Origin of the sequence: Commensalibacter sp. ESL0382 (assembly GCF_009725775.1) — a bacterium.
Taxonomy (GTDB): Bacteria; Pseudomonadota; Alphaproteobacteria; order Acetobacterales; family Acetobacteraceae; genus Commensalibacter; species Commensalibacter melissae.
In genome coordinates, this window is the sequence record NZ_WNII01000001.1 from 1 (window position 1) to 57671 (window position 57671).

Consider the following 57671-nt stretch of genomic DNA (forward strand, 5'->3'; position numbering starts at 1 on the left):
ATGACAAAAGAAGAAAATTTACACACCAATACAGAAAATAGCTCTGTTCCTGATCAGGAACAAGATTCACGGGGTCATGAAACTATTTTCCCACAAGAGGAAAACGGCACGGAATCTTCAGATTCCTCTTCCAACCAGAATAGTGAAGTTGACAAGTTGAAAAATGAACTGCAAGCCATGAAAGATCAGTGGATGCGTTCAGAAGCCGAAAATCAGAATCTACGCAATCGCCATAAAAAAGAGCTTGAAGATACACGCCTGTATACTGTACAGAAATTTGCTCGTGACATCGTAGAGACAGCCGAAAACCTGCGTCGCGGCATTGATAGCTTGCCAAAACCAGCTGAGAATGAAGATCCAATGATTACAAAAATGCGTGAAGGTTTTGAAAGTACTGAACGTTCATTTTTAAAAATTCTGGAAAAAAATGGTATCAAATGCGAAGATCCGACAGGCAGTCCATTTGATGCAAATAAACATCAAGCAATGGCAGAACAACCATCTGATGAACACCCTCAGGGAACCATTATTCAAAGCTGGACACCAACATGGACCCTAAACGACCGTCTGTTAAAACCAGCCATGGTTGTCGTGGCCAAATCTCCTGAAAACACATAATGCAGATATTAAATAACTAAATTAATTAGCTGACTTCCATTAATTAAATGTGTATAATGGAGCTGTTCAAAAGGTTTCTTGAAGATTTCACTAAAGAAACTTATATAATGGTAACAAGTCATAACTGTAACCTCGCCATTATTGGGGGTTAATGTTTAATGACCATGATTTTTAAAAAAGGACTTTTAGAAGGCGCTTCGGGTCTTGTGAAAGTTGCTATTAGGAGATGAATTAAATGAGTAAAGTTATTGGTATTGACCTTGGTACAACAAACTCCTGTGTTGCTATCCGTGAAGGTAATGAAACCAAAGTAATAGAAAATAGTGAGGGGGCCCGTACTACCCCTTCAATGGTTGCTTTCACTGAAAACAATGAAATGCTTGTTGGTCAATCAGCAAAAAGACAAGCTGTTACCAATCCAACAAATACATTTTACGCCGTAAAACGGTTAATTGGTCGTCGGTTTGACGATCCGACTGTAAGCCGTGACAAGGGGTTGGTTCCCTATTCTATTGTCAAAGGTGAAAATGGCGATGCATGGGTTGAAGCCAGAGATAAAAAATACGCCCCTTCACAAATCTCTGCATTCATTTTAGGTAAAATGAAAGAAACAGCAGAAGCATATCTGGGCGAAAAAGTAACACAAGCTGTCATTACTGTTCCAGCTTATTTTAATGACGCGCAACGTCAGGCAACCAAGGATGCCGGTAAAATTGCTGGACTTGATGTTCTTCGTATTATCAACGAACCAACAGCCGCCGCGCTGGCCTACGGTTTGGAAAAGAAAAATAGCGGCACCATTGCTGTATATGACCTGGGTGGTGGTACTTTTGATATTTCTGTTCTAGAAATATCTGATGGTGTAATTGAAGTTAAATCAACCAACGGTGATACTTTTCTTGGTGGTGAGGATTTTGATGCTCGAATCATTGATTTCTTGGCTGATGAATTCAAAAAAGAACAAGGAATTGACCTTCGCAGTGATAAACTCGCCTTACAACGTTTGAAAGAGGCGGCTGAAAAAGCAAAAATCGAACTTTCCTCTTCAAAAGAAACGGAAATTAACCTTCCATTTATAACCGCTGATGCTTCCGGTCCAAAACACTTGGTCATTAAATTAAGTCGTGCAAAACTGGAAAGCTTGGTTGATGATCTAATCACCAAAACCCTAGAACCTTGTAAGGCAGCGATCAAGGATGCCGGATTATCAGCAAATAATATTGATGAGGTTATTTTGGTAGGTGGAATGACCCGTATGCCAAAAGTCATCGAGGTCGTCAAAAGCTTCTTTGGCAAGGAACCCGCCCGTAACGTTAACCCTGATGAAGTCGTTGCAATTGGTGCTGCCATTCAAGGTGCTGTTCTTAAGGGGGATGTTAAAGACGTACTGTTGCTTGACGTTACTCCTTTATCCCTTGGAATTGAAACACTCGGAGGTGTTTTCACACGTTTAATCGATAGAAACACAACCATTCCTACAAAGAAAAGCCAAACCTTTTCTACAGCAGAAGACAACCAAAGTGCTGTTACCATCAAGGTTTACCAAGGTGAACGTGAAATGGCGGCAGACAACAAGTTGCTTGGCAACTTTGATCTAACAGGAATCGCACCTGCACCACGTGGAGTCCCACAAATTGAAGTAACATTCGATATTGATGCAAACGGTATCGTTTCTGTATCCGCCAAGGATAAAGCAACCGGTAAAGAGCAGCAAATTCGTATTCAGGCTTCTGGTGGTCTGTCTGATGCCGATATCGAAAAAATGGTTAAAGATGCTGAAGCGAATGCTGAGGCAGACAAGCAGAAGAAAGAAATGGTTGAAAGCAGAAATCAGGCAGATATGATGGTCGCCCAGGTAGAGAAAAACCTGCAAGAGCATGGTGACAAGATTGATGCTTCAACAAAATCAGATATTGAAGCTGCCGTAGCCGATGTTAAAAGCAAAAAAGAAGGTGATGATTTGGAAGCCCTAAAATCATCAACTGAAAAACTTTCCCAGCTTTTAATGAAAATCGGTGAAACCATTTACAAAGCAACCAATGATGCAAATGCAGCCGCAGGGGCTGCTGGAGCAGAAACTGCAGATCAAGCGGGTTCCTCTGCAAAGCCAGAAGAAGACATTGTTGATGCTGATTTTGAAGATGTCAATCATAATGACAAAAAATCTAGCTAATGGGTCAATGCCTATTAAATAAGATATATTAACCAATTTGATATGTCATAAGAAGTCAAGCCCGTCCTTTCAACAAAGGCGGGCTGCTTTTTGTTACGATACCTATTTGAAGATAATTTGAGGACATCAATGTCTAAACGAGATTATTATGAAATTCTAGAGATTAGTCGCACGTCAAGTAGCGAAGAAATTAAAAAAGCCTATCGCAAGAAAGCAATGCAATACCATCCTGATCGTAATCCTGGCGATCAGGAGGCGGAAGCCAAATTTAAAGAAATCAATGAGGCCTATGATGTTCTAAAAGATGAACAGAAAAAAGCCGCTTATGACCGTTTTGGTCACGATGCTTTCCAAAATGGCGGGGCCGGTAATGGTTTCGGTGGTGGTTTTGGAGCTGGTGGCTTCAGCGATATCTTTGACATGTTCGGCGATATGATGGGTATGAACCGTGGCGGTAACAGTCGCAAACGTTCTGGTGCTGATATCCAAATTCAAACCGAAATCCAGTTAACTGAAGCTTTTACAGGCATTAAGAAAAAGGTAAAATATAAAACAAAAAAACCTTGCCAAAGCTGTGATGGATCAGGATCAACAGACAAAACCAATGGAAATAAAACCTGTCCGACCTGTCATGGTTCTGGAAAAATCCGTGCTCAACAGGGATTTTTTCTGGTAGAACGCCCTTGTAATACCTGTCATGGAACAGGCCAGGTCATCAGTAACCCATGTAAAAAATGTCATGGTACCGGGCTTGAAAATCAAGATAAAGAGTTGGAAATCGATATACCTGCCGGAATTGAAGATGGAACCCGTATAAGGATTTCGGGGGAAGGGGAGGCCGGCAGCAATGGAAATCCACCTGGGGATTTATACGTATATGTTTCTGTTTTACCCCATGATCTATTTCACAGAGAAGGGGCAAATATATTCTGTCGTATCCCCATTCGAATCACGCAGGCTGCTTTGGGAACAGAGCTTGAAGTGCCTATCATAGATGGTGGCAGATCAAAAGTGAAAATTCCTGCCGGTACCCAAACAGGTAAACAATTCCGTTTACGGGGTAAGGGGTTTTCTGTTCTACGCTCTTCATCACGTGGTGATATGTATATTGAAGTCAAAGTCGAGATTCCTCAACATTTGACAAAACGCCAGAAAGAGCTGCTTGAAGAATTTGAGGCAGAAGCGCAAAATAAAGAAAATGAGGGAAATCCGGAAACAACAAGTTTTTTTAAGAAAGTCAAAGATTTCTTTGAAGGAAAATCCTGATTAATCTATATCTTTGATAAATGAAAGTGTTTAGAATGAATACATCTGTTTTACGTATTGGTATTGCTGGCATAACCGGACGTGTTGGACGTCTTTTGATGGAAGAAATTACCTCTAGAGATAATGCTGTTTTATCTGGAGGTACATCACTTTCAAAAGACATTCATGATATACCAGATTCTGTTCAAATCTTCTCTGACATTGCAAGTCTGGTCGAAAAAAGTGATGTAATTATCGATTTTACAAATGCTACAGCAACGGAAACACATGCAAAAGCATTAAACAATAGTAAAACAGCATGGATTTTAGGAACAACAGGCATATCTGAATCCGTCCAAAAACTTATCAAAGAAACCGCAAAAACCATTCCCGTTGTTCAGGCGGCTAATTTTTCACCTGGTGTAACCTTGATAACCCGACTGGCTTTTGAACTGGCGAAAGCTTTGCCTGCCGATCAGTATGATGCTGAGATTGTGGAAACACACCATCGTCAAAAAATTGATGCTCCATCTGGAACAGCTTTGGCAATCGGGGAATCCATTGCAAAAGCAAGAAAGGTGGATTTAGGATCTGTTGCAGAAATTGGCAGAAAAGGGTTTACAGGGGCCCGGAAAAAAGATGCCATCGGATTTGCTTCCTTAAGGGGCGGACAAATTGTTGGTGAACATAGTGCCATATTTCTCTCCGATGTTGAGGAAATTGTTCTTACACATAAAGCTTTTGATCGTCGCATTTTTGCAAAAGGTGCCGTTCGATCAGCTTTTTGGTGTATCAATAAACCCGCAGGTTTATATGACATGAACCATGTTTTGGGACTGGATCCGGTCAAATAATAATTTTTTTTAAATTAATACTTGACGGATAGACCACAAAAGGGTCTGTTTACAATACTTGTGTTTTTTTATTTATTAGTGAGATAGCAGAAAAATTATGCGAAACAATAGCGATTTTCTGTTCGCTTCGGAATCGGTATCAGAGGGTCATCCAGATAAAGTTGCCGATCGTATCAGCGACACCATTTTGGATACCTACCTTGCCGCAGATCCAGAAGCGCGCGTAGCTTGTGAGACTCTTGTTACAACCAATCAGGTAATTTTGGCTGGAGAACTGCGTGGCCCGAAAAGCATTACCAAAGAAATGCTTAATGAAAAAGCCCGTGAAACCATACGTGAAATTGGATACGACCAGGACGGTTTTTCTTGGAAAACCGCAAATATATTAAACCTGTTACATGCACAGTCTCCCCATATCGCAGTCGGGGTTGACAGTAATGAAAGTAAAGATGAAGGCGCTGGCGATCAGGGAATCATGTTCGGTTTTGCAACGTCTGAAACCGAAACCTTAATGCCTGCCCCAATTTATTATGCTCATAAGATCCTAAAAAATCTCAATGACCTACGTAAATCAAGTGACCCTAAGGGTAAAGGATTTCTTCCGGACGCAAAAAGTCAGGTAACCTTGCGTTATGTTCACGGTAAACCTGTTGGCGCAACCTCTGTTGTTTTATCAACCCAACATGAGGAATCCATGCCACAGGGAAATATTCGTGACGTTTTAAAAGAACTGATTACGAATACATTGCCAGAAGGCTGGATGTGTCCAGACAAAGAATTTTATGTCAATCCTACAGGAATTTTTGTTATTGGAGGTCCTGATGGCGATTGTGGCCTGACAGGTCGTAAAATCATCGTCGATACTTATGGTGGGGCTGCCCCTCATGGTGGGGGAGCTTTCTCGGGTAAGGATCCAACCAAAGTTGATCGCTCAGCAGCATATGCCTGTCGTTATCTTGCCAAAAATATTGTAGCTTCCGGTCTTGCTGATCTTTGTACCCTGCAAATTTCATATGCGATTGGAGTTTCCCATCCTCTCTCTGTTTATGTTGATTTACATGGAACAGGCAAAGACATTGATGAAGCAAAACTTGAAAAAGTCTTACGTGAATTAATGGATCTTTCTCCAAGAGGCATCCGTAAACATTTACGATTAAATCGTCCCATATACAAACAAACTTCAGCCTACGGTCATTTTGGACGCCATCCAGACCCGGTAAAAGATGATTTTACATGGGAAAAAACTGATCTTGTTGATGCTTTGCAAAATGCTTTTAATCGTTAAAACTTAAGTATATGACCATAATTCAAAAAGGTTCTTGTGGAGAAAGTGCTCAAGAGCCTTTTTCCAAAACAGATTCATCCCTACCCAAAGACCGTTTGTACGGGCGTCGTCGTGGTCATCCTTTACGCGACAGACAAAAACGGCTTCTTTCAGACTATCTTCCCCGAATCAAATTCCCAACCAGAAATATCAAACACCCCTTTGAGGCTTTTGAAAGTCAGCCCAGGGCATTATGGCTGGAAATTGGGTTTGGGGGAGGTGAGCACAGCCTTGCCCAGCACCAAATACATTCTGATATTGGTTATATTGCATGTGAGGTATTTGAAAACGGAATTTGTTCCCTATTATCCAATCTTGTTCAGGAAGATGTTAAGGAAACAGAAGCAACTGTTCCAAATATGCTTCGGATATGGAATGAAGATGCACGTATCTTGATCCGTGCATTACCGGAAAATTCAATTGAAAAGGTTTTTCTGCTTTTTCCTGACCCTTGGCCAAAAACGAGACATGCAAAAAGACGGTTTGTCCATCCAGAACGTCTGCCTTTGCTTCATCGTATTCTAACTCTCAAAGGACAATGGCATATTGCAAGTGATGATCCAACCTATCAGGCATGGGTTGAAGAAACCATGGAGAATCAACCCTATTTCAAGAAAATCATGCAAACGAACAAACGTCCTGAAAACTGGCCATCAACCCGTTACGAACAAAAAGCCTACAAGGCTGGAAGATCACCAATTTTCTGGATATTTGAAAAATCATGATTTTTTATTATTATCAACTTTTAGTTCCTGTTCTGCACGCTTAACAAGCCTATGTTCGTTATTACGTAAAAATATAAACACCAGAACAGCAACTACAACAAAGATAATCCCTATAACAAGGCCTATAGTCCCTTTTAGTCTAAGAAATTCCTGACCCAGGAAATATGCGGTATATGTAAAGGCACCTGCCCAACACATACCCCCCAAAGCGTTATAGATTAAAAAATCCTTCCAATGCATATGTGTTGCACCTGCCAATAAAGCCGTAAAAAACCTTAAAATGGCAACAAAACGTCCAAAAAAAACAGCTTTACCCCCATGATGCCTAAACAAATATTGTCCTAATAATAGACGATCTGGGGTCAATTTGAATTTAGGACCATATTTTTTCAATACTGGATATCCAACAATACGACCAATAAGATATCCAAAATTATCCCCCATAATCGCACCGACAATCGCGGATAAGGCAATATAATTAATATTGAGGCTACTGTAATGAGAGGCACAGTAAATGGATATGGTAATCAGCAAGCTTTCAGCTGGTAGGATTAATCCCATACTTTCCAACATAATGATAAGACCAACAATATAATAGGCATGGGATTCATAATGATGAACAAATTGTAAAATATAATCTAACAGTGTTTAAAATCCATATTGTTTCATTTCTAAAAATCTTACTATCTTTATGACCGATTCTAACCAATTAAGAAAGATTTAATTTTTATCGAGTTTGTTATGAATATGTTCAAAAAAAATGGCCCTTGTGGAAGTTGGCCCTCCCCTTTCACAACGGAAACTGTTGCAGGAAAGAACGTTATTTTTTCCGAATTACAAATAGATGAGGAAAACATATATTGGCTTGAAAGACGTCCACAGGAACAAAACAGAACCGTTCTTGTCCAATGGAATAAAAACAAGGGTATAAAGGATATAACCACACCATCATTTTCTGTTGGAAATAAGGTACATGAATATGGTGGAGGATCCTATAGCGTTCATAAAAACAGTATTGTTTTTAGCGATCTTTATACAGGTGGGATTTGGACTGTTTCACAAGATCGGCAGGCTACTTGTCTGTATCAGGACAAAACCTTGCGTTTTGCCAGCTTTAACTTGATTGATAAACATGTTTTCTGTGTTTGTGAAGATCATTCAACAAATAATGTTAAAAACAGTCTTGTTCTATTTTCATTGGATAATCCAAATATAATGATAACACTGGATGAAAAGGCTGATTTTTATAGCACACCAACATTATCAAAGGATCAAGCGAAGCTCGCCTGGATTGAATGGTATCATCCTTTCATGCCATGGGAATCAACGTATTTATGTTGTGCAGATTTTGATATTAAGGATAAAGCGATTAAAAATAAAAGGATCTTGGCTGGTAATAAACAAATTGAATCTCTGATTGAACCAGGCTGGACAGAAAATAATCAGCTCTATGTTTGCAGTGACCGTGAAAATTGGTGGAATCTTTACCATGTAAACTTGCACACTGACGAAGCTGATAACTTAAGAGCCATTACCCAGATGAATGCCGAAATTGGTAAACCACATTGGATTTTTGGCCAAAAAAACTGGTATCCGGTTTCAAATAATAATTTTGTTGTCCAGGCTATTCATCAGGGATTTCCTGAAACATTTGTCATAAGTCATAATAAAATCAAAAAAATTTCCCTAGATCAACCTGAATACTGTCCTGTTCCCATAAAAAATAATGAATTTGCCTGGATAAACTGCTCAACTTCCCGACCAACGGAAATCATTTACCAGGATAATCATCACAATAAACAGGTTATTCAAATATCAAGTCTAGTTCATATACACAAGGAAGACATTTCCATTGGACATACTATATGTTTCCCAACACAGGACCATCAATATGCTTATGGTTTTTTCTATCCACCAACCAATCGGTATTTTCAACCAAATAAAAATGAATTACCTCCCTTGATGGTCATTGCTCATGGTGGACCAACAGGTCAAACTGTTAACAGTTACAATCCAAAGATACAATTCTGGACCAGTCGAGGTTTCGCGGTTGTTGATGTTAATTATCGAGGATCTACGGGTTTTGGAAAAACCTACCGGAATGCATTACAAAAAAAATGGGGAATCCTGGATGTCCAGGATTGTATTGATGCCTGTAACTATCTAATCAAGCAACAAAAGGTTGACCCAAAAAAAATCGTCATAAAAGGCAGTAGCGCAGGAGGCTTTACCGTATTATCAGCCCTAGTCAAGTCCAAGATTTTTGCTGCAGGATCATGTTTATATGGTGTGGGGGATTTAACAGCCCTAGCCGAGGAAACACATAAATTTGAATCCAACTATTTAAATGGTCTTATCGGATCTTATCCAGAAGAAAAAGAGCTTTATCATGAACGCTCCCCTTTGACCCATATTCATCAAATTGCATGTCCCCTTATTCTTTTTCAAGGCCTTAAAGATATGGTGGTCCCTCCATCACAGGCAGAAAATATTATTAAAGTTTTAAAAAACAACCATATTTTCCATGCATATTATACATTTAAAGAAGAAGGACATGGATTTAAACAAGAGGCAACCGTAAAAAGGGTTCTTGAGCTGGAGCTAGCTTTTTTCGGTAAAATTCTTGGGTTTAAACCGGATAGTATTTCTGAAAAGGTAACATTACACACTTAGATAAAAAAGCAAATCCTTTTTTGGATTTGTTTTAATGGGTTACAAACATTTACAATAATTCAAAAAGCAATATTTCAGCAGCTTTAACTGTTGTGATCTGAATATTTTCCTCATCAAAAACAGCAACGCCATCACTTGTTTGAATCAATTGTCCATTTACTCTCAATTCACCAGTAACAACTTGAATCCATACATTTCCGTATCTTTTTAAAATTGTATATTCATGATCTTCTTGTGCCTTAAATCGCCAACGCCAAAGATTCATGTCTTGGTAAATCTTTAGGGAATTTTCACGTGCGTCTGATGATAAAATGAGTTGCCTACCCTCAACCTCAGGAAAATATCTTGTTTCATACCGTGGCTTAATATTTATTTCATTTGGTTTAATCCATATCTGATAAAAATGTAACGTTTCCTGATCAGAGGGATTATATTCTGAATGATGAATTCCGGTACCGGCACTCATGATCTGAAACTCGCCGGCTTTTACCCGCTCCCTAAAACCCATACTATCTTGATGTTCAATGGTTCCTTCCAATACATAGGAAAGAATTTCCATATTCTTGTGTGGGTGCTGACCAAACCCTTTACCCACCTGTACCCGATCTTCATTAATTACCCTTACATCTGAAAACCCCATAAAATCCGGATCATAGTAATTTGCAAACGAAAAACTGTGATAGGTTTCAAGCCAGCCATGGTTGGCATGCCCTCTTGCATTTGCCTTACGTACATAAATCATTCTATAGACTTTCAAATATTCAAGATAATGGAATCGATATTAATCAAGAATGTTTCATAAATACCATTGGTTTCCTAATTCTTAACGGAATGGTCTCTGCGAAATAATGTCCATTCCTCAATAACCTGTCCACCAGGTAAAAGACAATCATTATATTCTCCAAGATTATTTTGTTTTTTGATCAGCTTTCCCTTCAACTTTAGACAATAAACAGAGGCGGGATTGGGCATCCCTATTTTTTGGGCGGGAAATGAGATTTTATGATTACTTTTATTGGCCGCCTGGCAATTGGACAGGGTAAAAACCGATAATAATATTCCAATATTAACAAAATATTTATTCAAGTTTTACCCCTTTTGAATGTATTTACTGTTTTATAATACTATGTTTCAGATAATTTCAGAACAAATTATTTACCTCCATTCTCTCATCAAATATCAAATAAAAAAACCTAACCTCAAACAAGGTTAGGCTCCATATCAGAATTTAAACCCAATTTGTAGCTAGACTCTTCTTTTGCCTGCAATCCAAACCTGTTCAACCTGCATATTGGCATTCATCACAACAAAATCTGCCCTTTTTCCAAGTGCGATCTCACCACGATCAGTCAATCCCTGATATTGGGCTGCATTTGTACTTACCAAACGTGTCGCTTCCGGTAGTGTTGCCCCATGAACCAAAGCGTTACGAAAGGCTTGATCAAGCGTTAGGACACTTCCTGCAAGATGTCCATTCATTCCCATCACACAACCATTTTTAATGATCACTTTCTGTCCACCCAATTCACTTTCACCCTCAGGCATTCCAGCTCCACGCATCGCATCTGTCACAAACAGCAAATGATCGGGTTTTTGACGATGTGCCAATCGAAAATTGACAGGATGAACATGATGGGTATCAAAAATCATCTCAGCGTATGCCTTATCATCATCTAATATGGCCCCGGCAAGACCTGGAGCGCGTCCTTCAATCCCACCCATTGCATTAAATAAATGGGTTCCCCCCACAACACCATGATGTGTATGAGTTATTTGCAAAGCATGTTGGGCTTGGCTATAGCTGCATGCCGTATGTCCCAAACTGACACGAATTCCAGCCTTGGTTAATAAAGGAACAGCCTGTTCAATATATTCAACTTCAGGGGCAATGGTAATGACTCTGACAATATCCAGATCTATCATTTCCTGAAGCACTTCTGCCTTTGGCATGATATTAAATGGAGGCTGGGCACCCAGTTTTTTACTACTGATAAAAGGACCTTCCAAATGGGCACCTCGAATATCGGGAAGATCCGCCAATCCCTTTTGTCGCACCTCTTTAACTGCCCGAAGTGAATCAAGAATTTCTTTCCATGGCCGTGTTATGGTTGTTGGTAGAATGGTTGTCGTGCCATGATGCATATGAAATCTTGAAAGCCTTTCAATTGCCTCCGCACCATCCATTGTATCCGCGCCATCTCCACCATGAACATGACCATCAACAAAACCCGGCAGAATATAATATTGTGGATCTTTATTGGATAAATTTCCAGCCTCTATATCAGAAATTATCTCACCAAAAGATATATTACCTGTAACAACCCGATCACGTAATACAATACGTCCTTGTAAATTGGTCATCCCTATGCACCCTCATTAATAATGACAGGTCGAGATGCTTTGCCTCTTTTCAGGTCAAAATAACCATAAATGCCATATAAACCCATAATCGTGTAACAAATAATGGCTATACTTGCAAAAACCGTTTGAAAATCAATAAATTTCGTATAATAACTGTAAATTTGCGGAATAACAGCACCTCCACAAATCCCCATTACCATTAAAGCTGCACCACTAGCTGTTCGTTCACCCAAACCACGTATGGCAATTGGAAAAATAGCGGGCCACATCATTGAATTGGCAAATCCCAATAGAGCGATAAAAGTAATTGAAATATATCCGGTGGTCAACCATGCACCAATAGCAAAAATAATGCCTAAAACATTGGATACAACCAGATAACTTTCTTGGGAAAGAATTTTAGGGGTAATAATAATTCCTGCAAAATAACCGGCCAACATTGCAGAAAGGGTAAAAGAAGAAAAAAACTTGGTAATATCGAGAGAAATATGAAAATCTGATCCATAAGTACCGATGGCACTTCCAGCCAAAACTTCCATACCTACATAGGTGAAGATACACAAAACACCAAACCATAAACGAGGAGAGGTAGGAATTCCACCACTGTTTCCTTTTTGCTGTCCATCATCTTCATTGTTGATTTCTGGTAAAGTCGAACGATAAATTCCAAAAGCAACCAAAAGCAAAATCAATGCCATTCCCATATATGGATAATAAACTTTATCAGCAAAAACAGATATAATTTGCGTTTTCTCACTAATGGATTTGGCGGCATCAATACGTTCCTGGATGCCACTGATATTTGTAACAAACATTCCAAAGATTACAGGGGCAAGAATACCAGCACCCTTATTGCAAATACCCATTATTGCCTGCCTTTGGGCACCTTTTTCAATAGGCCCCAAAATACTAACATAAGGATTTACAGCGGTTTGTAGACACGACAATCCAACCCCAATAATAAATAAACCTATTAAAACCCCAGTATACCAATGAGATTTTATAAACTGGCCAAAAATTAATGCACCTATTGCCATGACAATCAATGCAATACACAAGCCATTTTTCATGCCTGTCTTTTTTAACACCCATGAGGCGGGAAGTGAAAAAACAAAAAAGGATATGTAAAAAGCAGATAAAACAAAAAAAGCATTGAAATCATCAAGCGAAAAAGCAACTTTTACAAAAGGGATTAGAGGGCTATTAATCCAAGTAAAAAATCCAATAACAAAAAAAAGAACACCTACAATAATAAGAGGTTTTGTCGTATTCTGAGGAACATTAGGCGATATCTGATTAGACATATATTTTCCTTTTATCCACGCCTTGAATTGTTATTTTTAATGATATTGGGCATATTCAGGTTCGTTTTGGAAAACCCAATCATAATATTGGCGACCTGACAATTGAGAGGCTGCCGCTTCATCAACCAGAATCCTACATGCAGAATGAAGCTGTAGTGCAGACGCACTAATCATCGAAGTGATAGGTCCCTCAACTGCCTTTGCCAAAATTGATGCTTTGCTTTCTCCTAAGGCAACCAATAGGATTGACCGCGCTTCCAAAATCGTACCAACACCCATGGTCATTGCACGACTGGGAACCTTTTCCGGATCTCCTCCAAACATTTCTGCATTTTGTTGACGTGTATGAGGGGTTAAGCTTTTATCCCTGGTTCGTGACATTAACGCGGACAAGGGTTCATTAAAACCAATATGACCGGTTTCACCAATACCTAACAATTGAAGATCTATTCCGCCCACTTTACGAATTTCTTTTTCATAACGTTTACCTTCAGAATGCACATCCTGTGCCATACCGTTTGGAACATGTGTATTTTTCAAATCAATATTCACATGCCTGAATAAATGATAATCCATATAGCTACGATAAGAATTGGGGTCTTCTGCGGACAAACCAATATATTCATCTAGATTGAAAGAATGACATCCGGAAAAGTCCAGCCCTTCATTTTTATGCATCTGGACCAAAATTGCATAAATCCGTTCCATGGTTCGACCCGTTGCCAGTCCTAAAACAATCTTTTGTTTTTCTTTGATTTTCTGGGCAATAAAAGTTGCCGCCAACTGTGCTGTTTTCTCTGCATCTGGGCGAATAATGACTTCCATTAATGTACTTCCTTATTTTTATATGCTTGAAGCGCCAGATAATAGGCACCATCTAAAGATTGACCTTGAGCAGGAATAATATGTTCACGCACTTTTGGAGATAATCGAGATAAGAAAATATTTGCCAGTCCCCCTAATAAACACAGAGGAAGATCCGCATATTCGTCTTTTAGTAATGCCAAAGCCAAATCAGATATAATTTCCGCTGCTTTATCCAAGAATAAACTTGCGTCAGAACATCCAGTTTCCGCTTGCTCAATCAGCCATGGAACCAAAGAACCAAATTTTTGTGGTTGCGCTCTTACTGCCCACAACATTGGATCCTCTCCCTGCCGCTTTAAATGGTTATATAATTTTCTGCTTAAATCGGTTTCCGGCTTACGTCCCTCTATACGTTGCAACATGTCAGATATCAATTGCAATCCCAGCCAGGCTCCACCTCCCTGATCATCCTGCGGAAAACCCCAGCCGCTTAATTTTTTATGTTTATCATTGAAAATGGCATAGGCCACTGTCCCTGTTCCAATGGCAATAACCGCGCCATTTTTACCTTTATGCGCACCTAGACATGATGTATGAGCATCTGTTTCAAAAATAAATTTTTCAAAACCTGTGCATAATTTCCTAAAATTTTCACGGGCAACAGGAACCTCTGCACCGGCCAGACCAGCACCTCCATATAAATTAACATCCTCTGGTGTAATATCCAATTGTTTTAAACTGTTATCCAGAGTTTCTTTAATAGAAAACCAGCTTTCTTGCGTGTTACTCGCAATATTCGCTGGCCCCCCTTTATTTTCTAATAAAAATTTTCCATCAGCTGTAAAAATTTGTATGATGGATTTAGTGGCTCCACCATCAATACTGATTAATAAATCTTGTTTTTTTTTCATAGTCACCCAATCTAGATTATTCGTCGATTAAGCAAATAAAAAATTTAACAAATAAAAAAAATTTATTTACTTTATAAGCACCTCATTTATTAATTAATTATTAACTTTTAAAATTCCAATAGAAGATAATAAATACGTTTCATTATTCTGGTTTAATTTTTCGATTTTCTTTACATCCATAAAGAATATAATGCTGAACAGGGTTAATACCTGCCGCTTTCACATCAGGATAGGTTTCCAGATAAAAATCCTGATCAAATTCACGAATAATGTCCCATTCTTTTAAATGAACTATTTGACTTTTATCTTTTAAATCATTCAGGAATTCCTGTTTTTGATTTCGTGAAAACCAGGGGTACCGGAAAAGCGGCTCCTCTTTTAGGTCATTTAACGTTTTTTCATTATTTCTTGCTTCTTCTGGGGAACCTGTTGAGGGAATGGGCATCAATTTTAATCCACTATCCATAACCGCATAAACGATGGAATTATCTTCCCTGATAATTCCCCCAAATCCAGATTTAACATATCTTGTTGAATAATCCGTATGTTCATGTCCATAACGCCCAAAACGGTTATCCATATAACCGACCAGGGGAAAAGCCTCCCTGCTGACCGTGATACATGAACCCGCAATTAGTGGGGATATGCCCGGATTCTGCGCATTACAATCACCATAAAGCAATTTGTCCTTCCATTCTGGAACGACAAAGGTGACATGTCCATGAATTTGGGCTGCCTTTGCCCATTCCACATCCCATCCATACATCGTTGGGAAAATATCATCATCCAGTAAAATAAACATATCGGCTTGCGTATAGTTGGCCAAGTAGTAAATCCCCCTGTTTTTATTCCAGGCGATACCCTTGTTCTTTCCCGTGATGTAATTTATTTTTTCCCTGTTTAAAACATCAACCGTTTCATCTGTTGAACCATCGTCACATACAATCAGTTCATATTCATTCAAGGAAAACTTTTGGATCAGGCGTATTTGTTCTATTAAATATTCAATCCGGTTAAATGTAGTTATTGCAATACCAATTTTCATAAAATTATCAACTTCACAAAATTAAATTCATTAAAATAACCCTCAATTCTGGTGTAATTGACACTCAACAGGCTTTAATGCTGGTTAAGGGTTTCATAACTAATTATTAACTTTTTTCTGCCAACCTCTCAAATAATTAATTTTGTTGTGTAATAATTTTACAAATTCTGGTTTGCCTGCCAATTTCCCGAACAGCATTTTGTCTCCCGCATATTCCGCAACGGGGTCCCCTGCCTTGAACATTTCGTGAACAGCTTGCTGATCCATAATACCATCTTGATATTGATAGGGAATTAGATCCTTTACATAATTTTCCAGGAAAACAAAAAATAATGCCGGTAAAACGGCAGTTGCATCAGGTGTTTTACCCCGATCGTAACATTCGGTTAAGGTGGGTGTAATAAACCCCGGGATTTTGGAAAAACTGTCTGCAGCCACGCGTTGATTCGTATCTTTTATATACGGATTACTAAAACGATCCAATACAACATCCCTGTATCTGGCCAAATCAAGGGGACTTGGTGTCAGACAAGGGATAACGTCCTCTGTAACATAATTCCATGCCATTTTCCTGATCTCAGCATTGGCCACATCCTCATGAATAAAGGAGAGCCCTGCCAAGGTTCCCGCCCAAGCGACACAACTGTGACTTGAATTCAGGATACGAATTTTTGCCTCTTCCCATGGATCAACCGATTTTACCATTTCAACCCCGACTTTCTCAAGTTCGGGGCGACCATCGATAAAATGATCCTCGATAACCCATTGAATGAATGATTCCGCCATAACGGGGGCGGCATCCCTGAAATGCGTGGCCCCATATACCCGTTCCGGTAAATCGGCTGAGGGACGGGGGGTGATACGATCCACCATAGTATTTGGAGAGGAAGTGTTTTTCCTTACCCATTCCAGCAACTGGTCTTCCCGAGACAGTTTCAGGAATTCGATAAACCCGTTTCTGAAACGTTCCCCATTGTGACGTAAATTATCACAACTTAACAGGGTGACAGGTTGGCCACCCTTTCTAATTCTTTCCTTTAGAATTGCCTTTAAGGCACCATAAATCGTGCAGATTTCACCCTTGAGTTCAGACTGGATATCCCTGCTGCTCTTATCAAGCTGATGATTGGTATCCAGGTAATATCCACCTTCTGTAACGGTAAAAGCAATAATTTTTGTTTCAGGCCTGATCCCCTGTTCAACAAGGCCTTGCATTTTATCATCATAGGGCAGGATTTTTTGAATAGATGTGATTTTTTCATAATCTCGTTCACCTTTTGGGGTGACGGTTTCCAATATATACTGACCATCCTGTTTTGACAGGGCGTCCAACAACGGAGCCGTATCCTTGCGTATCCCCCCAGCCGCCACAATCCATTTTTCCCTGGTATTTTCCTGTAACAAACGATGAAGATACCATGCCTGATGGGCACGCTGAAAAGAACCAATACCAATATGCATCCATATATTTGTCATGACTGAACCCCTTGAGATGATTGTACCTAATATTGCAGGATCATTGTGAATGAAATTATGTTCTGTATTAAAACATATTATATAACCAATTGAAATAATTAATAAATATTTTAGACAATGCGAATCATAATCAATTGACCGATTATTAATAAATTAATTGATTTATCAAAATAATTTGATGGAATGGAACGATATTTACCAACAATGTTATTTCAAAAAGGTAAGAAAATTTAATAATTTTGATTATTTGTTAATTTCTTTTTAGTATTCATCATTTAAAATGACCTCGGCATTACAGAATTTACTGGAACAATTCCGTCATGCAACGCAAACGGAACGGGATAAGGGAACCAGTTTTGAAAACCTGATGATCAAGTATTTCAAAACTGAACCGGCTTATAAAAATAAATACAAAGATATTTTACCCTATTCTGACTGGGTGTCCTGTTATGGAAAGATCCTGAACATCACAGATAAAAAGGACACGGGTATTGATTTGGTCGGGGTCACTTTGAATAATGAACTTCATGCCTTTCAATGCAAAAACTATGATCCGGACAGGACAATCAGCAAAAATGACATAGACAGCTTCTTTACCGCTTCGGGCAAGAAATATTTTACCTATCGCTATATCATATCCACGACTGACAAATGGACAGAAAATGCTGAAAATGCCCTGGAAAATCAGAATCCCCCGGTCAGCAAGATCGATCTGCATCACTTGGAACAGAGTGTTATTGACTGGTCAAAATACTTGCATGAAGAAAAACCGGTTTTAAAACCCAAGAAAAAGCTGCTTGATCATCAGGCGTCCGCCCTGGAAGCCGTGCAACATGGCCTGAAAACCGCGGATCGCGGCAAACTGATCATGGCATGTGGTACAGGAAAAACATTTACCTCGCTAAAAATTGCCGAAACCATGGCAGGTAAGGGGAAAACCGTATTATTTCTGGTTCCAAGCCTTTCCCTGCTCAGTCAGAGCCTTACAGAATGGACGCAAGAGAGTGCCATTGGAATAAACAGTTTCGCGGTATGTTCAGACAGTGATGTAGGCAAGAAACATGCCAGGGAGGATGACCGTGTCATTGCGGGAATCAGTGATTTGCAATATCCGGCAACAACCCATGCCGAAAGTTTGAAAAAAGCGTTTCACGTGGCCCTTGATAATAATCCCGAAGCCATGACGGTCATTTTTTCAACCTATCATTCCATCGAGGTTCTTAACCAGGCGCAACAGGATGAAAACGCCATTCCGGCATTCGATCTGGTCATCTGTGATGAAGCACACCGTACGACGGGTGCAACATATGAGGGGGATGATGAATCCGCATTTGTCAGAATTCATGACAATGAATATATTCTTGGAAAAAAACGTTTATACATGACCGCAACCCCCCGGATTTATGCCGAAGCCAGCAAGAAAAAGGCCAGGGATGAATCTATTGTCGTCTATTCAATGGATGATCCGGCTATCTATGGTGAGGATTTATATGTCATCACATTTTCCCAGGCCGTATCACGGAGCTTGCTGGTTGATTACAAAGTCATCGTTCTGGCCGTGGAGGAAAGCCACATCAACAGACGCCTGCAAGAATTGCTGAAGGATCAGGATAATGCCTTGAAGGTTGATGATGCGGCAAAAATCGTTGGTTGCTGGAAAGCCCTGTCTAAACAGGGTCTGTATGAAAATCCCGATAATTCGGCGGATCCCATGCAACGCGCCGTTGCCTTTTGCCAGGTCATTGAGGCAACCTATAAAGGCAGGACACACAAAGTCAGTTCCAAACTAATCGCCGAGATGTTTGGCAAGGTTGTTGAACAATATCAACATCACGAAACCGAAGAACGTTCAAAAGAAAATCCTGACGCACTTCCGGACAGGGCCTTGAGCATGACTTGCGAGGCAGAACATATTGATGGGGGAATGAACGCGGGGGAAAAGGAAACGAAACTGGAATGGCTGAAATCCGAAATACCAGAAAATACCTGTCGCATACTGTCAAATGTCCGATGCCTGTCCGAAGGGGTAGATGTTCCGGCACTGGATGCCGTTCTTTTCCTGACATCCCGTTCATCCCAGGTGGACGTGGTTCAATCCGTTGGCCGGGTTATGCGCAAGGCACCCGGAAAAAAGTTGGGATATGTCATACTGCCCATTGTCATACCGGCAGGAATTGAGCCTGAAAAGGCACTGGATGACAATCAGACCTATCGTGTTGTATGGCAGGTTCTTAATGCCCTCCGTTCCCATGATGACCGTTTTGACGCAACCATCAACAAGCTGGAATTCAATGGAAAGGCCCCCTCAAGAATAGAGGTGATCGCTGTTGCCGACAAGATCAGCCCCAAAAGACAAAAGCAAACCAGATCTCAGGAATTAGTGGCCAGGGCGAGAAAAAGCCATATTATTGGCCAGGCTTCCCAACCCGCATCGAACCGGCAGGGAGACCTGGTCTTTGAGGTTGGGGAAATTGAACGGGCCCTCTATGCCAAAATCGTTAAAAAATGTGGAAACCGGCATCACTGGGAGGACTGGGCAAATGATGTCGCCAAAATTGCCCAAACCCATATCGATCGCATCCAGCACATTCTGGACAACCCGAAAAATCATCAGGCCATTCATCTTTTCAACGAATTTGCCAACGAGTTGCGGGACGATATCAACCCAAATCTCGATGATCATGAAATCATTGAAATGCTGGCCCAGCATATGGTCACAAAACCTGTCTTTGACGCCCTGTTCGGACATTACCGGTTTACCGAGCACAATCCCATTTCAAAGGCAATGCAGAAAATCCTTGAACAGCTGGACAGGGAGAAACTGGACAAGGAACGTGCAACCCTGCAGGCCTTTTACGAATCCGTAAAAATGCGTGCCACGGGCATTGACAGCGCACAGGGCAGACAGCGCATCATCATCGAGCTATATGACAAATTCTTTCGCAATGCCTTTCCACGCATGACCGAAAGGCTGGGAATTGTCTACACACCGGTTGAGGTGGTGGATTTCATCATCCACAGCATCGAGCATGTCCTGAAAACCGAATTTGGCAGCAGTCTCGCCGAACCCAATGTCCATATTCTTGAGCCCTTTGCAGGTACCGGAACCTTCATCACAAGGATGCTGCAAAGCGGCATTATCACAAAGGACAAACTACCCCACAAATATAAACGTGAAATCCATGCCAATGAGATTGTCCTGCTGGCCTATTATATCGCCACGATCAATATTGAATCAACCTATCACAGTATAATGACGCAACAAAACGATACTGACAAAACAGAAAAGAAAGAAGGGGGATATACATCCTTTGCCGGAATCTGTCTGGCCGACACGTTCGAAATGGCGAAAGGCAGGCAAAAGGATATCGGGAAGGATATCCTGCTAAAGGAAAACAATGAACGGGTTTCCCGTCAGCAGGCGCTTGACATTCAGGTTATCATGAGCAATCCGCCCTATTCCGCTGGGCAGGAATCCGCCAATGACAATAATGCCAATCTTTCCTATCCAGACCTGGATGAAAGAATTCGTGAAACCTATGCCAAATATTCAACGGCAACCAATAAAAACGCGTTGTATGACAGTTACATAAGGGCCATCCGCTGGGCATCGGATCGAATCATGGAATGCGGTGTTCTCGGATTTGTCAGCAATGCCAGCTTTATCGACAGCAACACTGGTGATGGTTTGAGAAAATGTCTGGCTGAAGAATTCACCAGCCTTTATATTTTTCATTTACGCGGTAATACAAGAACTGCAAGTGAAACAGCACGAAAAGAAGGGGGACAAATTTTTGGTTCAGGCAGTCGTGCCCCCATTGCCATTTCAATTCTGGTTAAAAACCCCAATAAAAACCAGAGGGGACAAATATATTTCCATGATATTGGAGATTACCTCACCCGTCAGCAAAAACTGGAAACAATACGGAAATTCGGCAATATCGATGGAATCACCCGACACAATGGCTGGATCAATATTGTTCCTGACCGGTTCAATGACTGGATCAATCAGCGTGATCCCGATTTCAATACCCATATCTCCATGGGTGATAAAAAGGATAGGCAGACAATAAGCATATTTGACAACTATTCTCGTGGCGTTGCAACAAGTAGAGATGCCTGGGTTTATAATGCCTCATCCAAAAAATTGATTGCCAATATCCAAAATTCCATTCAGTTCTACAATGACGAGGTTGATCGCTATCTTGCCCAACCCCAATCCACCAAAATTATAAAGGCTGAAGATTTCGTCATTTTTGATTCAACCAGGTTTTCATGGGGAGTTGATAATAAAAAAAATTTAGAAAAAGGAAAAAAATATAAATTTGATTCTTCCTCCCTGTATAAATCCCTATATCGTCCCTTCACGAAATCTTATTTGTATTTTAATAAATATTTCAATGAAAGACGTTATCAAATGCCACAGATTTTTCCAACTGCACAGACTGATAATCGAGTTATCAGTATTACAGGTTTGGGAGTTACAAAAAAATTCAGCTGTATAATATGCAATGTTATTCCAGATGTACAATTACAAGCCAACGGCCAGTGTTTTCCCCTATATCTCTATGACATTTCCCCCCGTGAAAATGATTTGTTGGAAAAGGAAACACCCAAAAGACGGGACGCCATCACCAATGATGCCCTAAAACATTTTCAGGCCGCCTATCCCGATCAGGCCATTACCAGGGAGGATATTTTCTATTACATTTACGGCCTGCTTCACAGTGAAGATTACCGCAGCCGTTATGAGGACAATCTGACCAAGGAGCTTCCCCGTATTCCCCGTGTCAAGTCATTTGATGATTTTACCGCCTTCACACAGGCGGGACGCATGCTTGCCGACCTGCACCTGAATTATGAAACTGTTGACTGTTACACCAGGGTTGAAATTGATGGGTTAACCCTTACCCCATCAGGAATTGTCGGGGGGAAAGACCATGAATTTCACGTTAACAAAATGAGATTTCCCCAAAGAAACCAGAAAACGGAAGTCATTTACAATGACTGTTTCACCATCAGAAACATACCTGAGGAGGCCTATGACTATATCGTAAATGGAAAATCGGCCCTGGAATGGGTTATGGAACGCCAATCCGTTACAACAGACAAAAAAACAGGCATTGCCAATGATGCCAACGACTGGGCCATTGAAACCATGCATGATCCAAAATATCCGCTTGAACTATTTCTTCGTGTCATCACTGTCAGTCTGGCAACAAGCAAAATTGTCAATGCCTTGCCTAAACTGAAACTGTAACAGTCAACAGAAATGATATTCAAGGAACTATCCTCATATATCATTCCGAAACCAATTGTAATGCGGATAGAATGTTATCGTTGAAACTTGTTTCTTAAGAAAGCGAATTTAATAATTCAAAATATTGTACCCACTTTTTATCACATAGTCTGTCATGAACTGGCAAGAACATGATAGGTAAATATGGATTTTTTTAGGAAAAACAAGGTATCTGTCAGGAATTGGCAATATCCAACCCGTTTAAATGGTGGAGCCAAGGGGAATCGAACCCCTGACCTTCTGAATGCCATTCAGACGCTCTCCCAACTGAGCTATGGCCCCTTTTGAAAAAAATATATAACGGTTAAACCTGTAGATGGCAAGTTAAAAATGGTAACTTTTAATTTTTATCAAATGATGAAAAATTCAGACAATATTCCGGCTTTCTTTGATTAATCTCCACTTCAGGAAAGATATTCAAAACAAAATCCGAACATATCTATCATCCGAACAGCAATTATTGATTGAACCAACAACAAACATCCCGGATTTCATCAATTATTCAGGTTTGGTCGCAAAAGCGATCGCAAAACGGTTCCAGGCATTGATAACATTAATGGTAACCGTCAACTCGACAATTTCCTGATCATCAAAATGTTTTCTGACCTGACTGTAAATTTCATCAGGAGCATGTTTTTCCGATACAAGCGTCAGTGTTTCCGTCCATAATAAGGCAGCCTGTTCCCGTTCATTGAAATAGGATGTCTCCCGCCAGGCACTGAGGGTCAAGATCCGTTTCAAATCCTCGCCCGCAGCCAGGGCATCCTTGGTATGGATATCAATGCAGAAAGCGCAGCCATTAATCTGGGAAGCCCTTATCTTTACCAATTCCCTCAATGAAACGGGAAGGATTGACTTTTTTGAAGCCTCTTCCAAATTCCACATGGCCTTCATCATTTCAGGAGCAGCCTTAAAATAATTCAGTCGTTTTTCTACCATCTCAAATTCTCTTTCTAAAATAAATTTTGGTTTCCCATAATAAAGAATACCTATTATAAGATGTATTTACAATGAATTTTATTCTCGGTTTTTCCAAATCGATTCTGACAATTTTTCATCTGATTTTATGATTGGGGTACAATGAGGTACATGGGGATTAAATTTCAAGAAAAACAGTTAGGTACTGAGTACCGGGGATTGTACCCTTTTTTATTTTTCAGTGAGTTGTACACAGGATTGGTTTAACAATATCTGGATAACCTAAATTTATTTAATGAATTCAACCTGTTAAAAACTGTACACTCTGTTGGAAAAATGGGGTACATTTTTTAAATAACGGGTACCACAGTACTAACAGGATTTATAAACAAACATTAAAAAATTTAAATTTTCTTTTTATTTTAAAGGACATGAAAAAGAAAAAAAATTTTGATACTGTTTTATCAAGACGAAAAAGAAAGAATATGAATGTTAAAATCTGAAAAAAAATTGATGAAAGTTCTGAAAGGGGAAAAAATATGGCCACCCCCTTTATGGATGATGCGACAGGCAGGAAGATTTTTACCTGAATTTCGAAAATTAAGGGAACAGGCTGATTTTCTTACACGTTGTCTGACACCTGATCTTGCCGCTGAAATAACATTGCAACCCATAAGACGTTTTGCTTTTGACACCGCCATCCTTTTTTCAGATATTTTAATCCTGCCATGGGCGATGGGACAAAAATTACAGTTTGTTGAAGGAAAAGGCCCCATTTTACACCCTATTCATTCGGAGGAGGATCTGAAAAAACTCCATCCGGAACAGATTGATAAAAAAATTGAACCGGTCCTGATCACCCTGCAAAATCTGAATAAATTGCTTAATAGCGGTGAATCGATTGGAAAAGCCTTACCTGGATCGGTAACCCTGATGGGATTTACAGGATCGCCTTTTACAGTTGCCTGTTACATGGTTGAAGGTAAATCCTCGAAAGATTTTTCAACTGTGTTTAAAATGATTTATCAAAATCCTGACTTGTTTGATAAGATCATTGATCTTCTTGCAGAAACAACAGCAACCTATCTTTGTCATCAAGTAAGGGCCGGTGCCGAAGCCATTATGCTTTTTGACAGTTGGGCAGGTCTGCTCCCTTCAACCCTGTTTCAGCGTTATGTCATTGATCCCACCCGACAAATCATTGACAGAATCAGACAGGTCTATCCTCTGGTCCCGATTATCGGTTTTCCGCGGTTGGCCGGGGCACAACTGCTAACCTATATTGAACGGACAGGTTTAAATACGGTTGGAGTGGATCAGTATAACGATATATCCTTTTTAAACCGTCAGGTATCCCCCACAGTTGGATTCCAGGGTAATCTTGATCCCTTGTGTCTGTTATATGGCGGGAACATGCTTCAGAAGGAAATTTATCGCTTATGTCATGAATTGAAAAACAGGCCACATATTTTTAACCTAGGTCATGGAATATTACCTGCAACCCCTATTGAACATGTCGAAGAATTGGTTAACACTGTACATAATTTGAAATAATTGGGAGATTGGGAATGGACGATAGAATAAAACAGGTCATTCAACAGGCACCGCAGGCAGTTCATACTAATGGATCTTTAAAACTGGTTATTTTTGATTGCGATGGTGTTCTGGTTGAAAGTGAGCATATTGTGGCAGAAATTATGGGAAAGGAAGCTCGTCAATACGGATGGAACATAACCGATAAACAGGCCCGTGAAGAATTTACCGGAGTGCAAATGGTGGATATCGGAAAAAAGATAGCCAAGCATGCAAAAAGGAATTTACCGGATAACTGGGCTGAGGAAGCACATAAAAAGGTTGTCGAGGGCATGTTCGGCAATGTGGAAAAAATTCCTGGCGTTGAATCAATTCTGCAAACCCTACATGATTTGAAAATACCTTATCGTGTCGGCTCGAATTCCTCACAGGAGGAAATGAAAACAAAATTTGAGAAAACCGGATTGATGAAGTGGTTTCCCAAGGATCGTATTCATTCTGCTTATGAGGTTAGAAATTCAAAGCCTTTTCCTGACCTTTATTTGTATGCTGCTGAAAAAGAGGGGGTTAACCCTGATGAATGTCTGGTTATCGAAGATTCTGATACAGGTTTAAAAGCTGCCTATGATGCGGGGATGGCCTGTATGTTATTGAGGGATTTAAATAAAGCAGCACCAAATTATAAAGGGGTCATCCGTGTTGATTCTCTTCAGAAAGCTACTGATATCATAAAGGAAATTGTTCAATCTCAGCATAACAGGGAACATTAGTAATGATGTCCTCTCTATTGCCTTATGTCCTGTGGATAAAAGCTTTGCATGTCATTTCAGTTATTGCCTGGATGGCAGGTCAGTTTTACTTGCCCCGGTTATTTGTCTATCATTGTCAGGTAAACAAAGAAACAGATGAAAATGAAAGATTTAAAATAATGGAGTATAAATTGCTTCGTTATATTATTAATCCTGCAATGATGGCGGCTTTTTTATTTGGAATTTTATTGGCCTTGACTCCTGGGATCATTGATTGGCATGCAAAATGGTGGGTGGTTAAGCTGGTGGCTTTATTGATCTTAACAGGATATCATGGGTTTTGTTCACGTTGGCGTCGGCAATTTGCTGCAAATAACAATCATCATTCTGAAAAATTTTATCGCTGGATGAATGAGATTCCTACAATATTAATGATTATTATTGTTATCATGGTTATTGTGCAGCCTTTTTAATATTTTAAAAATATTTTTAATTACAGCAATTGTTACAAATATAAATTGTAACAATTGCTGTTCATACAGGATCAGTCCTTAATCATTATCTTTCTGGGAAGCGTTACAACTGACCCATTGATAGGATTTTGGAGAGGATTTGTTATAGGATAACATGAACTGATTTTTTTCTTTTTGACAGATATTGTTTTGTTTTAGCAAACCAAGAACAGTTGAATATTCTTTCTCGCAGGTTTCCCTATCATTTTTTTCCTCTTTGCATTTTCTAGCCAGTGCAGCCTGTTGTCTGAATAAGGGATATAGATCTGGAGGAACGATATTGGGTATATCCATTGTCGTGAATTCGTCAATTTTTGAGGAAAATGGAGGGGGAAGAATAATGTAATGATCTTTGGCGAAATTTTCCATTTCATTTATTGCCTTATTGATTCCCTTCAGGGGAATAGTGTAATTTTTTTGTTCATCAACAATTAATGTGAATATTTTTTGTTGTTTCAGATTATTGATAAATTGAACGGTACTAATAGGTTCCAGGACAGTTTTGTAAGTGCCTGTTTCCTCTTTCTTTAGTTCACAGGTAAAATCACCAACATCTAGTTCAATAACGGGTTGATTGCTCCGTAATTTGTTAAGGGTAATGGAAATTCTTAATGAATAGCTGTAAGGATGCAATCTTATTGCAAGATCATTATTCTGTCCGGTATAAGTTAACCAGGTTCGAGTGTAATTTCTGGTTAGCGACCAGTTTTCATAATGATCTTCTTGAATAAAAAAAGGATCCTTTGCATTGGTTTTTGCAATGAAGCTATTGCAAATAATCATAAGAAATATAAAAATGTATAAAAATTTTTTTAACATAGAATTTCCTTTAAAAAATAACAAAAAGAATGAAATATATCAGGATTTTAATAATATTATAAAAAATATAGAGTAATTAATCTTTATATTTTAAAAAATATTTGTTAATTAAAGTTATTATTGTAATATAAATTAATGTTATTAATTGTTTTTTCTTTCCTTCGTAAATATATAAAGGTGAATACTACGATACAATTCTAAACTTATTATTGAGAAAGTTGCAAAATGACCAATACACGAATTCCCACATATTTACATATTGTAAGCACAATCGGAATTCTTACGGCATGTTTTATGTATGTATCTTATATTCCTCAAATTATCAATAATCTTAATGGTCATCCAACTCCACCTTATCAGCCCGCTGTGGCTGCCTTAAACTGTATACTGTGGGTATGGTATGCTGTACGTGTCAAAAACTGGCCCGTAGCGATCGCGAATGCTCCTGGAATTTTATTTGGAATTATCGCTGCGATTACTGCATTGTTTTATCAATAAAATAATTTTTCGAACTAATTTTCGTAATAGAAAACTTGCAATAATTCTAAGGTAAAGAATAAAAATGTTAGAAAAAGATCAAATTCCCAAATACATTCATATTGTGGGTTGGATAGCCACCATAACAGCATGTTGTATGTATGTTTCATATGTTTTTCAGATTATTGATAATCTTCATGGTCAAATTACACCTCCTTATCAACCGGCTGTGGCTGCTGTAAATGGTGCATTATGGGTTTGGTACGCTGTTAAAATCAAAGACTGGCCCGTGGCAATCTCAAACGCTCCAGGTATTGTTTTTGGTGCGATTGCTTGTATAACTGCAATACAATTCTGATCATCACATGAATTCTTGATTATATTGCTTTGTATATCTATTAAACAGCAAAGCAATATAACGTTTAAATATTAAAATTATTATAAAAAAGTATTGGCAAATATATATGGAAAATTACGAAAGTAAATCTATAATAACAATAAATTGAATTGATAATAATTCTTTAACCTTATGGATAAAGGATTATTTTTATGAATACAGAAAAGCCTTTATTTGGTTTTATGATGGTTCCTTTGATTTGGGGATATATTGCAATTGCGATATTTATGGCCGGGGATGGATTTGAGGCCGCTTTTTTATCGAAATATATAACTGATATAGGATTTTCTGAAGCACAGTCAGGTTTTGTCTTTACTGTCTATGGGTTAATGGTTGCCTTGTCCGCATGGTGTTCTGGGGTTGTTGCGGAAATTATTACTCCACAAAAAGCGATGTTTGCAGGATTTGCCATTTGGGCAGCCATGCATATATTCTTCATGATATTTGGCCTCACCTATCACAATTATTGGATGATGGTGATTTTTTATGGCATTCGAGGACTTGGCTATCCTTTGTTTCTATATTCTTTTGTTGTGCTTGTTATTTACAATGTTGATAAATTGCAAATTTCTAATGCAATGGGATGGTTTTGGGCGGCATATTCTGTTGGGTTTGGTGTTATAGGTGGTTTTTTGCCAGGATTTATAAATCCGGTGATTGGGGAATACAATACTTTATGGATGTCTCTGGGTTGGGTTATTGTCGGTGGACTGATTGCATTAATTACGTTGCATAATGCAAGGACCAACAAGGAAAAAGCCAATCTGACTTTTAAAGAGAAAACAGCTGAATTAGGTCAGGCAATTACCATCTTATTCAGAAACAAGAATATATTTATGGCTGCGCTGGTTCGTATCATTAATACGACACCTTTATTTGGATTTTCTGTTGTAATGCCTTGGTTTTTAGTTGGAAAAACATCCCAGGATCATGGATTGGGATTTTCTAAAACTGAATGGCAAAATATCTGGACACTATTTTTGTTTGTTACGATTTTTACAAATATTTTATGGGGTATTTTGGCAGATTATATTGGTTGGTTACGGCAATTACGCTGGGTTGGTTGTATTGGTGGTGTTTTTGCCTGTTTCAGTTTTTATTACATTCCAATAACATATGGTCATAATATTTGGATGGCAATGATACCGGCAACTTTGTTTGGAATTACGGTTGCTTCTTTTATGCCTATGACTGCTATTTTTACAACTCTGGAACCGCATCATAAAGGGGCGGCTGTTTCAATATATAATTTGTCAGCCGGATTGAGCAATTTTCTTGGTCCGGCTATTGCCACTACAGCGGTACCTTTCTTGGGGGTTGGGGGAGCAATCGGAATTTATATGGGACTATATGTTTTTGCCGCCTTATTAACGTTATTGATTAAAGTGAAACAGCCTTCAAAAGAGGAAAGAGTCAAATTTCAAGAAAATGGAACTGAACCAGAATATGATCAGATTATTTTGGAAAATTAGATTATGATAAAACAAAACTGTCAGTAATATTTATTTTGACAGTTTTTGTAATTAATTTATATAATTCTCGTTATCAATATTTAATGTCTGGCCAGATATATAATTTGAGTCAGAAGATGCCAGAAATAAGGTCGCTCCCATAAAATTTTCTGGCAATTCCATTCGTCCCAGGGGGAGCAGCCTGAAATGACAGATTGATAATTTTTCCATCTTCATTTTGTTCTACCATTTGTTTGGCAACAGTTTGCATAAGAAAAAAATGATTCTTTTACATTAACGGTAAATAATTGATCAAAGACATCCCATGATTCATCCAATAAAGGTCGCATGTCAAAAATTCCTGTGCCATTAAATAAAATATCAACTTTATTAAGGTTTTGGAAAGTGGTTGACAGAATTTGTTGTATATCTTCTTTTTTTACTGACACCGCTACTTGTTCCTGTAATAGTGGCTGTTTTGCCTTTGAGTTTCGTAAAACTACCTTTTTTTGAAATAGATATTTTATTTATAGGCAATATAATAGTGTTTTAGTTTATTTTTATTTGATTTTATAAATAAGGATTTACAAAATCAATTATATTTAATTGATACCAATAGTCTGACCACCATCCACAATCATGGCATGACCAGTAGTAAAGGCAGCTTCTTTGGAACTAAGCCATAATACAGCAGCAGCGATTTCCTCAGGTCTACCAAGACGGCCAATAGGTTCTTGAGCAATTACACGAGCTTTTCCTTCAGGCGTACCACCACTGAATCGCTCAATCATTGGCGTGTCAATAATACCAGGACAAATGGCATTGATCCGAATGTTTGATTTTGCATAATCAAGTGCGGCACATTTGGTAAGACCGATAATACCAAATTTAGTCGCGGCATAAGCAGCTTGCCCTTTAATACCAATAATGCCTGCACTGGAAGAAGTATTAACGATTGATCCCCCATCATTCCTAAGCATAACTGGAATAAGATATTTCATACATAAGAAAACACCATTTAGGTTTATATTAATATAATGGTACCAATCGTCTTCTGTAACTTCACCAATCGGTCCAACAGGTTGTTCAACACCAGCATTATTAAATGCTAGATCAATATGACCAAACGTGGCAACTGCACGATCGACAGTATTTTTTATCTGTTTGCTATTTCTTACATCAGCAGTAATAGCCAAGGCATGTTGCCCAATTTTTTCAATAAGGTTTACGGTTTCCTCCAACCTAAATTCGTCCAGATCCACTAAAATTATATTTGCTCCTTCTCTTGCAAAAGCAAGGGCTGTGGCCTTACCAATACCTCCTGCTGCACCTGTAATAAAGGCAACTTTATCAGTAAAACGTTTATTTTGATTTATAGTCATTTTTTAATTCCTTTTTCCTAGTAGCAATTTAATGAAAATTATTATTTATTCTTTTGTTTAGGGAATCAGTACAGTGGCTTTTGTGAGTTTGCGTGATTCAAGTCGCTGATGGGCTTCAGCAGCGTGTGCCAAAGATAACTGAAAAGGTGATTGAATTTTTACAATATTATTCGAAACAATATCAAAAAACTCTTTACTCATGGAAAGCACGTCGGAACGTTTGGAAAGATATGTTGTTAAGCCAGGCCAAGTTGCATAAAGCGATCCTTTTTCTAATAAAGTTAGAATATCAAAAGGCGGAATAAGTCCTGAAGAAAAGCCAAAACTAACAAAACAACCAAAAGGACGCAGGCAATCCAGTGAACCAGGAAAGGTTTTTTTACCAATACTATCATAAACAACATGACATCCCTGACCATGAGTGATGGTTTTAACTTGTGTCACAAAATCACATTCATTATAGTTTATTACATAGTCACAACCATTTTGTTTGGCAATTCTGATTTTTTCCGAAGAACCAACGGTACCGATAATAATTGCTCCAAGATGTTTGGCCCATTGTGTAAGGATACGTCCAACACCACCTGCCGCCGCATGCACTAAAAGAATATGGTTGGCCTTAACTTGAAAGGTTTGTCGGATTAAAAACCGGGCTGTTAATCCTTTGAGTAAGGATGCGGCTGCGGTTTCATAAGAGATGTTATCAGGCAAGGGTACAAGAAAATGTACAGGAACAATTGTTTGTTCTGCATAAGCACCCAAGGTTTCGATATAAGCTACTCGATCCCCAACAGAAAAATCTTTTACTCCCTCACCAATGGCAATAATATCGCCAGCCCCCTCTTTACCTGGAATAAATGGAAGTGGTGTATTGAAAATCCCTTTTCTTAAATAAATATCGACAAAATTGACTCCAATTGCTCGATTACGGATAAGAACCTCTCCAGCTTTGGGGTGAATAATAGGTATCTCTTCATAATTTAAAACATTTGGATCACCATAATTATGAATTTGTATGGCTTTCATTATCTGTATTCCTAGATTTGTAAATGTATTTTCAATTCGTGTCGTAGATTTTTTAATAAAATCAATAGAATGGATGATTTAAAAATTGCGGATGGATTTAATTATAAAGGGAATAGATTAACGTGATTAGATTTAATAAATTTTATGTGGTTATGAGAAAAAATCACAAATAAAAATATTGAATTTCAAGATCATCTGTATGAATTTCTTGATATTGATTCAAATTTTTCAAGTAAACTGTTAATAGAAATTGATTTAATCTCTATATCGAATAGCTTGGATAAAATTAGAAAAGGCTAACGACATATTTCTACGATTGGGATAATATAGGTGAAATCCTTGGAAAACAGGGCACCAATCATTCAATGTCTCTTGTAATTGACCATTGTGTAAATAAGGTGCAGCAAGTGGTTGGGGAATAAAGGCCAAACCTATTCCATCAAGGGCACTATTCAACATTTGTAAACTGCTATTTAAAATGAGAGGCCCATTAACTTTGACCGTGAATTTTTCATTATGTTTTCTGAATTCCCAGGCATAAATGTTTCCGGAATTATTATGTCGAATATTGATGCATTTATGATGGATCAATTCATATGGGGTTGTTGGAAATGAATTTTGTTGAAAATAATCAGGAGACCCGACTACAGCCATGCGCCAATTGGTTCCTATACGAACAGCAATCATATCTTTGTCTATGGAATTTACAAGACGAATACCGGCATCAAATTTATGTTCTATAATATTTATAAATTCATAATTGATATGTAATTCTAAGATAATATCAGGGTATTGTATAAAAAAATCTTTTAAAAGAGGTCTTAGACACATTTCAATAGAATCATCAGTACAAGTTATTCTTATAGTACCTACTGGTTTACCACGTAATTCATTGAGCTTTTCAAGTTCCAAATTTATTTGATTTAAATGAAATCCAACCGATGTTATTAATTGTTCACCAATTTTGGTTGGAGAAACATTGCGTGTCGTTCTGGCGAGTAATCGTAAACCAAGTTGTTCTTCAAGATCTTTGATTATATGGCTTAAAGCTGATGGAGTTATTCCTAATTCAGCTGCAGCTTTTGTAAAGCTTTTATTTCGTGCTACGGCCAAAAATGATTGCAATGCATTAAGTGTCGTTTTTTTCATTTTATTGTCATAGGTTTGAAAAAATAAGAATATTAAATTGAAGAATAAATTTTAAAGTTTGGTTAGAAATTAAAGAATTATTTCATATATATAGTGTATTCGAATTTCCATTCGAAACAATTTCAAATTTTGTATACAAGGAAAACCTGTAATAAATTTTATCTTTAAAAGATAAAAAATTATATGGTACTAGAATACTTCATTGATTGTTTGAACAGTTTTGAAATTAAGATAATGAGCTATGCAGTAAAAGAAATTTTTCTTACCTTGCAGGGAGAAGGCTATTTTGCAGGCAGGACAGCGGTTTTTTGCCGTTTCTCCGGTTGTAACTTGTGGTCCGGACAGGAAAAAGACCGAGCTACTGCGATTTGTCAGTTTTGTGATACAGATTTTGTCGGAATGGATGGTTCTGGTGGTGGACGATTTGAAGATGCAAATTCGTTGGCCATAGCTATTGAAAAACATTGGGGAGAAAGGGACACTTCCTATCGTTTTGTTGTTTTTACCGGAGGGGAACCTTTGTTGCAGCTAGATAAATCCTTGATTGATGTTCTGAAGAAAAAAGGTTTTTTTATTGCTGTTGAGACAAATGGAACGATGCCTGTACCAAAAGGGGTGGATTGGATTTGTGTAAGTCCCAAACAAGGGGCTGCCCTAATGCAAATGCATGGGGATGAATTGAAATTAGTGTATCCACAAGAAGCGATGAATCCCCAGAAATTTGAATCATTATCTTTTAAGAGTTTTCGTTTGCAGCCTAGGGATGATGAGCAGAGAGATAAACATTTGCGTCAGGCAATCCAATACTGTCAGGATAATCCAAAATGGTACCTTTCATTGCAAACACATAAATTAATAGGAATTCCATAATGAAAAAAACAGCAGATTTTTCAGAAGGGGCCCTGGTTTTATTTTCGGGAGGCCAGGATTCAACAACCTGTTTGGCCTGGGCTTTGACACATTTCCCAATTGTCGAGACGCTAGGATTTGATTATGGACAACGTCATTTTGTGGAAATGGAATGCCGTTCGGTAATTCGCGAAAAGATCTTGAATATTCAACCGGAATGGAAAGAGCGTCTTGGAGAGGATCATATTTTGAAATTATCAGATTTGGGAGCGATTTCTGATACATCCTTAACGCGGGAAACCGAAATTGAATGGAATAAGCAGGGATTACCTTCGACCTTTGTTCCTGGAAGGAATTTACTTTTTTTAACTTATGCCGCGATTATTGCAAACAGAAGAAATTTGCGGCATTTGGTTGGTGGCATGTGTGAAACAGATTTTTCAGGATATCCTGATTGTCGGGACGATACGTTAAAAGCTTTGCAGGTTGCGCTTAATCTGGGAATGAATACGCGATTTGTTTTGCATACACCATTAATGTGGCTTGACAAGGCTGCAGAATGGAAATTGGCTGAAACTTTGGGAAATGATTCACTTATTGAATTAATCAATAAGGAAACGCATAGTTGTTATTTGGGCGATCGTACCCATTATCATGAATGGGGATATGGTTGTGGTCATTGTCCTGCCTGCGAATTACGTCAGGCTGGATGGGAGACCTATTTGCGGCAAAAGGAAATGTTTGGTGTTTGATTTGGTTTTTACTCGTCGTTATTCTATGGGGCATCGTTTGATTCACGGGGCTGGAGATATTTGTGCCACACCGCATGGGCATAATGAAGAGGTGAGCGTTTATTTAAAGGCTCATGAAGCGGAAAGACTGGATGGTTCTGCAAATATGGTCCTTCCTTTCTATTATGCAAAAAAGAAATGGCATCAATTTGTGGATGGTTCCATAGATCATTCTTTTCAGCTTTCAGAAGATGATCCCCTTTTGCCCTGGTTTATCAAAAATGAACCAAAACGTGTAAGGCATTTAGTCGTGACACCAGGTGATCCAACAACTGAATTAATGGCTTGTTTATTAATGATCAAGGTCAATAAAATTTTGGATGCAGAAAAAACCGGCTTATATTGTTTTAAAATCGATATCAAGGAAACCCCGACAAATACGGTCAGTTTTTCGGGCAATCCTTTTGATTTTGTTCCCCAATCGGAAAATGGACAAGGTCATTGGTGGGAACGGCCGGATATGTCAATTTCTGATTTGGAAATCTAGAGGGTGAGTTGATATAATATCGTGTGACGACTGGTACAATCTTCCAGTTCCATTGTTGTCGGAATATTATATTCATGAATAGGGAAAAGTTCTTCTTTGGGTAAATAATTACGTCCAGGATCTGCAATAATGACCTGTGCACCGGTGGCGGCACATTTTTTTAGCCAGGGCCAGATATGCCTGGTCATCGGGGCTTCATAACAAACGTCACCACAAAGAATTAGATCCCATTGACAGGGTAGTCCAACAATATTTTTGGAATTTTTATCTAGAAGAATATGATTGGCCTTTGCATTTGATGCACATGCTTGCTGTGCCAGAGGGTCAATATCTGCGACTTCAATAAATTGCGCGTTGTTTTTGCCCGCTGCAATGGCGGCAATTCCACATCCTGCTGCAAAATCCAGGACTTTTTTCTGTTTAACAAATCGAGGATGATCTATAATATACCGTGCGAGTGCTTTTCCTCCAGGCCAGGCAAAAGCCCAGAAAGGCGGTTCAATATTTTGCTCGGCAAGCCAGTTTTCAGTCGCTTGCCAAATAGGTGTAATATCACTGGCTTGATAAAGTGAAATTTCCGGAACAAAATCAACTTCTTTTAAAATGGTATAATCGGAAATAAATTTTTGGAATAGTGCCGGATTCATTGAAAAATATTTCCCATTAATAAAGCCAAGGCGATCAATATACCGGCATCACGATTGGATTTGAACAATATTAGGCAACAGGTTGGGTTGCATAAGTCAAAGTTTTTAAGCTGCCATATAAAATGGCTCAAGGGTAAGAGAAGGGCACAGAAAGAAACCCAGCTATTCTGATTTAAAATCATGGCAATCAATAACATTATGATACAAAAGCCATAATTTGTACCCACGAAAATCTTTCCTGCCTCCCCGGCCCATCGGGCGGTTGATTTGACACCAATTCGTTGATCATCTTCTATATCCTGATATCCGTAAATAGTATCAAAACCGATTTGCCAAAAAATAGTTGCGGTATATAACGCAAATTGGGACCAGGATAAACAGCCTGTAGCGGCGGTATATCCAAGGGGGGCACCAAATCCAAATGTAAATCCCAGAACAAGTTGTGGCCAGGCAAAAATTCTTTTTGCACCAGGATAGAGAGCAACAAGAATTAGGGAGGAAGCGCCCAAAAGCCATGAAAGCGGATTTAGCTGTAATAGAATGAGAAAACCAAGAGCCAAGAGAACAAGTAAAAAACAAACTGCTCTTTTTAGGGAAATTGTATTATTTGCAAGGGGCCTTTGTTGTGTTCTGGTAACCTGACGGTCAAAATCACGATCCCATATATCATTTACAACACAACCGGCGCTGCGCATGATGATACTGCCCAGCGCAAAAAGAAATATGAGTTTTAAGCGTATTGCCCAATTGATTTGATGGGGTAATAGGATTCCCCATAACCCCGGGATAAAGAGAAGCCAGTTTCCAATCGGGCGATCCAGTCTGGATAAGATGGCATAAGGTTTTAAGGAAGACGGTAAAAAATTAATCCAACTTGATACATTGATATCAGAATATGATGATTTTTGATTCACAGTTAATTCCAAAAGGTAAATTTGTGCCTGAATATCGAGGATGGTGTAAAAGCTTTATGGATTTTATAGTATAAAACTGTTTTTTTACTAGAAAAAGATTGTTTGAATATTTTGTTACAGAATGGTGGAATGAATGTCTTTTGTACCGCGTATCTATATTGATTTAGATCAATCTATAACATTGGTTGCAAATGAACCTTGTTATTTATCCGCTACAATTGTTCATTATCTAGGAAATGTTTTACGATTGAAAAAAGGTGGCAGAGTTATTTTGTTTAATAACCGAGATGGAGAGTGGATTGGTGAAATAGAGCATATATCCAAAAACAAAGGGGTTGTTCATCTGTTGGAGCAGGTAAGGTTACCCATTCTTGCTCATGGACCAACCTTGCTTTTTGCACCCTTGAAACGAGATGCAACAGATTTGGCTGTTCGTATGGCGACTGAATTGGGGGTCAGAATTATTCAGCCTGTTCAGACATTGCGAACAAACAGTCAAAGAATTAAAGATGAAAGGTTACTGGCTATCGCCAAAGAGGCTGCAGAACAAAGTAACCGTTTGACCATTCCCGAAATAAGGTCACTTTGTTCCCTATTCGAAATTTGTGATGTTTGGCCACAGGACAAGCCTTTGCTGATAGCGCTAGAGCGTGGAAATGAAAGAAAGATTGATGCAACTTTTCAACCATTATATAATGGAAACGAAGGGCTCCTTATTGGTCCCGAAGGAGGGTTTGATGAATGTGAAATCGAAAAATTACTTTCTTATAAATTTATACTTCCTATATCCTTGGGAAATCTTGTTTTAAAAGCGGAAACAGCTATTGCTGCAGGACTTGCAAAATTATTTCCTTATGTAAAAGCTTAATATAGTATAATAATTACTTCTTTTTTAAAAATGTAAATGTAGATAGATTGTATATGTCCAGTTTAATTGATCATGATCAGACTCTAGTAACTTCCGTAAAACAATTGGCTGATTATTTGGCCGGTGGATGTAAACCTGTTCAAAATTGGCGTATTGGTACTGAGCATGAAAAATTTGGATTCATTAATTCTCAGAATGATCGTGATTATTTATTCCCTCCCGCTTATAAACCGGATGGAATAGAGGATGTTTTAAAAAATATTCAAGATCAGCATGAAAGCTGGCAGCCGCTTTACGATATGAATAACCTTATCGGATTTAATGGTGACAGGGGTGCGATTTCCCTTGAACCGGCTGGACAATTTGAGCTATCTGGGGCGCCTGTTGAAACTCTGCATGAAACGCGCCGGGAAATGGATTTGCATTTTCAGGATATGCATCGTGCTGCTGACTCTTTGGCATTGGGATTTTCTCCTTTGGGATTTCATCCGTTTGCACGACGTGACCAAATGCCCTGGATGCCCAAAAAGCGATATGAAATTATGAAAGCCTATATGCCAAAGGTTGGAAAACTTGGCCTGGATATGATGACAAGAACTTGTACAGTTCAGGTCAACCTGGATTTTTCTTCAGAAAAAGACATGGCACGTAAAATGCGTGTATCTTTGGCTTTACAGCCCATATTTACCGCTCTATTTGCAAATTCACCCTTTTATGAAGGAAAACCGAGCGGGTTGCAGTCAATGCGTGCATATATCTGGACAGATACGGATAATCAGCGTGCAGGTATGCCCGATGTTTTTTTTGACGATCATTTTGGTTTTGAACACTATATCGAGTGGCTGTTGGATGTGCCGATGTATTTTGTCATTCGTCATGGTAAGATGATTGATGTTTCCGGGGCATCTTTTCGGGCATGGATACAGGGTAGAACACCTGCGGGTTTGGAGCATGAGAAACTGACCATGGGAGATTTTAAAAACCATATAACAGTTGCCTTTCCTGATGTCCGTTTGAAACAATATCTTGAAATGCGGGGTGCGGATGCAGGATCAAGGGAAATGATGATTGCAATGTCGGCTTTCTGGACGGGATTATTGTATGATTCTTCAACGTTGCTGGCTGTGGAAAAACTGGTCAGGGAACAGGAATGGTCTTTCTATAAAGCTTTAAGAAATAAAGTGATCGGACAGGGATTGTCAGCATCAATCGGTAGAGAAAACCTTAGGGAATTTATGAGGCGTCTTCTTCAGTTGGCTCAACAAGGATTGAAAAATCGCAATTTTAAGGATGAGAATGGTGATGATGAAACCAAGTATCTGATTCCCCTATTTGAAATTGCTGAGGGAGGTCCAACCCAGTCTGAATATTGGTTACACCGTTATGAAACGGTTTGGGGGGGAGATGTAAGGCGAATTATGAAAGAGTCTATGATTTAGGGAAGATAAAAAATTAATTTTATTGTTCTTTGAGTCATTAAGGTTGAATATTGTAAATTAATAAATTGATTTTATAAAAGGAATTTAGTCATGTCGATTCAAAATTTTGAATTTTATAATCCAACACGTATCGTTTTCGGACAAAATACAATTGAAAAATTGAACAGCTTAATTCCTAAAAATGCAAAAGTACTAATTACTATAGGAGGGGGCAGTGTTCGCAAAAATGGAACCCTTGCTGAGGTACAAAAGGCATTGGGTGGTCGTCATGTCGAGATTTTTGAAGGAATAGAAGCCAATCCTATTTTTGAAACTCTCATGAAAGCTGTTGAGAAAATTCGTCAGGAAAATTTTGATTTTATATTGGGCGTTGGCGGAGGATCTGTCATGGACGGGACCAAATTTATCGCCGGGGCAGTACATTGCAAGGATGATCCTTGGAAATTGGTACTTGATGGTGGAAAAGATATTCAGCAGATTGTTCCTTTCGGATTTGTTTTGACCTTACCGGCAACAGGTTCGGAAATGAACAGTAATGCTGTTATCTCACGGAAGACAACAGAAGATAAATTGCCGATTAAAAACGAGCTTTTATATCCTGTATTTTCTATTCTGGATCCAACGAAAACATTCAGTTTACCGAAAAAGCAAGTTGCAAACGGAATTATTGATGCTTTTGTCCATACTACAGAACAATATTTGACTTATCCAGTTAATGGATCCATTCAAGATCGTTTTGCTGAAGGGATTTTGTTAACTTTAATTGAAGAGGGTCCAAAGACCTATAATAATCCAGAGGATTATGAATCTCGCGCAAATTTTGTATGGGCAGCAACAATGGCTCTAAATGGCTTGATTGCCGCAGGGGTTCCGGAAGATTGGGCCACTCATATGATTGGACATGAACTGACAATTTTGTATGGTCTTGATCATGGGCAGACTTTGGCGATTGTACTTCCATCCTTATTAGAGGAAATGCGTCAAGATAAACGTGAAAAACTTCTTCAATATGGTAAGAGAGTATGGGGATTAACAGGATATAGTGATGAAAAGATTATTGATGAAGCAATCAGGAAAACAAGGGAATTTTTTGAAAGTTTTGGTGTAAAAACCTATTTACACGAATATGATATTGATAATAATGCTGCGGAAAAGGTAATTGAGCAATTAAAGAGACATCATATGACCGCATTGGGGGAAAGAAAAAATATTACACCTGATGTAAGTTATCGTATTGTGCAGGCAAGTCTGTAACAATAATTACATTTCTGCTAAAAGGGTTTTGCCATGCGATTGTTGAAAGTTGTTTCCATTTGCTGTTTTATTGCCGTTTTGGAAATGATGGGTTTAAGAAATCTTGCTTTTGCTCAGGATAAGACTGGGAATGCAATGACGGGTGTGACACTGACGTCCAAGCAGCTAAATAATATTCAGCAGTTGGAAAATTGGATTGATAATCTGACAATAATGAAAGCCAATTTTCAGCAGATTGCCCCGAATGGTCAACGAAGCACTGGACAGGTTTGGATCAAGCGTCCAGGGCGGATCAGGTTTGAATATGATAAACCCAGTCAATTATTGTTGGTAGCGAATGAAGGGAAAATGGTTTTTCATGATGGAGCTGTTGGTCAAACAACCACTATTCCAATTGATCAAAATCCATTAGGACTGTTATTAAAGCCGGATCTTCATTTTTCCGGAGATGTCACGATTGTTAAATATGAAAAGGAAAATGGTTTAATTCAGGTCACGGTTGTCAGGACGGCCTCTCCTTCAGAAGGAAGCTTGACGTTGATATTCAATCAAAATTATATGGTTTTAAGAGGATGGGAGGTCGTTGATGCGCAGGGTCAGGTTACCAAAGTTGACTTGTATGACCTTCATCCTAAAAAATCTGTTTCTGATGAGTTATTTAACATTCATTTTAAGGATGATGAATAGGGATTATATTTTTTGCAGTTCAAGCGCACGTTTATAAACAATTTTTTTGGGCAAGTGAAGAGCGGTGGACACAACTTGGGCAGCGTCTTTAATGGACATTGTTTTTAAGGCCTCAATAAGATTTGCATCAAGATCTATCATATCATGGTTATTTTTTTCTGAAGATGGAGGGGCCAATAATACAATCATTTCACCTTTTGGTGAGATTTGGGAAAATTGATCAAGCAAAGATTTTAAATTACCACGTTGAATTTCTTCGAATTTTTTTGTCAATTCTCTAGCTACGGCTGCCTCACGATTTTCGCCAAAAACCTCTTTCAAATCTTTTAGCATATCGATCAATCGATGGGGTGCTTCATGCCAGATATAGGTTGGGGTTAGTCCTATATTTTCTACTGCCTTTAAGATAGCAAAAGAATTTTGCCGAGCTGTTGATTTTGGTGGCGGAAAACCAATAAATAAATAGGGATGTGGTGGAAGTCCTGATAAAGTTAATGCCATTAAAGCTGCATTTGCGCCGGGAATGGCTGTAATTTTAATATTTTCTTTTATGACAGCATGGGTTAGTTGATATCCTGGATCAGATACCAAAGGGGTGCCTGCATCAGAAATCAATGCAATTTTTTTACCTTGGTGAAGTAAATTTAAAACATGATGGATACGATGGGTTTCATTATGTTGATGCAGGCATTCGGTTGGGGTTGTAATACCATAGGTTGATAGAAGTTTTGCACTGACCCGTGTATCTTCACATAAAATCAAATCGCATTCCTGTAAAATCATTTTGGCACGAAAACTTAGGTCACCAAGATTGCCAATTGGTGTCGAAACCAGAAAAAATCGAGCATTATTTTCAATGGTACGATTATGTAAAAGCCTGTTTGATTGGATTGTGTTAATATTTGATTGAATATTTTGTTTTTGCATTTTAATAATAACTGATAATCAGATTTTGATTAAATCAAAGGAGAATACTATTGATAGAGCAGAAAATACCTTTTAAACAAAATTGTTTGGGATTGAATTCTTTTATGGCAAATTTGTTAAAGGTCACTATCCCTGTATGCTTGCTGGCAGCTTGTTCTTCTAGTCATAGTGATAATAATACTCCTATTACGACACCTACTCAAAATTTGCAACAACCTTCCAAAAAACAAATTGGGCTTCTTCTTCCCTTGACGGGGAGAAATGGCGGATTGGGAAACAATATGTTAAAAGCCGCCCGGCTCGCCATTGATGAACCCTCTGCACTCGACGTTCATGATACGGCAGAAACGGGTGGGGCTTCTGCAGCAGCCCATAAAGCCATTGAGGCAGGTGATGGCATTATTCTTGGTCCCTTGACAGCTAAGGATACAACAGAGGTTGCAGCAGTGACTGGTGCGGTCAATATTCCGGTTCTTTCTTATAGCAGTAATGCTTCAATTGCATCTTCAAATGTGTGGATTTTTGGAATTACGCAAAATCAGCAAATTGAAACTTTGGTAAAAGCAGCCAAAAATGAAGGGCGAATGAAATTTGCGGCTTTTTTACCTGATAACAGTTTTGGTCGGGCAATGGCAGATGGATTAATTAAAAGCTGCTCTGATCAGGGATTGATGCAACCCACAATCGTGTATCATGCGGCTGACCTGTCTGACATCACACAAAAATTGAAATCAATGTCAAATTTTGATGAAAGAACGGAAGCGGCTAAAATAAACTCTCAAAACCAGAATTCAACTGATACCACTGCAGCGAATGGACCCAAGGAAGATGGAGATAGTTTACAAAATGAACTTATTCCTTCAAAACCTGAAAAAAAGGTCGAGACAAAAAAACTGAAACTGGATAAACCTCCGTTTGACGCCTTGCTTTTGGCTGATACAGGATTACAGTTGCAGTCTGTTATCAATGCGATGAATGAAGTGCAGGTTTCTACAAGCCAGGTCAGGATTATGGGACCTACTTTATGGTCATCTTTTGCCGGTAAATTGGGAAAATTAAAAGGGGCCTGGTATGTCGCGCCCAATCCGGTTAAACGTCAGGAATTTATCCGGCAATATATGGCAAGATATGGACAAACTCCAAAACCCCTAGCGGACTTCACCTATGATTCAGCTGCATTGGCAAACAGTTTGAGAAAACGTCTAGGTGGTTTCTCAATAGAAAATCTAACGCGACCGGATGGATTTAATGGTATTGATGGCTTTTTTGCCCTGCATCCCGATGGAACAGTAAAACGTGATTTACAGATTTTTGAAATTCAGTCCTTTGGTGGAGGAAAAATGATTTCAACTCCAAAAGATAATACATCGGGCAGTATGACACATTAGGGTTTATAGTATTCTTTTGGCCATCTTTTATGCAGCCAGAGCCATTGCTCTGGTTGTTTCCTTATCCATTCTTCAATTTTGTCATTTATGCGTTGGGTTAATATTCGAACATTTTCTATATTGTTTTCGACCAGATCCGAATAATCAATGGGTGTTTCGACAATAATGCGCAGTCTTGCAGGTCCTAGTCGTTTTACATAACCGGGAATGATGGGACAACGTAATTTCAGGGCCAGGTTTGCAACAGCGGAAGAGGTCATTGCAGGTTTTCCAAAAAAATTAACCCGAATGCCATCATTCATCTTCTGATCACTTAGAACACCAAGTCTTTTTCCTTGTAAAAGGTGTCTTAATGCTTGTTTTGCCCCTTTTGCTCCCTTTGCAAACATGGGAATTTTTTGTTGCATGGCTTGATATCGTAATTGAAGGATAAGCTCATTTACATAGGGATTGCTAGCTGCACGGAAAAAAGAAGAAAAAGGAACCCCATATTGTGCAACCCCCGGTGGCAACATTTCCCAGTTTCCAAGATGACCTGATACAAATAAAACCGGTCCTTTATGCTTTGCCTGTCCAATTAAATAATTTTCCCCAATGATTTCCCAGCCCGCACCTTGTTTGGTATTTTGTTCAAGATTAGCAAGATGTGGAAATTCTCCAACCGTTCTTCCAAGATTTTCCCATACGCCTGCTATAATTTTTTGTCTTTGCTGCAAGGACAGATCAGGCATGACAAATTTTAGATTTCTATCAGCTATTTTGGAAACGGGAAGTTTCGTGCCAATTTTTTGACAAATCCATCCACCTAGATTGGAGGCTTGTTCTGGAGAAAGTTTTTGTAACAGGTTTATACAAATTTCAGCGATCAGATATTCACCGTAATATGAACATTGTTTCAACCAATTGGAAATAATCTGACGGGATGGTAAGGGCAAGGACATGAAGGAAATTTTTATTGAATGGATTTTACTAAAACGGAATGGATGACAGTCTAAAAGATTACATAGAAAAGATATAGAGAAATCTTGAAAAGTAAACTGGTTAGAAATGAATCATATGAAATAGCTTTTGTAAAGATGCGGGATCGTGCCATGTCAAACAAACCTCTAGTGGGGTGGCCAAAGGTCTGAATTGATCTGGTAACCTAACATAGTCCTTGGGTGTTGTTACCAGGGGCAATTGATAATGGCGATGAAGTGATAAAAGCTTGTTTAGGTCTTTGTTTGAGTAATGATGATGATCTGGAAATGAAATTGTTTTTGAAAGGATAAGTTGGTTATCTTTTAAGGTTTGAAAAAATTTTTCAGGTCGTCCAATGCCTGCAAAGGCGATAACAGATTGATTAGAAAACCGTCGAATGGCAGGATTCATTGTTAGATTTGCCCTGAAAACAGGTACATGGGATGTAATCATGGGTAAAAGCCCTGTTTTATCTTTGCCAATAAAAATACAGGTTTTGACTGTTTTAAGCCCTTGTATAACAGGTTGTCGTAAAGGGCCGGCAGGCAAAAGTCTTTGATTTCCAAAACCTGTTACACCATCAACAACTAGGATGGATAGATCTTTATACAGGGTAGGGTTTTGCAAACCATCATCCATGATTAGTAATTTTACAGGACTTTTCTTTATTGCTGCTTTGGCCGATGCGGCTCGATTGCCACCAATCCACGTTGGTGCAAGTCGGGCCAATAAAAGGGCTTCATCACCAACATCTTTGGCATTATGCTGATTGAGATCAACCATAAATGGTTCTGCAATTCTGCTTTTTCTTTTATAGCCACGTGTCAAAAATGCAAAAGGAATTGATTGTTGTTGGCAATAATGACCCATTTCCAGCGCTACGGTAGTTTTTCCTGTGCCACCAATAGTCAAATTTCCACAACAGAGAACAGGAATAGGGGCATGCCAGCCTGGTTTGTTTATTTGATAACGGGTGATAAGTGAGGTTATGAACGAAAAGGGGGTTAAAATTTTTGCTGTTGGTGTGGGAGGATATTGTTGCCAGAAAAAGGGAGCCTTCATATGGATTGCCTTGCTAATTTTAGAAGATGAGTACCTATATCCGTAGCAAGATTGCTTTTTTGTTCCATGATTTCCAAGGCCAGACAGGCTTGTTTTTTTCTCAATTGTGGGTCGGACAGCATTTTATCAACCCAGTTTGTCAGATCGTCTATGGTGTGAATTATTGTAACCGCTTTCTGCAAATGATAATAAGCCTGTCTGAAATTATGTATTTTGGGTCCAGTTGCAATGGTACAATTTAATCGCGCAGCTTCAAATGGATTATGACCACCCCCTTTATGAACAACATCAAGACTGTTGCCTATAAATACAATGTCAGCCAATCTGTAAAATAGTCCAAGCTCTCCTAAAGTGTCACAGAGCCATAAACCGTTTTCAAAAGGAAGCTCATGTTTACTGCGTTGGGCAACCATTCCTATCTCATTAATGATTTCCTGTCCTCGTTCAGGATGGCGTGGTACAATGATTGTAATAAGGTTGGGCCATTTTTTTCTTAATACAGCATGCGTTTTGGCAATAAGGGTTTCTTCGTTAGGATGGGTTGATGCTGCCAGCCAGATTGGAGAATTATTAAAATAGTTTTCTAACTCGACCAATTCTTGAGAATTAAAGTGGAGTTTTTGTGCTGTTTGTTTTAAATTGCCTAAATAATCGGTTGTAATCTGTAGATGTGCAAAATTATTTTGGTCATGTTCAGATTGGGAAACGATCCATTGAAAACGTGATAGAATGTTTTGGATAAGGGATGGACAAATTTTCCAGTTTTTTAATGAGCGATCGGAAAGGCGTCCGTTGATTAAAGCAAGCGGTATTTTTTTTTGGCAGGCCTCTTTGATAAGATTGGGCCAGATTTCACTTTCTGCCAGAACAATAAGGGATGGATGCCAATAAGTTAAAAAACGACTGATCCATTGTGGAATATCGAGGGGTATAAATTGATGAATAATATGTCTGGCTAATATTGGATGATGCGACATGAAATTTTCTAAGATACGAAAGGAGGTAACTGTTCCTGTTGTAATCAAAAAACTCTGGCTGGAATCCTGAAAATGAATGGCTTGAATGACCGAAAAAATGGAAACAAGTTCTCCAACACTTGCGGCATGAAACTGTATGATTGAACCGGCAGGTCTGGATTGGGTAGGATAACCTTGCCTTTCTTTAAGGCGGTTGGGAATTTCTTTACCCTTTTTGCAACGGTTTTGAAGATAAAATGGTAAAAAGGGAGACAAACAATTCGTTAATGCTGTCCAGGCTGATAAAAGAAAATGATCCTCAATTATGGTTTTCATGATTGTGCCAGCTGGTTGGCTTGATGTAGTTGGTTAATGATTTCTGTTTCAATTGTATCATAATTTTTCTTTGTGACCTCGATAGGTGTGCGACAAACCATTTTTCCTTTACCGAACGGTAAGGGGACGATCAATTTATCCCAGTTGTTTAGGCGTATTGAGCTGCAATAAGCTCCGACAGGTACGATTTTAGTTTTGGCAAGTAAGGCAAGCTTGATCAATCCCGGATGTAAATGATGGCGTGGGCCTCTTGGCCCATCGGGCATGATGGCGATCAGATGACCTGCTTTGGATAATTTTAGAAGTTTGCGGAAAGCGGTCGCTCCACCTTTATCTTGTCCGTTTTTATTGGCAGATCCTTGTACTGTCCATATTCGCCAGGGATTAACAATTTTGCTGATGAGGCGTCCGTCATTATTTTTACTAATAAGTACATATAGGGTCAGATAAGGGTTCTGAGGTAAGGCCCACCACCATAAACGTGGTGAAAGGATCAGGGTTTCATGCCAAAAAATGACAAGGGCGGGTTGACCATCCCTACAAGTAAGTAAAGAGCGTGCTTGCGGGTCAATATCAAATTGCCAACATGTTGTTTGTAAGGCCAGTTTCAAATAACCTCTTAAAATAAAGATTAAACTATTTTGAATTATTTTTTTTATGGAGGCAAACATTTGAAAATGGATAAAATGCTGTTTGAAACTGATGGTGATAAAGATTTACATATGATTGATATAGGAAGCTATTGTACAATTTGAACAAGATTTTATTTTATTAGTTAGATAACAGTATATTTTAAAATATATCGTTACTTGTAAGAGACCTAAAGCTTTCTTACCAAACCCTGTTTGGGCTCTTTTAAAACGGAAGACTGAAAACCGATTGTAAAATGCTGTCTATTTTCTTTCCAACTCGCTATATTGGCATTATCTGGGATCAAGATGGTTGTAAAACCAACCCTGGTTAGAAATTGATATTGATCGGGAAGAATATGCCCAATTGCCCGTAGTTCTCCTGTAAATTTTAGATGCTCTCTGATTTGACGAGCTTGTGAAAAAGCCCTGCCATCTTTAAAAGAGGGAAAATCCAGGACAATAAGGGAGAGCTTTTCAAGATAAGGTCTTAAGTGTTTAATATCTTGATCGCATGGCAATAAAACACCAAGTGGTTGATGAATTTTATCGATATTGTCAAGCGTGGATAAAAGCGTTTGCGACAGGATCGGATAATCAGGTAACGATGTTGGTAAATTATTTTCAATTACAATCCAGGGATTATCAATAATTTCACCATCTTTAAGCAGTAGCATAGACAATTTCCTTGAATGGGCTGATACCTAGGCGATTGTAAGTATCAATAAAATATTCATTTTCATGACGTTGCTCAAGATAAAAATCGATTAGCCTGCGAACGGCATCAACCGCTTCCTCCGCAGTAAGTGCCGCTCCTAGTATGGAACCTATTGCGGCTCTGTCTTTATAGGAAGATCCGCCAAGTTTTATTTGATAGAATTCCTCCCCCTTTTTATTAACCCCCAAAACACCAATATTCATGATATGATGATGGGCACAGGAATTGATACATCCATCGACTCCAATATGTATGGGACCTATTTTTTCCTGTAAACGGATATCCTGAAATAGAGACATTATTTCCTTGGCGACAGAGATTGACCGCGCATTTGCCAAGGAGCAGTAATCAAGTCCGGGACAGCAGACAATATCTGTAATTAATCCCTGATTTGGCATTGCCAGCCGATATTTTTGCAAAGCCTGCCATAGAAAAAATAATTGGTCTTTTCTGACATGTCCCAAGACAAGATTTTGTAAATGAGTCACACGAATTTCCCCGAAGGAATATTCCTCCGCCAGATTGGCCAGAGCATTCATTTGATCTGCTGTCATGTCACCAGGTGTTTCCCCGATGTTTTTAAGGGAAATGACGGTTGCTATATAATCTTTATGAAAATGAGGGTGGCTGTTATGTTTTACCCATCGGTCAAATTCCGGATTGTTTTGCTGATGTTTTTTCATGGTTTCAGAAGCGTTTGGGATATCGGCAAGATTGGGATGACCAAAACGTTTGTGAATCGAATTTATGATATCGTCAGACAAACGGTATTGTTCTAAATCCATGGTATCAAATTCTTTATCAACCTGTTTGCGATAAGCATCTATACCAAGATTCTCTACAAGAATTTTGATTCTCGATTTATATAAATTATTTCGACTTCCATGCAGATTATAAACACGGATAATGGCTTCAAGATAAGCAAGCAAATGTTCAGGGGGCAAGTCATTACGGATGATTTTGCCTTTAACCGGAATGCGGCCCAGGCCACCACCAACCCAGATTTCAAAAACGGGTTTATTCTGTTCATTGCGACGGGTTAATATGCCAATATCATAAAAACAAGCAGCGATACGATCATTTGAAGAGCCACTTATAGCAATCTTGAACTTTCGGGGCAAAAATGAAAATTCAGGGTGAAGCGTTGACCATTGACGCATAATTTCTGCATAAATACGGGGATCCAAGATCTCATCTTGCGCCACACCAGCAAATTCATCACTGGTGATATTACGGATACAATTTCCACTGGTTTGGATGGTATGGATTTCAACAGATGCCAGATACGTTAGAATATCGGGGACCTCCTCTAGTTTTGTCCAATGAAATTGTATGTTCTGACGGGTAGTGAAATGACCATATCCACGATCGTAGTAACGGGCAATATATGCCAAACCACGCAACATTCTTGATGATAAAATACCATATGGGATGGCGACACGAAGCATATAGGAATGTAATTGAAGGTATACACCATTCATCAATCGTAAAGGTTTAAATTCATCTTCAGAAAGTTCACCATTCAGCCGTCTTTCAATCTGTGACCTGAATTGATTGATTCTTTCTTTTAAAAAATCAAAATCAATTTCGTCATAGTTATAACGACCAATGACTTTTATGGTGTTTGAATCGGTATCATGGGATGGAAACTGTTTCATTGATAATCATCTTATTATAGAGCGTGGATTAAATTCAGGATGTGTACTGGGACCAAACGCTCTAATATTTTCACGTGCTGATGCTGGATGGAAAGGGTTTATTAATTCTACATAATGTAAATCAATTAAAAAATGGGCAGTATTGGACTGGATGATTTCCTGCAATTTTTTTTCGGCATTTTCCTTATTGGAAAAAAGTTGGGCGTCTTCCAGCATTATCCCCCAATATTCTTGCGGGGTGAACCACACAACCCGCCCATCCAGAAGACGATTTGCGGTTAAAACATAATAATCAGATTGATCGGCCTGCCTGTCTTGAGAAACCACAATAGGTAATTCCTTTTTATAACTATACAAGTATGTATATATAACATTATTTTTTATAATTACACAAAAAAATAGTAAAAGGAAAAATTATCCTTTTACCATAAGGATAAATGAAGATGATGTTTTATCGATTCATCAAGACAGATATATTGGCGTTTTCAAGCATGTAACGTGTGACCCCTCCCAGAATCAGCTGCTGCCAACGTGGGTGGGAATAGGCACCCATGCATAACATGTCCGCTCCTATCTCATTACAGGTTGAAAGGATTGTATTTCCAACATCCCTGTCATTGCCCAATTGATGGGGAGTTGCTTGAATGTTATGGAATTTGAGATAGTTAACAACATCTTGAATTTTCTTATCATGATTTTCATAATCATTCGTATATAGGATATAGACCTGTTCAGCATAATGAAGCCATCTCAAACTTGCATGCAGGGCGGCGGCTGATTCTGCGCTGCCATTCCAGCAGATACAGATTTTTTTGCCGGTTGTAAGGGGTTTTTGTTTGGGGGCAATAATGATGGGGCGGCCACTATCGAATAATAGGGTATGAAGTGCTTCGGAAGAGGAAATTTCACTGTCTGAATCGGGGTGAGAAATCACCGTTATGTCGGACAAGCGTGCCCAGTAGGTAATTAATTCATTTTCCCGCCCAACCATATTGGTGAAACTGGCCGTAATTTTTTCCTTAGCAGGTTCAGTAAGGTCTGGGTCGGTTAATTCGATATTGTATTTATCGATAAAATTATCGAAAATTTCTCGGGCAAGTTTTAACCGTTTTTGATTTTCTGAGGCGGCAACATTCATGACCTCTTCAATCATGGATCCGGACAATCCCTCACTAGTAAGCGGAATAAGGTCTTTTCTATCGGGTTGAATATGGATAACGGCAAGATGAGCATTATAGTTTTTTGAGAGGTAATAGGCAGTGGTTAGAGTAGATTCAGATAAAGGGGTGCCTTGAATAGGAATGAGTATTTTCTTGACGCTAAGCATTGTTTATTCCCTTTCCTTAAAATAAACGGGGTATAATCTTGGATATTAATCGCTTATTTGATTTTTTAATAGATAAAATGAATTCTAGGCTGAAATAGAGCGCTGAAAAGAATCACATTTTTGTGACAGGAATGCTGGAGCTTAATTAAAACAAAAAGTTGAGGGGTATTATTTGATAATGTTTGGGTTTAATCTCTAAAGATTGTATCCATAATGAAAATGATTTCTTTTCTTTTTTTTTTGTTTTAAAATGAACGCCAATTTAGGAATTGTTCTGGCTACTTTTTAATTGTCAAAAGACATACAAAAACAAAAAATCTATTAAGGGGTGTTATGATAACGAAAAATGATGTTTTGCCTGTAAAGGGAAATTTGATGCAAGGAAAACGCGGTTTGATTATGGGTTTGGCCAATAATCATTCGATAGCATGGGGAATATCGCGTGCTTGTGCGTTACAAGGGGCAGAGCTTGTTTTTACTTATCAGGGAGATGCCTTGAAAAAAAGGGTCGCCCCTTTGGCCGAAAGTTTGGGATCAACCTATCTTTTGCCTTGTGATGTCAGTAAAGATGAGGATATCAGCAACGTATTTGAAGATATTGCCCAAAAATGGGGAAAACTAGATTTTGTTGTTCATGCGATTGGATGGGCTGATAAACAATATTTGCGTGGACGTTATGTTGATACTCCTAGAGAGGCATTTTTAACAGCCATGGATATCTCATGCTATTCTTTTACTGCTGTTGCAAAAGAGGCCGCAAGATTAATGCCAGATGGTGGATCACTTCTTACCTTGACATATCTGGGATCTGAACGTGTGATGCCTCATTATAACGTTATGGGTGTAGCCAAGGCAGCTTTGGAGGCTTCTGTGCAGTATATGGCAGCAGATCTTGGACCTGATAATATTCGTGTCAATGCGGTTTCCGCTGGTCCTATCAAAACATTGGCGGCAAGTGGAATAGGCGATTTCCGTTATATCCTGAAATGGAATCAGCTTAATTCTCCTTTACAACGTAATGTTACCATTGATGAAGTTGGCGGGGCGGGTTTATATTTCCTTTCTGATTTATCTAGAGGGGTCACAGGTGAAATACATCATGTTGATTGTGGTTATCATCTGGTTGGAATGAAAAATCCTGATGCACCTGATATTGCCTTGTCAGATAATTAATCAATTTTACAGTGAGTGAACAGTAACGTGTCGTGTAATAGTTTTGGAAGCTTGTTCAGGGTTACGACATGGGGGGAAAGTCATGGGCCTGCAATCGGTTGTGTTGTTGACGGGTGTCCTCCCTTGATTCCGCTTTCTGAGAAATTGATTCAACCTTGGCTGGATTTACGCAGACCTGGACAATCCTCATTTACAACCACGCGTCATGAGCCCGATCAGGTGAAGATATTATCAGGTGTGTTTGAAGGTAAAACGACAGGCACTCCTATATCATTATTGATTGAAAACACCAATCAGCGTTCCAAGGATTATTCCAATATCGCTCAGTCCTACCGTCCAGGTCATGCAGATATTACCTATGATTTGAAATATGGTATACGGGATTATCGAGGGGGAGGAAGATCTTCAGCCAGGGAAACAGCCATGCGTGTTGCTGCTGGAGCGATTGCCCGTTTGATTTTGGGAAATTCAATTTTTATTCGTGGGGCCCTAATTCAGATTGGGGATAAAAAAATCAATCGTGACCGATGGTCATGGGACGAGGTTAAAAAAAATGATTTTTTTTGTCCCGATGCACAAATGGTCGAGATCTGGAGGAATGAATTATCCATAATCCGTAAGGCTGGGTCATCCATCGGTGCGGTGATTGAAGTGGTGGCCGAAGGGGTTCCCGCAGGATTGGGGGCGCCAATTTATGGAAAACTGGACGCTGATATTGCCCAGGCCATGATGAGTATCAATGCCGTAAAAGCTGTTGAAATCGGTGAAGGCTTTGCCGCTGCAACCCTACGGGGTGAAGAGAATGCTGATCCTATATATCTTGAAAATGGCAAGCTTTCATTTGCCTCTAATCATGCGGGCGGTATTCTGGGCGGTATTTCCAGCGGTCAACCAATTGTGGTTCGTTTTGCAGTTAAACCGACAAGCTCAATTCTTGTCCCTCAACCCTCAATTAATTCAGAAGGTGAATCTGTTGAAGTAATTACCAAAGGTCGACATGATCCTTGTGTCGGTATACGGGCTGTTCCAGTTGGAGAGGCCATGCTTGCCTGTGTCTTGGCAGATCATTGGTTAAGGCATCGCGGTCAAATCGGAAAATTTGGGGAGATAATTCATAAATAATAGAACATTATATTGATGAACTGTATTTTATAAATAATCAGCTATTTTGATTTCAAGTTTAATGAAAATGTGGTTATACTTTTAAAAAATAAATTTTGGTTTCAAAGTTTATTGGGACTGCCAGACTATGGATGATAATAAAAAACAGAATACTGATTTTGAAAAAGAATTTGTAAGGGATCAATTAATTAAGGTGGCAAGAAACTCTGCTGCAAAAGGCATTCCAGCAGATGTGTTTGAGGCGTTGTTGATTACTTTATCCGATGAAATCGATTTCAAAGCCATAATGATAGAAAATTAAGAGAAAAGTGCAGTGAGTTTAGATCCTTATACCATTTTGGGAATATCGAAAACAGCCAGTCAGGATGAGATACGTAAAGCGTATCGAAAATTGGCCAAAAAATATCATCCTGACCTAAATCCCGGAAATAAAGAGGCTGAGGATAAATTTAAAGCGATTAGCGTTGCGAATGAATTGCTTTCAGATCCAGAAAAGAGGGCCCGTTTTGATCGTGGTGAGATTGACATTCATGGTCAGGAACAGGGCTTTCCGGGGGGAGGTGCCGGATATCGTCATTATGCTGATGGAGCGCAAGGATTTCGGTACAGTCAGGGTGAAGGAATGCACGGTAATCAATTTTCCGAGGATGATTTGCAGGATATATTGAACCGGTTTGGCGGTGGTGGCTGGGGTGGTTTCTCTGGTCGGGGTTTTTCTCAAGGAAGATCCAGTAGAGGTCCACAGAAAGGGCAGGATCGACGCTATAGTCTGAAAATTAGTTTTCTGGATGCAGTTAATGGTACAACATCGAGAATTACCTTACCTGAAGGGGGAACACTTGATGTTAAAATCCCTCCTGGAATTGATGATGGTCAGACCTTAAGGTTGCGCGGAAAAGGGGATCCTGGCTTTCAAAATGGTCCTGCCGGGGATGCCTTGATTACCATTCAGGTAATGCCTCATGCCTATTTTAAAAGAGATGGTCAGGATATAAGAATGACGTGGCCTGTTGATCTAAAGACAGCGGTTTTGGGCGGTAAGCTGACTGTTCCAACTCCTACCGGCGAGGTTGCGTTAAATGTGCCGGCTCATTCAGATAGCGGAACTGTACTAAGGTTACGTGGACGGGGTATTCCACCCCGTAAAAATCTTGAGGCTGGGAATCTGTATGTAACTTTACAAATTACGATTGGTAAAGTCGATCCCGCTTTGGAAGAGTTTTTACGTAAATCCATTGATCAATCCAATTAAATCTAAAAAATGTAAAAGGGAAAGAAAATGATAACCCTTGAAATGTTATGCTATAATTTACCTGAAATAACAGCCAATGATGTCTATCACTGGATAAACAATCAATGGTTGAGGCCAGAAAAGAAAGAGGGAAATTATTTATTTAAGGAGATTGATGAGGCAAGGGCCAAATTAATTCTTGAATTAAGGGATCATTTAGGAGTGGCAGAAGATTCAATGTCTTTGGTTCTGCAACTTTTGGATCAGCTTTATACGACGCGACGACAAATGCGTTATTTATGTGAAGTGATTTCCACGGAGAAATATCCTGATGTTCAACAAATTTTACGTCGTATTCTAGATGATCATTCAACGATTGAGATCAATTAGTTACATAAATGAAACAGAACGATTTAATAAAGCTGAAAGTTCTGCTCTTGCATTTTGATCCTGTTGGAAAACACCAAGCAATTTTGATGTAACCATAGATACACTTGGGTTATGCACACCTCTGGTTGTCATGCATTGATGAGTGGCCTCAATGATTACAGCGACCCCTCTAGGTTGTAATACCTCTTGGATTATATTGGCGATTTCCGCTGTCATTCTTTCTTGAATTTGTAATCTTTTGGCAAAAACCTCTACAATCCTGGCCAGTTTGGAAATGCCGACGACATAGTTATTGGGTAAATAGGCAACATGAGCCTTTCCAATAATTGGAACCATATGGTGTTCGCAATGACTTTCAAAGCGAATGTCACGTAAAAGGACAATTTCCTTATATCCACCGACCTCTTCAAATGTTCGGCCAAGGATTTCTTTCGGGTTTTCTTTATAGCCAGAAAAAAATTCGGCATAGGCATTTATAACACGGCTTGGCGTATCTATTAACCCCTCACGATCCGGATCATCACCAGCCCAGCGAATAAGGGTACGCACCGCTTCTTCAGCTTCTGAACGAGAGGGGGCGGAAGTTTTTTTATCAGTCATATTCTATAAATCTTTTAAACCAGTAAAACTGTTCAATGTTTCTGTTTGGTATGAAGTAATTTTGGACAATATAAAAAGATATATATTAATTTTGTAAAGGGAAAATTAAACGGTTTTGTTTAAAATGAAACTACACGATTTTATTATATTTTCCTTCAGTATTAAAATATATGGAAAAAATTAATATATTTTCAATTTAAAAGATTACTTATTTATTGTTTGTTTTTGCAAAAAAATTGTTAATTTATCAAATCCTTTTTGCAGATCCTCAAGTAAATCCTGTGGATCCTCCATTCCTACTGAAAAGCGGATAATGCCATCAGTAATTCCGAGTTTTAAACGATCCTCTGGACTGACCTTCATATGTGTTGTTGTTGCCGGGTGCGTTACAATACTCCGACTATCACCAAGATTATTACAAATTAATATGAGCTGTAAGGCATTCATGAATGTAAATGCACCTTTTTTCCCCCCATTGACTTCAAAGGCGATCATGGCACATGGCGCATCCATTTGTTTGCAGGCAAGGCCATATTGAGGATGTGAGTGTAATCCGGGATATCGAATAAGATTAACAACATCAGATTTTTCAATAAATTCTGCACAGATTTTCGCATTTTCGGTCATTTTTTCCATACGAAGTGGAAAAGTTTCCAGACCTTTCAGCAATATCCACGCATCAAAAGCTGAAATTGTAAGTCCTGTATTATGAACAAAAGGTATAATATCGGCTTCAAGCAAGTCTTTACTACCTAGAATAGCACCTCCTAGGACACGCCCCTGTCCATCCATATGTTTTGTACAAGAATAGACAACAAGATCAGCCCCTACTTTCAAAGGTTTTTGATATAATGGAGTGGCAAAAACATTGTCAATAATCAATATTCCGCCTGCCTGATGGGTCAAGTCAGCAATTTGCCGAATATCCAAAATGTCTAGCATTGGATTGGAAGGGCTTTCAATCAAAACAGCTGCTGCAGGTTTGGATAATGCTTTTTTCCATTCCTGAATATTCGTGCCTTCAACAAAAGCGGTTTCGATTCCTAATTTTGGTAAAAAATTTTCAACAATCCAGTAACTTGACCCAAAAAGCGCCTTAGATGCGATAACACGATCCCCATGTTTCAAATTGGAAAATAAGGCAGCAAAAATTGCGCTCATTCCTGTTGAGGTGGCAACACAACATTCAGCCTCTTCCAAATGAATAAGTCGATTTTCAAGGTTGGTAATGGTAGGGTTATTAACACGGCTATATTGATAATGCCTTTCTTTTTTTTGGAAAGTGCGTTCTGCTTGTTCTGCACTTTCATAAATGAACCCAGATGTTAAAAAAAGAGCTTCACATGTTTCAGCAAAGGAAGAACGTTCAATATTATCATGAAGTAAACGAGTGGCTAGGCGATGGGAAGAGGTTTTGTTCATAATATTTCTCTTTGATAACCATAAGGAGCGTTCATGATAGAGGAATGCAAGAAAAGTGGTTAGTAATTTCTTTATTTTTTAAAAATTATCAAAAAAGATATATTTTTCTATTCAATTTGGTTATTTTAATGTGAAATATTATTTTTCATATTTTGGCGGGTGTAATTCAATGGTAGAATGACAGCTTCCCAAGCTGTTCATGAGGGTTCGATTCCCTTCATCCGCTCCAAGAAATATTATTTATTTTAAACTATATAATATCTATAAAATTGATTGTTTAGATATTCAACCTAATTTAGTACTATTGTTTTATCTTAATCATAAATAAAACAATTAATTACTTTAATATTAAGTTGAGGGATATAGTGAAAAATTATGATGTGGTTATAATTGGGGGTGGACTTGCCGGATTGACATTGGCCAGTCAATTGCTGCGTGATATACCTGATATTTCCATTTGTCTTATTCATGATGCAAAATTTCCCAATGAAGAGACAGCTTTCAAAGTTGGAGAGGCAACAATTGATTTGGGTGGGTATTATCTTAGGGAATTGCTGGGAGATGAATATCTAGGTCGGGAACATTTTATAAAAATGGGAATGCGGTTT

General features: G+C 38.8%; 57 protein-coding genes and 2 tRNA genes (1 of these 59 running past the window's edge). 29 read left to right on the top strand and 30 right to left on the bottom strand.

Going from position 1 to position 57671, the window contains the following annotated elements; translation table 11 throughout:
- From GM552_RS00005 to GM552_RS00030, 6 genes are all read left to right on the top strand, one after another.
- The gene (locus GM552_RS00005; RefSeq protein WP_155564735.1) at nucleotides 1-618 is read left to right on the top strand and encodes a nucleotide exchange factor GrpE; all 618 of its coding nucleotides are present in this window, start codon (nucleotides 1-3) and stop codon (nucleotides 616-618) included.
- A 235-nt stretch (nucleotides 619-853) separates the two neighbouring features.
- Nucleotides 854-2791, top strand: coding sequence for a molecular chaperone DnaK (dnaK, locus tag GM552_RS00010; protein ID WP_122124196.1), 1938 nt, complete (start codon nucleotides 854-856; stop codon nucleotides 2789-2791).
- A 129-nt stretch (nucleotides 2792-2920) separates the two neighbouring features.
- Nucleotides 2921-4057: a molecular chaperone DnaJ gene (gene dnaJ, locus GM552_RS00015; protein ID WP_110439202.1), complete on the top strand. Its 1137-nt coding sequence runs from the start codon at nucleotides 2921-2923 to the stop codon at nucleotides 4055-4057.
- A 35-nt stretch (nucleotides 4058-4092) separates the two neighbouring features.
- Nucleotides 4093-4890 carry a 4-hydroxy-tetrahydrodipicolinate reductase gene (dapB, locus tag GM552_RS00020; protein WP_155564736.1) on the top strand — a complete coding sequence of 266 codons (798 nt, stop codon included), beginning with the start codon at nucleotides 4093-4095 and terminating at the stop codon, nucleotides 4888-4890.
- Nucleotides 4891-4987: 97 nt separating this feature from the next.
- Nucleotides 4988-6175: a methionine adenosyltransferase gene (gene metK, locus GM552_RS00025; protein ID WP_155564737.1), complete on the top strand. Its 1188-nt coding sequence runs from the start codon at nucleotides 4988-4990 to the stop codon at nucleotides 6173-6175.
- Nucleotides 6176-6186: 11 nt separating this feature from the next.
- The gene (locus GM552_RS00030; RefSeq protein WP_155564738.1) at nucleotides 6187-6939 is read left to right on the top strand and encodes a tRNA (guanosine(46)-N(7))-methyltransferase TrmB; all 753 of its coding nucleotides are present in this window, start codon (nucleotides 6187-6189) and stop codon (nucleotides 6937-6939) included.
- Here GM552_RS00030 and GM552_RS00035 read toward each other — a convergent pair.
- Complete coding sequence (locus tag GM552_RS00035) at nucleotides 6934-7512, bottom strand: DedA family protein (RefSeq protein WP_155564739.1); 579 nt, start codon at nucleotides 7510-7512, stop codon at nucleotides 6934-6936. The two genes, GM552_RS00030 and GM552_RS00035, sit on opposite strands and share 6 nt — an antisense overlap.
- Before the next feature lie 168 nt (nucleotides 7513-7680).
- Between GM552_RS00035 and GM552_RS00040 the strand changes: the two genes are divergently transcribed.
- Entirely contained in the window at nucleotides 7681-9612 is a 1932-nt protein-coding gene (locus GM552_RS00040) for a S9 family peptidase (RefSeq protein ID WP_155564740.1), read from the top strand.
- Nucleotides 9613-9661: 49 nt separating this feature from the next.
- Here GM552_RS00040 and GM552_RS00045 read toward each other — a convergent pair whose 3' ends face one another.
- The 8 genes from GM552_RS00045 to dalD form a co-directional block, all read right to left on the bottom strand.
- The gene (locus tag GM552_RS00045; protein WP_155564741.1) at nucleotides 9662-10354 is read right to left on the bottom strand and encodes a pirin family protein; all 693 of its coding nucleotides are present in this window, start codon (nucleotides 10352-10354) and stop codon (nucleotides 9662-9664) included.
- Between the two features lie 74 nt (nucleotides 10355-10428).
- Complete coding sequence (locus GM552_RS08835) at nucleotides 10429-10698, bottom strand: DUF333 domain-containing protein (protein WP_196424804.1); 270 nt, start codon at nucleotides 10696-10698, stop codon at nucleotides 10429-10431.
- 159 nt (nucleotides 10699-10857) lie between these two features.
- Complete coding sequence (gene nagA / locus GM552_RS00055) at nucleotides 10858-11973, bottom strand: N-acetylglucosamine-6-phosphate deacetylase (protein WP_155564742.1); 1116 nt, start codon at nucleotides 11971-11973, stop codon at nucleotides 10858-10860.
- A gap of 2 nt (nucleotides 11974-11975) precedes the next feature.
- Nucleotides 11976-13277, bottom strand: coding sequence for a sugar MFS transporter (locus GM552_RS00060; RefSeq protein ID WP_155564743.1), 1302 nt, complete (start codon nucleotides 13275-13277; stop codon nucleotides 11976-11978).
- A gap of 36 nt (nucleotides 13278-13313) precedes the next feature.
- Nucleotides 13314-14102 carry a glucosamine-6-phosphate deaminase gene (gene nagB / locus GM552_RS00065; RefSeq protein WP_155564744.1) on the bottom strand — a complete coding sequence of 263 codons (789 nt, stop codon included), beginning with the start codon at nucleotides 14100-14102 and terminating at the stop codon, nucleotides 13314-13316.
- Nucleotides 14102-14995, bottom strand: coding sequence for a BadF/BadG/BcrA/BcrD ATPase family protein (locus tag GM552_RS00070; RefSeq protein WP_122124207.1), 894 nt, complete (start codon nucleotides 14993-14995; stop codon nucleotides 14102-14104). The genes nagB and GM552_RS00070 overlap by 1 nt, the downstream gene beginning before the upstream one ends.
- Before the next feature lie 142 nt (nucleotides 14996-15137).
- A complete protein-coding gene (locus GM552_RS00075; protein ID WP_155564745.1) occupies nucleotides 15138-16040 on the bottom strand; it encodes a glycosyltransferase family 2 protein in 903 nt (300 codons plus the stop codon).
- 99 nt (nucleotides 16041-16139) lie between these two features.
- Nucleotides 16140-17516 carry a D-arabinitol 4-dehydrogenase gene (dalD, locus tag GM552_RS00080; RefSeq protein ID WP_230882710.1) on the bottom strand — a complete coding sequence of 459 codons (1377 nt, stop codon included), beginning with the start codon at nucleotides 17514-17516 and terminating at the stop codon, nucleotides 16140-16142.
- Nucleotides 17517-17796: 280 nt separating this feature from the next.
- Here dalD and GM552_RS00085 point away from each other — a divergent pair, with 280 nt between their 5' ends.
- Nucleotides 17797-22776 (top strand): type ISP restriction/modification enzyme, encoded by a 4980-nt coding sequence (locus GM552_RS00085; RefSeq protein ID WP_155564746.1) that lies wholly within the window; start codon nucleotides 17797-17799, stop codon nucleotides 22774-22776.
- A gap of 245 nt (nucleotides 22777-23021) precedes the next feature.
- On the opposite strand, the gene GM552_RS00090 is transcribed toward GM552_RS00085, so the two are convergent.
- Nucleotides 23022-23097, bottom strand: a tRNA-Ala gene (locus tag GM552_RS00090).
- A 216-nt stretch (nucleotides 23098-23313) separates the two neighbouring features.
- Nucleotides 23314-23754, bottom strand: coding sequence for a carboxymuconolactone decarboxylase family protein (locus GM552_RS00095; RefSeq protein WP_155564747.1), 441 nt, complete (start codon nucleotides 23752-23754; stop codon nucleotides 23314-23316).
- Between the two features lie 468 nt (nucleotides 23755-24222).
- Between GM552_RS00095 and hemE the strand changes: the two genes are divergently transcribed.
- Genes hemE through hemJ form a run of 3 tightly spaced genes read left to right on the top strand, consistent with a single transcriptional unit; the run spans nucleotide 24223 to nucleotide 26488 of the window.
- The gene (hemE, locus tag GM552_RS00100) at nucleotides 24223-25287 is read left to right on the top strand and encodes a uroporphyrinogen decarboxylase (protein ID WP_155564748.1); all 1065 of its coding nucleotides are present in this window, start codon (nucleotides 24223-24225) and stop codon (nucleotides 25285-25287) included.
- A gap of 14 nt (nucleotides 25288-25301) precedes the next feature.
- Nucleotides 25302-26036 carry an HAD family phosphatase gene (locus GM552_RS00105; protein WP_155564749.1) on the top strand — a complete coding sequence of 245 codons (735 nt, stop codon included), beginning with the start codon at nucleotides 25302-25304 and terminating at the stop codon, nucleotides 26034-26036.
- A gap of 2 nt (nucleotides 26037-26038) precedes the next feature.
- Nucleotides 26039-26488 carry a protoporphyrinogen oxidase HemJ gene (gene hemJ / locus GM552_RS00110; protein WP_110439218.1) on the top strand — a complete coding sequence of 150 codons (450 nt, stop codon included), beginning with the start codon at nucleotides 26039-26041 and terminating at the stop codon, nucleotides 26486-26488.
- A gap of 78 nt (nucleotides 26489-26566) precedes the next feature.
- On the opposite strand, the gene GM552_RS00115 is transcribed toward hemJ, so the two are convergent.
- Nucleotides 26567-27346, bottom strand: coding sequence for a hypothetical protein (locus GM552_RS00115; protein ID WP_155564750.1), 780 nt, complete (start codon nucleotides 27344-27346; stop codon nucleotides 26567-26569).
- A 225-nt stretch (nucleotides 27347-27571) separates the two neighbouring features.
- Between GM552_RS00115 and GM552_RS00120 the strand changes: the two genes are divergently transcribed.
- The 3 genes from GM552_RS00120 to GM552_RS00130 all read left to right on the top strand — a co-directional run bounded on the left by GM552_RS00120 (nucleotide 27572) and on the right by GM552_RS00130 (nucleotide 29692).
- Nucleotides 27572-27844: a hypothetical protein gene (locus GM552_RS00120; RefSeq protein WP_155564751.1), complete on the top strand. Its 273-nt coding sequence runs from the start codon at nucleotides 27572-27574 to the stop codon at nucleotides 27842-27844.
- 64 nt (nucleotides 27845-27908) lie between these two features.
- Nucleotides 27909-28181, top strand: coding sequence for a hypothetical protein (locus GM552_RS00125; RefSeq protein WP_110439221.1), 273 nt, complete (start codon nucleotides 27909-27911; stop codon nucleotides 28179-28181).
- Nucleotides 28182-28372: 191 nt separating this feature from the next.
- Nucleotides 28373-29692: an MFS transporter gene (locus tag GM552_RS00130; RefSeq protein ID WP_155564752.1), complete on the top strand. Its 1320-nt coding sequence runs from the start codon at nucleotides 28373-28375 to the stop codon at nucleotides 29690-29692.
- Between the two features lie 51 nt (nucleotides 29693-29743).
- Here GM552_RS00130 and GM552_RS00135 read toward each other — a convergent pair whose 3' ends face one another.
- From GM552_RS00135 to GM552_RS00155, 5 genes are all read right to left on the bottom strand, one after another.
- On the bottom strand, nucleotides 29744-29908 hold the full coding sequence (locus GM552_RS00135) for a hypothetical protein (protein ID WP_155564753.1): 165 nt from the start codon (nucleotides 29906-29908) through the stop codon (nucleotides 29744-29746).
- Entirely contained in the window at nucleotides 29905-30120 is a 216-nt protein-coding gene (locus GM552_RS00140) for an SDR family NAD(P)-dependent oxidoreductase (protein WP_155564754.1), read from the bottom strand. Before GM552_RS00140 ends, GM552_RS00135 begins: the two co-directional genes overlap by 4 nt.
- A 153-nt stretch (nucleotides 30121-30273) precedes the next feature.
- Complete coding sequence (locus GM552_RS00145; RefSeq protein ID WP_155564755.1) at nucleotides 30274-31053, bottom strand: glucose 1-dehydrogenase; 780 nt, start codon at nucleotides 31051-31053, stop codon at nucleotides 30274-30276.
- A gap of 57 nt (nucleotides 31054-31110) precedes the next feature.
- Nucleotides 31111-32079 (bottom strand): quinone oxidoreductase, encoded by a 969-nt coding sequence (locus tag GM552_RS00150; protein WP_155564756.1) that lies wholly within the window; start codon nucleotides 32077-32079, stop codon nucleotides 31111-31113.
- A 255-nt stretch (nucleotides 32080-32334) separates the two neighbouring features.
- Nucleotides 32335-33228 carry a LysR family transcriptional regulator gene (locus tag GM552_RS00155; protein ID WP_155564757.1) on the bottom strand — a complete coding sequence of 298 codons (894 nt, stop codon included), beginning with the start codon at nucleotides 33226-33228 and terminating at the stop codon, nucleotides 32335-32337.
- 234 nt (nucleotides 33229-33462) lie between these two features.
- On the opposite strand from GM552_RS00155, the gene queE reads away from it, so the two are divergent.
- Genes queE through GM552_RS00170 form a run of 3 tightly spaced genes read left to right on the top strand, consistent with a single transcriptional unit; the run spans nucleotide 33463 to nucleotide 35355 of the window.
- Nucleotides 33463-34098 (top strand): 7-carboxy-7-deazaguanine synthase, encoded by a 636-nt coding sequence (gene queE, locus GM552_RS00160; RefSeq protein WP_155564758.1) that lies wholly within the window; start codon nucleotides 33463-33465, stop codon nucleotides 34096-34098.
- The gene (gene queC, locus GM552_RS00165; protein ID WP_155564759.1) at nucleotides 34098-34829 is read left to right on the top strand and encodes a 7-cyano-7-deazaguanine synthase QueC; all 732 of its coding nucleotides are present in this window, start codon (nucleotides 34098-34100) and stop codon (nucleotides 34827-34829) included. The genes queE and queC overlap by 1 nt, the downstream gene beginning before the upstream one ends.
- Complete coding sequence (locus GM552_RS00170; RefSeq protein ID WP_198197871.1) at nucleotides 34822-35355, top strand: 6-carboxytetrahydropterin synthase; 534 nt, start codon at nucleotides 34822-34824, stop codon at nucleotides 35353-35355. The genes queC and GM552_RS00170 overlap by 8 nt, the downstream gene beginning before the upstream one ends.
- Here the strand turns inward: GM552_RS00170 and GM552_RS00175 are convergent.
- Together GM552_RS00175 and ubiA are read right to left on the bottom strand one after the other, a co-directional pair.
- Nucleotides 35352-36002 carry a methyltransferase gene (locus tag GM552_RS00175; protein ID WP_155564761.1) on the bottom strand — a complete coding sequence of 217 codons (651 nt, stop codon included), beginning with the start codon at nucleotides 36000-36002 and terminating at the stop codon, nucleotides 35352-35354. The genes GM552_RS00170 and GM552_RS00175 overlap by 4 nt on opposite strands.
- Nucleotides 35999-36916 carry a 4-hydroxybenzoate octaprenyltransferase gene (gene ubiA, locus GM552_RS00180; protein ID WP_370533569.1) on the bottom strand — a complete coding sequence of 306 codons (918 nt, stop codon included), beginning with the start codon at nucleotides 36914-36916 and terminating at the stop codon, nucleotides 35999-36001. The genes GM552_RS00175 and ubiA overlap by 4 nt, the downstream gene beginning before the upstream one ends.
- Before the next feature lie 133 nt (nucleotides 36917-37049).
- Here ubiA and GM552_RS00185 point away from each other — a divergent pair, with 133 nt between their 5' ends.
- The 4 genes from GM552_RS00185 to GM552_RS00200 all read left to right on the top strand — a co-directional run bounded on the left by GM552_RS00185 (nucleotide 37050) and on the right by GM552_RS00200 (nucleotide 41164).
- Nucleotides 37050-37784 carry a 16S rRNA (uracil(1498)-N(3))-methyltransferase gene (locus GM552_RS00185; protein ID WP_155564763.1) on the top strand — a complete coding sequence of 245 codons (735 nt, stop codon included), beginning with the start codon at nucleotides 37050-37052 and terminating at the stop codon, nucleotides 37782-37784.
- A gap of 53 nt (nucleotides 37785-37837) precedes the next feature.
- A complete protein-coding gene (locus GM552_RS00190; protein ID WP_155564764.1) occupies nucleotides 37838-39223 on the top strand; it encodes a glutamate--cysteine ligase in 1386 nt (461 codons plus the stop codon).
- Nucleotides 39224-39313: 90 nt separating this feature from the next.
- The gene (locus tag GM552_RS00195; protein WP_155564765.1) at nucleotides 39314-40477 is read left to right on the top strand and encodes an iron-containing alcohol dehydrogenase; all 1164 of its coding nucleotides are present in this window, start codon (nucleotides 39314-39316) and stop codon (nucleotides 40475-40477) included.
- 33 nt (nucleotides 40478-40510) lie between these two features.
- Nucleotides 40511-41164, top strand: a complete 654-nt coding sequence (locus GM552_RS00200) for an outer membrane lipoprotein carrier protein LolA (protein ID WP_155564766.1) — start codon at nucleotides 40511-40513, stop codon at nucleotides 41162-41164.
- Nucleotides 41165-41167: 3 nt separating this feature from the next.
- Here the strand turns inward: GM552_RS00200 and rsmI are convergent, their stop codons facing one another.
- Nucleotides 41168-42091 (bottom strand): 16S rRNA (cytidine(1402)-2'-O)-methyltransferase, encoded by a 924-nt coding sequence (gene rsmI / locus GM552_RS00205; protein ID WP_155564767.1) that lies wholly within the window; start codon nucleotides 42089-42091, stop codon nucleotides 41168-41170.
- 104 nt (nucleotides 42092-42195) lie between these two features.
- Here rsmI and GM552_RS00210 point away from each other — a divergent pair, with 104 nt between their 5' ends.
- Nucleotides 42196-43479: a penicillin-binding protein activator gene (locus GM552_RS00210; RefSeq protein WP_196424805.1), complete on the top strand. Its 1284-nt coding sequence runs from the start codon at nucleotides 42196-42198 to the stop codon at nucleotides 43477-43479.
- Here GM552_RS00210 and GM552_RS00215 read toward each other — a convergent pair.
- The 8 genes from GM552_RS00215 to GM552_RS00250 form a co-directional block, all read right to left on the bottom strand.
- Nucleotides 43476-44420 (bottom strand): lysophospholipid acyltransferase family protein, encoded by a 945-nt coding sequence (locus GM552_RS00215; protein ID WP_155564769.1) that lies wholly within the window; start codon nucleotides 44418-44420, stop codon nucleotides 43476-43478. The genes GM552_RS00210 and GM552_RS00215 overlap by 4 nt on opposite strands.
- Before the next feature lie 100 nt (nucleotides 44421-44520).
- Nucleotides 44521-45501, bottom strand: a complete 981-nt coding sequence (lpxK, locus tag GM552_RS00220; protein WP_155564770.1) for a tetraacyldisaccharide 4'-kinase — start codon at nucleotides 45499-45501, stop codon at nucleotides 44521-44523.
- Nucleotides 45498-46793, bottom strand: coding sequence for a 3-deoxy-D-manno-octulosonic acid transferase (locus GM552_RS00225; protein ID WP_155564771.1), 1296 nt, complete (start codon nucleotides 46791-46793; stop codon nucleotides 45498-45500). Before GM552_RS00225 ends, lpxK begins: the two co-directional genes overlap by 4 nt.
- A complete protein-coding gene (locus tag GM552_RS00230; RefSeq protein WP_230872995.1) occupies nucleotides 46790-47404 on the bottom strand; it encodes a lysophospholipid acyltransferase family protein in 615 nt (204 codons plus the stop codon). The genes GM552_RS00225 and GM552_RS00230 overlap by 4 nt, the downstream gene beginning before the upstream one ends.
- Nucleotides 47405-47613: 209 nt before the next feature.
- Nucleotides 47614-48099 carry a DUF934 domain-containing protein gene (locus tag GM552_RS00235; protein ID WP_155564772.1) on the bottom strand — a complete coding sequence of 162 codons (486 nt, stop codon included), beginning with the start codon at nucleotides 48097-48099 and terminating at the stop codon, nucleotides 47614-47616.
- The gene (locus tag GM552_RS00240; RefSeq protein ID WP_155564773.1) at nucleotides 48086-49798 is read right to left on the bottom strand and encodes a nitrite/sulfite reductase; all 1713 of its coding nucleotides are present in this window, start codon (nucleotides 49796-49798) and stop codon (nucleotides 48086-48088) included. Before GM552_RS00240 ends, GM552_RS00235 begins: the two co-directional genes overlap by 14 nt.
- Before the next feature lie 6 nt (nucleotides 49799-49804).
- The gene (locus GM552_RS00245; RefSeq protein WP_155568691.1) at nucleotides 49805-50125 is read right to left on the bottom strand and encodes a DUF2849 domain-containing protein; all 321 of its coding nucleotides are present in this window, start codon (nucleotides 50123-50125) and stop codon (nucleotides 49805-49807) included.
- Nucleotides 50126-50249: 124 nt separating this feature from the next.
- Nucleotides 50250-51125 carry a universal stress protein gene (locus GM552_RS00250; protein WP_155564775.1) on the bottom strand — a complete coding sequence of 292 codons (876 nt, stop codon included), beginning with the start codon at nucleotides 51123-51125 and terminating at the stop codon, nucleotides 50250-50252.
- A 333-nt stretch (nucleotides 51126-51458) separates the two neighbouring features.
- On the opposite strand from GM552_RS00250, the gene fabI reads away from it, so the two are divergent.
- The 5 genes from fabI to GM552_RS00275 all read left to right on the top strand — a co-directional run bounded on the left by fabI (nucleotide 51459) and on the right by GM552_RS00275 (nucleotide 55041).
- The gene (fabI, locus tag GM552_RS00255) at nucleotides 51459-52298 is read left to right on the top strand and encodes an enoyl-ACP reductase FabI (protein ID WP_110439241.1); all 840 of its coding nucleotides are present in this window, start codon (nucleotides 51459-51461) and stop codon (nucleotides 52296-52298) included.
- Between the two features lie 27 nt (nucleotides 52299-52325).
- Complete coding sequence (aroC, locus tag GM552_RS00260) at nucleotides 52326-53420, top strand: chorismate synthase (protein ID WP_370533570.1); 1095 nt, start codon at nucleotides 52326-52328, stop codon at nucleotides 53418-53420.
- 127 nt (nucleotides 53421-53547) lie between these two features.
- On the top strand, nucleotides 53548-53721 hold the full coding sequence (locus GM552_RS00265; RefSeq protein ID WP_155564776.1) for a hypothetical protein: 174 nt from the start codon (nucleotides 53548-53550) through the stop codon (nucleotides 53719-53721).
- 12 nt (nucleotides 53722-53733) lie between these two features.
- Entirely contained in the window at nucleotides 53734-54672 is a 939-nt protein-coding gene (locus GM552_RS00270; RefSeq protein ID WP_370533571.1) for a DnaJ C-terminal domain-containing protein, read from the top strand.
- A 27-nt stretch (nucleotides 54673-54699) separates the two neighbouring features.
- Entirely contained in the window at nucleotides 54700-55041 is a 342-nt protein-coding gene (locus tag GM552_RS00275) for a hypothetical protein (RefSeq protein WP_110439244.1), read from the top strand.
- Here the strand turns inward: GM552_RS00275 and folE are convergent, their stop codons facing one another.
- Nucleotides 55042-55641 carry a GTP cyclohydrolase I FolE gene (gene folE, locus GM552_RS00280; protein WP_155564777.1) on the bottom strand — a complete coding sequence of 200 codons (600 nt, stop codon included), beginning with the start codon at nucleotides 55639-55641 and terminating at the stop codon, nucleotides 55042-55044.
- A gap of 204 nt (nucleotides 55642-55845) precedes the next feature.
- Nucleotides 55846-57063, bottom strand: a complete 1218-nt coding sequence (locus GM552_RS00285) for a PLP-dependent aspartate aminotransferase family protein (protein ID WP_155564778.1) — start codon at nucleotides 57061-57063, stop codon at nucleotides 55846-55848.
- Nucleotides 57064-57218: 155 nt separating this feature from the next.
- Here GM552_RS00285 and GM552_RS00290 point away from each other — a divergent pair.
- Together GM552_RS00290 and GM552_RS00295 are read left to right on the top strand one after the other, a co-directional pair.
- A tRNA-Gly gene (locus GM552_RS00290) sits at nucleotides 57219-57292 on the top strand.
- A gap of 136 nt (nucleotides 57293-57428) precedes the next feature.
- Nucleotides 57429-57671: the 5' portion of a lycopene cyclase family protein gene (locus GM552_RS00295; protein WP_196424806.1), read on the top strand. 1353 nt of this gene lie beyond the right edge of the window; only the first 243 of its 1596 coding nucleotides appear in the window; it begins with the start codon at nucleotides 57429-57431; the stop codon falls past the right edge of the window.

What these genes read in the sequence shown, in the direction of transcription:
- folE (WP_155564777.1), bottom strand. Translation starts at nt 55,641, where the DNA reads ATGACTGATAAAAAAACTTCCGCCCCCTCTCGTTCAGAAGCTGAAGAA.
- GM552_RS00085 (WP_155564746.1), top strand. Translation starts at nt 17,797, where the DNA reads ATGACCTCGGCATTACAGAATTTACTGGAACAATTCCGTCATGCAACG.
- GM552_RS00265 (WP_155564776.1), top strand. Translation starts at nt 53,548, where the DNA reads ATGGATGATAATAAAAAACAGAATACTGATTTTGAAAAAGAATTTGTA.
- fabI (WP_110439241.1), top strand. Translation starts at nt 51,459, where the DNA reads ATGATAACGAAAAATGATGTTTTGCCTGTAAAGGGAAATTTGATGCAA.
- GM552_RS00190 (WP_155564764.1), top strand. Translation starts at nt 37,838, where the DNA reads ATGTCCAGTTTAATTGATCATGATCAGACTCTAGTAACTTCCGTAAAA.
- GM552_RS00045 (WP_155564741.1), bottom strand. Translation starts at nt 10,354, where the DNA reads ATGATTTATGTACGTAAGGCAAATGCAAGAGGGCATGCCAACCATGGC.
- GM552_RS00115 (WP_155564750.1), bottom strand. Translation starts at nt 27,346, where the DNA reads ATGTTAAAAAAATTTTTATACATTTTTATATTTCTTATGATTATTTGC.
- GM552_RS00075 (WP_155564745.1), bottom strand. Translation starts at nt 16,040, where the DNA reads ATGAAAATTGGTATTGCAATAACTACATTTAACCGGATTGAATATTTA.
- GM552_RS00155 (WP_155564757.1), bottom strand. Translation starts at nt 33,228, where the DNA reads ATGAAAAAAACGACACTTAATGCATTGCAATCATTTTTGGCCGTAGCA.
- hemE (WP_155564748.1), top strand. Translation starts at nt 24,223, where the DNA reads ATGTTAAAATCTGAAAAAAAATTGATGAAAGTTCTGAAAGGGGAAAAA.
- dalD (WP_230882710.1), bottom strand. Translation starts at nt 17,516, where the DNA reads ATGACAAATATATGGATGCATATTGGTATTGGTTCTTTTCAGCGTGCC.
- GM552_RS00040 (WP_155564740.1), top strand. Translation starts at nt 7,681, where the DNA reads ATGAATATGTTCAAAAAAAATGGCCCTTGTGGAAGTTGGCCCTCCCCT.
- dnaK (WP_122124196.1), top strand. Translation starts at nt 854, where the DNA reads ATGAGTAAAGTTATTGGTATTGACCTTGGTACAACAAACTCCTGTGTT.
- GM552_RS00200 (WP_155564766.1), top strand. Translation starts at nt 40,511, where the DNA reads ATGCGATTGTTGAAAGTTGTTTCCATTTGCTGTTTTATTGCCGTTTTG.
- GM552_RS00285 (WP_155564778.1), bottom strand. Translation starts at nt 57,063, where the DNA reads ATGAACAAAACCTCTTCCCATCGCCTAGCCACTCGTTTACTTCATGAT.
- GM552_RS00235 (WP_155564772.1), bottom strand. Translation starts at nt 48,099, where the DNA reads ATGCTACTGCTTAAAGATGGTGAAATTATTGATAATCCCTGGATTGTA.
- GM552_RS00275 (WP_110439244.1), top strand. Translation starts at nt 54,700, where the DNA reads ATGATAACCCTTGAAATGTTATGCTATAATTTACCTGAAATAACAGCC.
- GM552_RS00145 (WP_155564755.1), bottom strand. Translation starts at nt 31,053, where the DNA reads ATGACTATAAATCAAAATAAACGTTTTACTGATAAAGTTGCCTTTATT.
- GM552_RS00060 (WP_155564743.1), bottom strand. Translation starts at nt 13,277, where the DNA reads ATGTCTAATCAGATATCGCCTAATGTTCCTCAGAATACGACAAAACCT.
- GM552_RS00030 (WP_155564738.1), top strand. Translation starts at nt 6,187, where the DNA reads ATGACCATAATTCAAAAAGGTTCTTGTGGAGAAAGTGCTCAAGAGCCT.
- dapB (WP_155564736.1), top strand. Translation starts at nt 4,093, where the DNA reads ATGAATACATCTGTTTTACGTATTGGTATTGCTGGCATAACCGGACGT.
- dnaJ (WP_110439202.1), top strand. Translation starts at nt 2,921, where the DNA reads ATGTCTAAACGAGATTATTATGAAATTCTAGAGATTAGTCGCACGTCA.
- GM552_RS00185 (WP_155564763.1), top strand. Translation starts at nt 37,050, where the DNA reads ATGTCTTTTGTACCGCGTATCTATATTGATTTAGATCAATCTATAACA.
- GM552_RS00095 (WP_155564747.1), bottom strand. Translation starts at nt 23,754, where the DNA reads ATGGTAGAAAAACGACTGAATTATTTTAAGGCTGCTCCTGAAATGATG.
- lpxK (WP_155564770.1), bottom strand. Translation starts at nt 45,501, where the DNA reads ATGAAGGCTCCCTTTTTCTGGCAACAATATCCTCCCACACCAACAGCA.
- GM552_RS00125 (WP_110439221.1), top strand. Translation starts at nt 27,909, where the DNA reads ATGTTAGAAAAAGATCAAATTCCCAAATACATTCATATTGTGGGTTGG.
- GM552_RS00135 (WP_155564753.1), bottom strand. Translation starts at nt 29,908, where the DNA reads ATGAAGATGGAAAAATTATCAATCTGTCATTTCAGGCTGCTCCCCCTG.
- GM552_RS00175 (WP_155564761.1), bottom strand. Translation starts at nt 36,002, where the DNA reads ATGAATCCGGCACTATTCCAAAAATTTATTTCCGATTATACCATTTTA.
- nagB (WP_155564744.1), bottom strand. Translation starts at nt 14,102, where the DNA reads ATGGAAGTCATTATTCGCCCAGATGCAGAGAAAACAGCACAGTTGGCG.
- queE (WP_155564758.1), top strand. Translation starts at nt 33,463, where the DNA reads ATGAGCTATGCAGTAAAAGAAATTTTTCTTACCTTGCAGGGAGAAGGC.
- GM552_RS00215 (WP_155564769.1), bottom strand. Translation starts at nt 44,420, where the DNA reads ATGTCCTTGCCCTTACCATCCCGTCAGATTATTTCCAATTGGTTGAAA.
- GM552_RS00105 (WP_155564749.1), top strand. Translation starts at nt 25,302, where the DNA reads ATGGACGATAGAATAAAACAGGTCATTCAACAGGCACCGCAGGCAGTT.
- GM552_RS00225 (WP_155564771.1), bottom strand. Translation starts at nt 46,793, where the DNA reads ATGAAAACCATAATTGAGGATCATTTTCTTTTATCAGCCTGGACAGCA.
- hemJ (WP_110439218.1), top strand. Translation starts at nt 26,039, where the DNA reads ATGATGTCCTCTCTATTGCCTTATGTCCTGTGGATAAAAGCTTTGCAT.
- GM552_RS00070 (WP_122124207.1), bottom strand. Translation starts at nt 14,995, where the DNA reads ATGAAAAAAAAACAAGATTTATTAATCAGTATTGATGGTGGAGCCACT.
- metK (WP_155564737.1), top strand. Translation starts at nt 4,988, where the DNA reads ATGCGAAACAATAGCGATTTTCTGTTCGCTTCGGAATCGGTATCAGAG.
- GM552_RS00120 (WP_155564751.1), top strand. Translation starts at nt 27,572, where the DNA reads ATGACCAATACACGAATTCCCACATATTTACATATTGTAAGCACAATC.
- GM552_RS00150 (WP_155564756.1), bottom strand. Translation starts at nt 32,079, where the DNA reads ATGAAAGCCATACAAATTCATAATTATGGTGATCCAAATGTTTTAAAT.
- queC (WP_155564759.1), top strand. Translation starts at nt 34,098, where the DNA reads ATGAAAAAAACAGCAGATTTTTCAGAAGGGGCCCTGGTTTTATTTTCG.
- GM552_RS00210 (WP_196424805.1), top strand. Translation starts at nt 42,196, where the DNA reads ATGGCAAATTTGTTAAAGGTCACTATCCCTGTATGCTTGCTGGCAGCT.
- rsmI (WP_155564767.1), bottom strand. Translation starts at nt 42,091, where the DNA reads ATGCAAAAACAAAATATTCAATCAAATATTAACACAATCCAATCAAAC.
- GM552_RS00130 (WP_155564752.1), top strand. Translation starts at nt 28,373, where the DNA reads ATGAATACAGAAAAGCCTTTATTTGGTTTTATGATGGTTCCTTTGATT.
- GM552_RS00250 (WP_155564775.1), bottom strand. Translation starts at nt 51,125, where the DNA reads ATGCTTAGCGTCAAGAAAATACTCATTCCTATTCAAGGCACCCCTTTA.
- GM552_RS00035 (WP_155564739.1), bottom strand. Translation starts at nt 7,512, where the DNA reads ATGTTGGAAAGTATGGGATTAATCCTACCAGCTGAAAGCTTGCTGATT.
- GM552_RS00195 (WP_155564765.1), top strand. Translation starts at nt 39,314, where the DNA reads ATGTCGATTCAAAATTTTGAATTTTATAATCCAACACGTATCGTTTTC.
- nagA (WP_155564742.1), bottom strand. Translation starts at nt 11,973, where the DNA reads ATGACCAATTTACAAGGACGTATTGTATTACGTGATCGGGTTGTTACA.
- GM552_RS00240 (WP_155564773.1), bottom strand. Translation starts at nt 49,798, where the DNA reads ATGAAACAGTTTCCATCCCATGATACCGATTCAAACACCATAAAAGTC.
- GM552_RS00005 (WP_155564735.1), top strand. Translation starts at nt 1, where the DNA reads ATGACAAAAGAAGAAAATTTACACACCAATACAGAAAATAGCTCTGTT.